Below are 56,607 nucleotides of genomic sequence, written 5' to 3' on the forward strand. Positions count from 1 at the left end.
CCCCGCGGCGGAGCCGCACATCGGTGCGGCCCCGCACCCCTTGAGGTCGGCTCAGCCGAGGTTGATCTCCGGGTACAGCGGGAAGCCCGCGACCAGGTCCGTCGCCCTGTGGGAGATCTCGTCGGCGATCTTGGCGTCGAGGACGTGGGAGGCCTTGGACGGGGCGCCGGACTTGGTCGTGCCGGGCTCCGTGGTCGTGAGGACGCGGTCGATCAGGGCCGCGACCTCGTCCATCTCGGCCGTGCCCAGGCCACGGGTGGTCAGCGCGGGCGTGCCGATGCGGATGCCGGAGGTGTACCAGGCACCGTTGGGGTCGGCGGGGATGGCGTTGCGGTTGGTGACGATGCCCGAGTCGAGGAGGGCGGACTCGGCCTGGCGGCCGGTGAGGCCGTAGGAGGTGGCGACGTCGATCAGGTTGAGGTGGTTGTCCGTGCCGCCGGTGACGAGGGTGGCGCCGCGGCGGGTCAGGCCCTCGGCGAGGGCGCGGGAGTTGTCGACGATGCGCTGGGCGTAGTCCTGGAAGGAGGGCTGACGGGCCTCCGCCAGGGCGACCGCCTTCGCGGCCATCACGTGCGGGAGGGGGCCGCCGAGGACCATCGGGCAGCCGCGGTCGACCTGGTCCTTGAGGGAGTCGTCGCACAGGACCATGCCGCCGCGGGGGCCGCGCAGGGACTTGTGGGTGGTCGTGGTGACGATCTGGGCGTGCGGGACGGGGTCGAAGTCCCCGGTCAGGACCTTGCCCGCGACCAGACCGGCGAAGTGCGCCATGTCGACCATCAGCGTCGCGCCGACCTCGTCGGCGATCTCGCGCATGATCCGGAAGTTCACCAGCCGGGGGTACGCCGAGTAGCCCGCGACGATGATCAGCGGCTTGAACTCACGGGCCGACGCGCGCAGCGCCTCGTAGTCGATGAGGCCGGTCGCCGGGTCCGTGCCGTAGGAGCGCTGGTCGAACATCTTGCCGGAGATGTTCGGGCGGAAGCCGTGGGTGAGGTGGCCGCCCGCGTCGAGGGACATGCCGAGCATGCGCTGGTTGCCGAAGGCCTGGCGGAGCTCGGCCCAGTCGGCCTCGGAGAGGTCGTTGACCTGGCGGGCGCCGGTCTTCTCCAGGAACGGGGCCTCGACCCGGTCGGCGAGGACGGCCCAGAAGGCGACGAGGTTGGCGTCGATGCCGGAGTGCGGCTGGACGTAGGCGTGGCGGGCGCCGAAGAGCTCCCGGGCGTGCTCGGCGGCCAGCGACTCGACCGTGTCGACGTTGCGACAGCCGGCGTAGAAGCGGCGGCCGACGGTGCCCTCGGCGTACTTGTCGCTGAACCAGTTGCCCATCGCGAGGAGCGTGGCCGGGGAGGCGTAGTTCTCGGAGGCGATCAGCTTGAGCATCTCGCGCTGGTCGGCGACCTCCTGCCCGATCGCGTCGGCTACGCGCGGCTCGACGGCTCGGATCACGTCGAGGGCGGCTCGGAACGCGGTGGACTCGGTGGAGAGGGGCTGCTGCTCTGACATGTCGTCGGCCTCCGGGCGGCGTGGCGTGCAAGCGGTCACGGTTCTCGGTCTGGCCCAGGCGCACGGCACTCGGTCACTCACGGGCCGCTTCCCGATGGTCCGTCCCATCCCTGCGCGCCAGTCACGGCCCGTCGATCAGCCTACCGGGCGCACCGAAAGCCGAAGGTCCCGCGTCCACCATGCGAGCGAGGTTGACGATTCCTCTCACTGCTGAAACCGCGGCAGGGAGATTCCCTTCTGCGGCCCGTGGGCGGCAGGGAGGGCTTCACGCATCCGCCTCCCGCGCTGGGCGGGGACCCGCACCGTCGGGGTGCTGCGCGTGCTGTTGGTGACCGAGCCACTCGTCCAGCGGGCTCGGGCCTCGATCTCGGTCGAAAACCTCCCCTGCCCGGCAAGGCGCAAGGTCACACCGCGCTGCTCGTGGACATGGATCCGCTGGTACAGCGCCATGTTCCACAGCGCCCGAGCAGTGTGCCCCCACGCCTCAAGCCGACGAGCAGCATCGAGCTTCGGGTACAACCGGTACCGGCGTCCGCCGTCAGCCCTGGACACAAGAACACACCTCCCCTCTACACCTGCTGGATTAATGATGGTGCAGAGACCCCGGGCGGTCCCAAGACTCCGAGATCGTCACCCTGACGGCGGATTCGTCACATTTAAAGCGAGGGGGTGCAGCAGACGATCCCAAGAGAAGTCCACGCTTGTCTTTTGGAGGTCCCGTGACCATGACGGACGCGCTCATCGCCGCCGCCGACGCGCACAGCGCGCATACCTACCACCCGCTGCCGGTGGTCGTCGCGACTGCCGACGGTGCGTGGATGACGGATGTGGAGGGGCGGCGGTATCTGGATCTGCTGGCCGGTTACTCGGCGCTGAACTTCGGGCACGGCAACCGTCGGCTGATCGCGGCGGCGAAGGCCCAGCTGGAGCGGGTGACGCTGACGTCGCGGGCCTTCCACCACGACCGGTTCGCGGCGTTCTGCGCGGAGCTCGCCGAGCTGTGCGGCATGGAGATGGTGCTGCCGATGAACACCGGCACGGAGGCGGTGGAGACGGCCGTGAAGACGGCCCGGAAGTGGGGGTACCGGGTCAAGGGCGTGCCCGCGGAGATGGCGAAGATCATCGTCGCGGGGAACAACTTCCACGGGCGTACGACGACCGTCATCAGCTTCTCGACGGATCCTGAGGCGCGGGCGGACTACGGGCCCTACACGCCGGGCTTCGAGATCGTGCCGTACGGGGATCTGACGGCGCTGCGTGCGGCGATGACCGAGAACACGGTGGCCGTGCTGCTCGAGCCGATCCAGGGCGAGGCGGGGGTGCTGGTGCCGCCGGCGGGTTATCTGCCCGCGGTGCGGGAGCTGACGCGGGAGCGGAACGTGCTGTTCGTCGCGGACGAGATCCAGTCGGGGCTGGGGCGGACTGGCACCACCTTCGCGTGCGAGCACGAGGGGGTCGTACCGGATGTGTATGTGCTCGGGAAGGCGCTGGGCGGCGGGATCGTGCCGGTGTCGGCGGTGGTGTCGAGCGCGGAGGTGCTGGGGGTGTTCCGGCCCGGGGAGCACGGGTCGACGTTCGGCGGGAATCCGCTGGCGTGTGCGGTGGCGCTGGAGGTGATCGCGATGTTGCGGTCGGGTGAGTACCAGGCGCGGGCCGCGAAGCTCGGTGAGCGTATGCAGGGGGAGCTGCGGGCGCTGGCCGGGACGGGGAGGGTGACGGCGGTGCGGGGGCGGGGGTTGTGGGCGGGGGTCGATGTCGCGCCGGAGTGTGGGAGCGGGCGTGAGGTGGCGGAGCGGCTGATGGATCTGGGGGTGTTGGTGAAGGACACGCGCGGGCCGACTGTTCGTATCGCCCCGCCGTTGGTCATTTCCGAGGAGGATTTGGATTGGGGGCTTGGGCAGCTGCGGGCTGTGTGTGGCTGAGGGGCGCTAGAGGATCACGTGGGGCAGGAAGCGGGCGTACCCGTCCGTCACCAAGCCCGATGACTCTCTGATGCCCAGGCCCGCCGACTCGTCCTCCACCACCCAGGCGCCCAGGACCACGTGGTTGCCGTCGAAGGTGGGCAGGGGGGCCAGCTGTTGGTAGCAGCACGGTTCGTCGGTGCGTAGGACGGGGGCCGTGCCGGGCTCGTGGATGGTCACGCCGGCGCCTTCGCGGCCCAGCAAGGGCTTGGCGACGTAACCCCGTTCGGAGGCCAGCTCGCGGGGGCCGTCCAGGTAGGCGGGGAGGAGGTTGGGGTGGTCGGGGTAGAGCTCCCAGAGGATGGCCAGGAGTGCCTTGTTGCTGAGGAGCATCTTCCAGGCGGGTTCGATCCACAGGGTGCTGCCCGTGCCGCCGCCGTTGTCGAGGGTGTCGAGGACGTGGCCGGCGAAGCGGTCGGTGGTGAGCCACTCCCAGGGGTAGAGCTTGAAGCAGCTGCGGATGAAGCGGAGCCGGTTGTCGACGAAGCGGCGGGAGAGGCGGTCCCAGCCGATGTCCTCCATGGGGATCCAGGCGGTGTCCAGGCCGGCCTGTTCGGCGGTCTCCTTCAGGTAGGCGACCGTCATCAGGTCCTCGCCGAGTTCGTCGGCGGTGGAGTGCGCGAAGTACAGGGGGCTGCCCGGCGGGAGGAGGGCGGCCTGCGTGCGCCAGGCGTCGACGAGGCGTTCGTGGAGGGAGTTCCACTGGTCGGCGCCGGGGAAGCGGTCCTCCATCCAGAACCACTGGGGGCTCGCCGCCTCGACCAGGGAGGTGGGGGTGTCGGCGTTGTACTCCAGGAGCTTGGCCGGGCCCGTGCCGTCGTAGCGGAGGTCGAAGCGGCCGTAGACGGACGGGAGTTCGGCGCGGCGATGCCAGGCCTCGGCGACCGCCGCGGCGAGGCGCGGGTCGGTGATGCCGAGGTCGGTGAAGCGGTCGGCCGTGACGATGTGGTCGGCGGCCGCCAGGCACATCCGGTGCAGTTCCTCGACGACCTCTTCCAGCGCCTCGACCTCGTCGAGGGTGAAGACGTAGTACGCGCTCTCGTCCCAGTAGGGGCGCAGGGAGCCGTCGGGGTGGCGGGTGAGCGGGTAGACGAGGCCCTGTTCCTCGACGGTCCGCTGCCAGTCGGGGCGGGGCTCGATGGTGTGGCGTTCCACGTACGGTGTCCCGGGCTCAGCCGCCGCCGCTGCCCGAGCCGGAGCAGCCGAAGCCGCCGCGGTCGACGGCCTCGCTGCGGCTGAAGGTGCCGGAGTCGGCGCGGCCGTTGCTGACGTCGGCGTCGTAGTACCAGTCGGCGTCGGCCGTCTTGGCCGTGCCGGTCTTCTTGCCGCCCTTGCCGGTCTTGCCCGACGACGAGGAGGAGCCGGACTTGCAGTTCTTGTCGGCGACGATCTTGTAGCCGTAGAGGGAGTCGTAGCTGTCGCGGTCCACGCAGCGGCGGTCGGGATCCGATCCGCAGGCCGTCAGGGTCGCCGCGACGACTCCCATGCCGCCCAGTACGACCGTGCTGGAACGCAGTCGCCTGCGTGTTTCCGCCATGTCCCCGTCTCCCCGTTGCCGTGCGTCGTCTGTTCGTGCGTTCGTGCGTTCTTGCGCTGATTTTCCGGCGGTCAGCCTAGAGATCGGTGAGAGAGCGTGTACACCGGCCCCCTGTCGTTGCGTCTGCCCCTACAGTCCTTTCGTGCTGTTTGGAATGGTGTGCGCGCTTGGTGCGGCGGTCTGCTTCGGTACGGCGACGGTGTTGCAGGCGATCGCCGCGCGGGCGGCGGCCGGTGGGGGCGGCGGGGAGGCGGCGCTGCTGCTGCGGGCGTTGCGGCAGTGGCGGTATCTGGCGGGGCTCGCGCTGGACGGGCTCGGGTTCCTGCTGCAGATCGCCGCGTTGAGGTCGATTCCCATCTACGCGGTGGGGGCGTGGCTGGCGTCCAGTCTCGCGGTGACCGCGGTGGTGGCGGCGCGGTTGCTGAGGGTGCGGCTGAGCCGGGTCGAGTGGGGCGCGGTGGCGGTGGTGTGCGCGGGGCTGGCGATGCTGGGGCTGGCGTCGGGAACGGAGGGCGAGGAGCCGGGGCCTGACTGGTTGTCGTACGCGATGCTCGGTGTGGCGGTGGGTGTCCTGGTGCTGGGGGTGGTGGGCGGGCGGCTGCCGGAGCGGGGGCGGGCGCTCGTGCTGGGGCTGGGGGCGGGGTTCGGGTTCGGGGTGGTGGAGGTGGCGGTCCGGCTCATCGACGATCTCGATCCGGGGGCGTTGTTCGGCAATCCGGCGACGTACGCGTTGCTGCTCGGGGGTGGGGCGGCGTTTCTGTCGCTGACCTCGGCGTTGCAGCGGGGATCGGTGACCGCGGCGACGGCCGGGATGGTGATCGGGGAGACGATCGGGCCCGCGGTGGTGGGGGTGGTGTGGCTGGGGGACCGTACCCGGGAGGGGTTGGCGTGGCTGGCGGTGGCGGGGTTCGTGGTGGCTGTGGCGGGAGCGTTGGGGTTGGCGCGGTTCGGTGAGGTCACCTCCGGCGATGAGGCCGTCGAGCGGGCGGGTGTCTCGGGGTGACCGCCAGTGGTCCGGCGGGTCCCGTAGCCGACGAGGTGTACGAGAAGGCCGCCAAGCACTTCGGCGAGACCGAACTCGCCCACCTCGTCGCCGCGGTCACCGTCAGGACAGCCACTTCCGCCACGTCGACTCGTGGCTGTCCACCCACTTCTTCGCCGCTTCCTCCGGCGTCATCTTCTGGTCGGCGATCATCAGGGACACCTCGTTCTGGTCCTCGGTGGTCCACTTGAACTTCTTCAGCAGGGCGGCCGCCTTGCCGCCCTGCTTGGCGAAGTCCGTGTTGAGGTACTTCTGGAGCGGGGTGTGCGGGTAGGCGCAGGCGACCTTCGCCGGGTCCGCGTCGCAGCCCTCCTTGTAGGCGGGCAGCTTCACCTCGGTCATCGGGACCTTCTTGAACAGCCACTGCGGGGCGTACCAGTACGTCAGGAAGGGCTTCTTCTCCTTGGCGAACTGCCGCATCTGGGTGATCTGGGCGGCCTCGGAACCGGCGAAGACGACCTGGTAGTCCAGCTTCAGGTTCTCCACCAGCGCCTTGTCGTTGGTGACGTAGGACGGCGAGCCGTCGAGGAGCTGGCCCTTGCCGCCGCTCTCGGGCGTGCGCAGCTGGTCGGCGTACTTGTTGAGGTTCTTCCAGTTCGTGACGTCGGGGTGCTGCTTGGCGAAGTACGTCGGGACGAACCAGCCGATGTGCCCGGTGACGCCGAGGCCGCCGCCGGGCGTGATGGTCTTCTTGTCCTTGACGTAGAGCTGCTCCTGGTCGGGGTGGCCCCAGTCCTCCATGATCGCGTCGACGCGGCCCTGGCTGAGCGCGTCCCAGGCGGGGACCTCGTCGACCTGGACGGTGTCGACGTGGTAGCCGAGCTTGTGCTCCAGGAGGTACTGGGCGACGGCCACGTTGGCCTGCGCCCCGACCCAGGACTGCACGGAGAGGGTCACGGACTTCGACCCCTGCGCGTTGGCGAAGGGCGAGGCCTGCTTGGTCATGTCGGCGGCGCCGCAGCCGGTCGCGGTCAGCAACAACAGCGCGCCCGCCATGGCGGTCGTACGTACTCGCATGTCACGCTCCCTTCTTCGCGCGGCGTTCGGTCGGCTGGGTCACCCGGTCGAGCATCAGGCCGAGGCAGACGATCGCGCCGCCGGCCACCAGACCGGTCGCGAGGTCGCCCTGCGCGAGGCCGAAGACGACGTCGTAGCCGAGCGCGCCGCCGCCGACCAGGCCGCCGATGATGACGACGGCGAGGACCAGTACCACGCCCTGGTTCACGGCGAGCAGCAACGACTCGCGGGCGAGCGGGAGCTGCACCTGGCGCAGCTGCTGGCCGCTGGTCGCGCCGAGCGAGCGGGCCGACTCCAGGGCGGCCGGGTCGACCTGGCGCAGGCCCTGCGCGGTGATGCGGACGACGGCGGGCAGCGCGTAGACCACGGCCGCGGCGACCGCCGGGGCGCGGCCGACGCCGAACAGGGCGACGACCGGGATCAGGTACACGAACTGCGGCATCGTCTGGAAGACGTCCAGGACGGGTCGCAGGGCCCGTTCGAAGCGGTCGCTGCGGGCCGCCCCGATGCCCGTAGCGAAGCCGAGGACGAGCGTCACGGCGACGGCGGCGAGGACCTGGGACAGGGTGTCCAGGGACGGCTGCCACACGCCGAGCACGCCGATCGCGGCCATGGCGAGGACGGCGGTGAGCGCGGTGCGCCAGGTGCCGATCAGCCAGGCCAGCGCGGCGACCACGAGCAGCACCGACCACCAGGGCAGCCACTGCAGGCCGCTGCGGACCGGGTCGAGGACCCAGGTGGTGAAGTGGCCGGCCCAGTCGGCGGTGCCGCCGATGTAGGGGACGCCGGAGTAGAGGTGGTCGGTCATCCAGTCGACGACGCGGTTGACCGGCTCGGCGATGGCGACCGTCCAGGACTCGGGCCACTCCAGGCGGCCCAGCAGACGCCCGGCGAGGGCGACGGCGACGGTGCCGAGGAGGGCGTAGAGCCAGTAGGTGCGGGGGGTGCCGGAGTGGGAGTCGCCGGATCCGCCGGCGGCGCCGGTCACCCGGTCCAGGACGACCGCGAGGAGCACGATGGGGATGCCGGCCGCGAGGGCCGCGCCGACGTCGACGGAGGCCAGCGCCTGGTACACGCGGTCACCGAGGCCGCCCGCGCCGATCACGGAGGCGATGACCGCCATGGACAGCGCCATCATGATCGTCTGGTTGAGGCCGAGGAGGAGCTCCTTGCGGGCCAGCGGGATACGCGCGGTCAGCAGGCGCTGGCGTGCGGTGGCGCCGAGCGAGTCGACGGCTTCCAGGACCTCCGGGTCGGCGCAGCGCAGGCCGAGCGCGGTGAGCCGGGCCATGGGCGGGGCGGCGTAGACGACGGTGGCGAGGACCGCGGCGGGGACGCCGATGCCGAAGACCAGGACGACGGGCAGGAGGTAGGCGAAGGCCGGCAGCACCTGCATGGTGTCCAGGACCGGGCGCAGGACGCGGTCCGCGCGGTCGGAGAGTCCGGCGGCGAGGCCCAGCAGGGCGCCCACGACGACGGAGGCCAGGACCGCGACCACCATCAGGGCCAGTGTCTGCATGGTCGGCACCCACATGCCGAGCAGACCGCAGGCGAGGAAGGCGGCCGCCGAGCCGAGGGCGAGCCTGATGCCCGCCACGCGCCACGCGACGAGGGCGCCGATCGCCGTCACGCCCGCCCAGCCGACGGCCAGGAGGGTGAGGTAGACGGCGCGTACGCCGAGCACGACCACGTTGCTGACATGGCCGAAGAAGTAGAGGAACAGCGGGTGGCTGTCGCGGTTGTCGATGATCCAGTCGCTGACGCCGGTCAGCGGCTTGGTCAGGTCGACGGTGAGTTCCTGCGGCCAGGTGCCGCTCGCCCAGCGGGAGTTGGCGAGGGGCACGAGGATCGCCGCGGCGAGCGCGAGCAGCAGGAGCTTGCGGACGGCCCGGTGCTTGAGGGCGCCCGGGAGGGCGACGCGGGGGGCGGAGGTGGTGATCGTGGCCATCAGGCGGCCTCCCTGTACGTCCCCGTCCCGGCCACGACGCCGAGGAGGCGCTCGTGGTCGACGACGCCGACGCAGCGGCCGTTGTCCACGACGCAGGCGGCCCGGCCGCTCTCGGAGACGACCCGGATGGCGTCGGCGACGACGGTGTCGGGGGCGAGGGCGCCGGAGTGGCCTGGGCCGCCGCAGTCACCGGCGCGCATGGCCGAGCGGACGGTGATGACCTGCTCGCGCGGCACGTCCCGGACGAACTCGCGGACGTAGTCGTCGGCCGGGGAGCCGACGATCTCCTCCGGGGTGCCCAGCTGGACGACCTCGCCGTCGCGCATCAGCGCGATGCGGTCGCCGAGCCTCAGGGCCTCGTTGAGGTCGTGGGTGATGAAGACCATCGTGCGGCCCTCCTCGCGGTGCAGGCGGATGACCTCCTCCTGCATGTCCCGCCGGATCAGCGGGTCGAGCGCGCTGAACGGCTCGTCGAACAGCAGCACCTCGGGGTCGACCGCGAGGGCGCGGGCCAGGCCCACACGCTGCTGCTGACCGCCGGACAGCTGGCCGGGCCTGCGCTGTTCCATGCCCTCCAGGCCGACCTTGTTGACGACCTCGGCGGCCTTCTCGCGGCGTTCGCCCCTGCCCATGCCCTGGATCTCCAGGCCGTAGGCCACGTTGTCGAGGACCGAGCGGTGCGGGAGCAGGCCGAAGTGCTGGAAGACCATCGCGGCGCGGTGGCGGCGCAGTTCGCGCAGCCGGGACTTGTCCATGGCGCGCACGTCCTCGCCGTCGATGGCGATCGTGCCGGCCGTGGGCTCGATCAGCCGGGTCAGACAGCGCACGAGGGTGGACTTGCCGGAGCCGGACAGGCCCATGACGACGAAGACCTCACCCTTGCGGACGTCGAAGGAGACGTCGCGGACGGCGGCCGTGCAGCCGGTGCGCTCACGCAGCTCGGCGGGCGGGAGCGAGGCGAGTTCGGGGTCGGCGGGGATGTCGTCGGCCTTGGGTCCGAAGACCTTCCACAGGCCGTCCACCGAGAAGACGGTGTCGTCGGTCGTGTCGTCGGACGTCTTGCGCTCCATGGACGTGGTCATCACGCCTCACCTCCGATCAGGTCGACGGCTCGCTCCCCGACCATGAGCACGCCGATCATCGGGTTGACGGCGGTCATGGTCGGGAAGACGGACGCGTCGGCGATCCGGATGCCCTCAAGGCCCCGGATCTTCAACTGGGGGTCGACGACGGCCAGTTCGTCGTCGGGCGCGCCCATACGACAGGTGCCCGCCGGGTGGTACACGGTGTGCGCGACCTTGCGCGCGTACTCGCTGAGCTCCTCGTCGCCGGTGACGTCGGGGCCGGGGGCCACCTCGCGCTTGAGCCAGCCGGCGAGCGGCTCGGCCTTGGCGATCTCGCGGGCGATCCTGATTCCGTCGACGAGGGTGCGGCCGTCGTGGTCGTCCTCGTCGGTGAAGTAGCGGAAGTCGAGGGCGGGCTTCACGGACGGGTCGGCGCTGGTCAGGTACAGGCGGCCGCGGCTCTTGGGCTTGGGGATGTTCGGGGTCATCGAGACGCCGAACTCGGGGCGTTCGTAGCCGAGACGCTCCGGGTTGTCCGTGAAGGGGATCTGGTAGAAGTGGAACATCAGGTCCGGGCCCGCGTGTTCGGGGTCGCGGCGCACGAACAGGCCCGCGTCGGAGTCCATCGCGGAGTTCTCCGGGAGGGGGCCGTTGGTCTCCCACACGATCACCGACTCGGGGTGGTCGAGCAGGTTCTCGCCGACGCCCGGCAGGTCGTGCGCGACGGGTATGCCGAGCGCCTCCAGGTCCGCCTTCGGGCCGATGCCGGAGTGCAGCAGCAGCCGGGGCGAGTCGACGGCACCGGCGCACAGCAGGACCTCGCGGCGGGCCTGTACGAGGAGTTCCTCGCCGTCCTTGGTGCGCACGTGGACGCCCCGCGCGCGGGTGCCGTCCAGGTCGAGCCTGTGGGCCCAGGTCTCCAGGAAGATGTGGAGGTTGGGCCGGTCGTCCATCACCGGGTGCAGGTAGGCCACCGAGGCGCTGGAGCGCTTGTTGTTCTCGGGGTGGTAGGCGAGGTCGAAGAAGCCGACGCCCTCGGTGAACGGCTTCTGGTTGAAGCCCTCGACCCGCGGGACGCCGATCGCCTTCTGCGCGGCGTCGACGAAGTCGCGGGCGATGGCGTTGCGGTCCTTCTCGTCGACCGGGACGATGTTGTTCTTCAGCCGCGCGTAGTACGCCTCCATGGGCACCGCGCCCCAGCCCTTGGCTCCGGCCGCCTCCCACTCGTCCCAGTCGGAGGGCAGCGGCTTGAAGGCGATGAGGGTGTTGTGGGAGGAGCAGCCGCCGAGGACGCGGGCGCGGCTGTGCCGGATGTGGGAGTTGCCGCGCGGCTGCTCGGTGGTCGGGTAGTCGTAGTCCAGCTCGCCGCCGAGCAGTCCCATCCAGCGGCGCAGGGTCAGGACGTCCTCGCGGTCGACGTCGCTGGGGCCGCCCTCGATGACGGCGACGGTGACGTCGGGGTTCTCGGTGAGGCGGGAGGCGATGACGGAGCCCGCTGTGCCGCCGCCGATGACGACGTAGTCGTACTCGTGGGTTTTGTCGGGCATGGGGGTGGTACTCCAGGGTGCGGTGAGGGGGGTGAACCGGAGGTCGGGGGACGGGGATCGAGCGGTCTGCGGGAGTGGGCTCAGCCCGCGAACCAGCGCACCGGCTTGGGCGCGAGGTTCTGGTAGACGTGCTTGGTCTCGCGGTACTCGGCGAGTCCGGCGGGGCCCAGTTCGCGTCCCACGCCGCTCTTTCCGAAGCCGCCCCACTCCGCCTGCGGGAGGTAGGGGTGGAAGTCGTTGATCCAGATGGTGCCGTGGCGCAGCCGGCCGGCCACCCGTCGGGCCCGTCCCGCGTCGGCGGTCCAGACACCGCCCGCGAGCCCGTACTCGGTGTCGTTGGCGAGCGCGATCGCCTCCTCCTCCGTGCGGAAGGTCTCGACGGTGACGACCGGGCCGAAGACCTCCTCGCGCACGACCCGCATCTCGCGGTGGCAGTGGTCGAGGACGGTGGGCTCGTAGAAGTAGCCGCCCGCGGGCCGCTGGGCGGACGGCTCGGGGCGCCGGCCGCCGGAGCGCAGGACCGCGCCCTCGGACAGGGCGGACTCGACGTACGCCTCGACCTTGTCGCGCTGCTGCTCGGAGACGAGGGGGCCGCACTCGACGGCGTCCTCCGTGCCGCGTCCGAGGCGGATCTTCTCGGCCCTGCGGGCGAGTTCGGCGACGAAGCGTTCGCGGACGCTCTCCTCGACGATGAGGCGGGCACCGGCCGAGCAGACCTGGCCGCTGTGGATGAAGGCCGCGTTGAGGGCCTGGTCGACGGCGGTGTCGAAGGCCTCGTCGGTGGCGCAGGCATCGGCGAAGACGACGTTGGGGTTCTTGCCGCCGAGTTCGAGGGCGACCTTCTTGACGGTGGGGGCGGCGGCCTGGGCGACCTTGGTGCCGCTGACCAGGCCGCCGGTGAAGGAGACCAGGTCGACGTCGGGGTGCTCGGCGAGGCGGGCGCCGACCGAGTGGCCGGGGCCGGTCACGATGTTGGCGACTCCGGCGGGCAGCCCCGCCTCCAGCAGCAGGTCGATCACGGCGACCGTCGTCAGCGGGGTGATCTCGCTCGGCTTGATCACGAAGGTGTTGCCGGCCGCGAGCGCGGGGGCGATCTTCCAACTGGCCTGGAGCAGCGGGTAGTTCCAGGGCGTGATCATCGCGCACACGCCGACGGGCTCGTGTACGACGACGCTGTGGATGTCCGTCGAGCCCGCGTCGACGACCCGGCCGGGGGACTCGGCGGCGACGAGGTCGGCGAAATAGCGGAAGGCGTCGGCGACGCAGTCGATGTCGACGCGGCCCTCCTCGACGGTCTTGCCCGCGTCCCGGCTCTCCAGCAGGCCGAGCTGCTCGCGGTCGCGGGTGAGGAGGTCGGCCACGCGGCGCAGCACGGCGGCACGGTCGCGCGCCGGCGTGCGCGGCCACGCGCCCTCACCTCCGGCGAAGGCGCCGTGGGCGGCCGCGACGGCCAGGTCGGTGTCCTTCTCGTCGCCCTCGGCGACCACGGCGAACGTCAGCCCGTCCGCGGGGTCGAGGATCTCGCGTGTGGCGCCGGAGACGGCTTCACGCCACTCCCCACCCGCGTGGATGGTCTTCCGCGCCTGCTGCTGCGTACTGTCCGCCATGCTCGGTACTGCCTTCCGTTCCTGTTCAGCCCCCCTGCATCACACGCGTGTCACTCACGTGGCATGCCGAGCGCTTGCCCGTGCCCTTCGAATGCATGCGCAATCCCTGGCCGAAAGTGCGCTGCATCACGGAACATGGGGACAAAGTCGGGCGAACTGGACTGCCTTAGAAGTCGATGCGCATCACCACCCGCCGGAGTGTGGGCCGGCTCACCTCCGTGAACCCGGCCTCGGCGAACACCTGGCGGCTGCCGACGTGGAGTTCACCCCAGGTGATCTCCACACCCGGCGTGGTGAGCATCGCGTACGCCTCCAGCGCGCGGGCGCCGCGCTCGCGCGCGAAGGGGACCGTGGCCCGGGCGAGGCCGTAGGTGACACCGCGTCGACGGAAGCCGCGGCGCGTGAGCAGACAGGTCACCGCCCAGACACCGTCGTCCGCCTTGTCCTCGTCCCGGCCCGTCCAGGGGACGCGGGTGCGCAGCAGCCGGGGGTAGGCGGTACGCGGCTCGACGGCCGCCCAGCCGACGGGGTCGCCGTCGAGGTAGGCGACCAGGCCGGTGGTCGAGTCGGCACCGGGATTGCCGCAGCCGGACTGCTCGCGCAGGCGCCCGGCGCGCTCCTCGGGCGTGGCCGCGCTCCACTGGTGGTCCAGGACCTTGTAGCGCCGGCAGTAGCAGCGTCCCGGGTAGTCGGTGGTGCCGAAGACGGTGCGCAGGTCGTCCCAGGGCACCTCGTTGGCGGGGCGGACGTCCAGGGCCTCGGGCGGGATCGGGGCGTCGCTCACCGGGGCGGGTCCTCCCCCACCCGGCCGTCGACCGACTCCCGTATCAGGTCGGCGTGGCCGACGTGGCGGGCGTACTCCTCGATGACGTCGATCAGGATGCGCCGCAGGCTCGGCGCCCGTCCGTCGGGCCAGGAGAGGCGGGCCGGGGTGTCCAGGCCGCCCTCGGCCAGCACCGGACGCAGGTTCGCCCGCGAGGCGGCCACGGCGTTCTCCCAGAGCGCGTACAGCCGCTCGGGCGGGTCGGCTGCGGCCGAGTGCCACTCCCAGTCGGGGTCCGCGTCCCAGTCGACGGCGTTCCACGGCGGACCGTACTCCCGGCCGAGCAGCCTGCGGGAGAAGTACTCCTCCTCCACCAGCGCCAGATGCTTCAGCAGCCCGCCCAGGGTCATCGGGGAAGAGGCGAGCCGCGCGTTCAGGCCGTCCGTGTCCAGATCCCCGCACTTCCACGCCAGCGTCCTGCGCTGCCGCTCCAGTGAGCCGATCAACGTGTCCGCCTCGTCGCCCGCGACGGGCGGCTCCCACGGCACGGCTTCGATGTTCTCGCTCATGGTCGGCAGGCTACGGTCCATTCGGGACGATCCACTGCCGGAATTCCCATGAAGGTGGCCCACGAAGCCGACGCGGGCCCAAGATCTTCATCAGACTTCTAGGCGCACTCCCGGCCCGCCGGGCAGAACGAGGTCACGGCCGTGGTGAGCGGGTCGCGCACCTGGGTGGGGGTGAGGGCTTCGGGGCCGCTGGAGCGGATTGCGTAGAGGGTGCCGTCGGCCGCGCGGAAGCGGTGGTCGACGACCCGGCGGGGGCCGAGGTCGGCGTCGTCGTAGCGGTAGGTCACCTCGGCCCAGGTGTCGCCCGAGGCGCGGTCGAGGGCCCGGTAGCCGGGCTGGAGCGCGAAGCCGTAGCCGGGGTCGTTCTCGGCGAGGTCGAGGGACTGGGCCGGGCTGTCCTCGGCGAGCGCGAAGATCTGCAGGCGGCGGCCGTCGCCCGGCGAGTCGTAGGAGACCACCGGGGCCAGCTGTCCCTGCTTCTGTCTGCGGGTCCAGCCCTCGGGGACGCTGAGCGAGTAGCCGACGGGGTCCTCAGCTCGGCGGTAGCCGGCCTGCGAGGGAGTGGCGGTGGTGACGCCGATGCTCGTGGAGGGCGTGGCCCCCGTCCCGGTCGTGTCGTCGCGGGTGAGGTACCAGGCACCGGTTCCGGCACCCACGCCGAGGAGCACCGCGAGGGCGAGCGCTGCCGGCAGCCGACTCGGCGAGCGCCGGGGAGCGGGGGCGGCGGGGTACGGCTGTGCGGCCGGGGCGGTGGGGTGCGGCGGCGGTGTCCACGCCTGCGGCGGGCCGGCGCCGATGTGCGTCTCGGCGGACGCCCAGTCGGGCTCCTGCCTCGCACCCAGGCCGCCTCGCCGCTGTCCTCGCTGGGTTCGTGTTCCGCTCCGGAACCGGAGCTGTAGCCGTACCACCCGCTCATCGCGTCGCACCCCCGAATCACCCTGCTGGGCACCTTTTCCGACGGTAGCGACGAAAACGGCCACGGGCCCCGTTCCGGAAGGAACCGGAACGAGGCCCGTGCGGGATCGTGACAGAGCGAGCCGGTCGGCTCGGTCGCCTTCGGCTCAGATGAGGCCGAGGCCGCGGACCGCCTCGCGCTCCTCCGCCAGCTCCTGCACGGAGGCGTCGATGCGGGCGCGGGAGAACTCGTTGATCTCCAGGCCCTGGACGATCTCGTACTTGCCGTCCTTGGTGGTGACCGGGAAGGAGGAGATCAGGCCCTCCGGGACGCCGTAGGAGCCGTCCGACGGGATGCCCATGGAGGCCCAGTCGCCCTCGGCCGTGCCGTTGACCCAGGTGTACACGTGGTCGATGGCTGCGTTGGCTGCCGACGCGGCCGAGGACGCGCCACGGGCCTCGATGATCGCGGCGCCGCGCTTGGCGACGGTCGGGATGAAGTCCTCGGCCAGCCACTTCTCGTCGTTCACGACCTCGGCGGCGTTCTTGCCGGCGACCGTGGCGTGGAAGATGTCGGGGTACTGGGTGGCGGAGTGGTTGCCCCAGATGGTCAGGCGCTTGATGTCGGCGACCGTCGAGCCCGTCTTCTTCGCGAGCTGGGTCAGCGCGCGGTTGTGGTCCAGGCGGGTCATCGCGGTGAAGCGCTCGGCCGGTACGTCCGGGGCGGCGGCCTGGGCGATCAGGGCGTTGGTGTTGGCCGGGTTGCCGACGACCAGGACCTTGATGTCGTCCGCGGCGTGGTCGTTGATGGCCTTGCCCTGCGGCTTGAAGATGCCGCCGTTGGCCTCCAGGAGGTCACCGCGCTCCATGCCCTTGGTGCGCGGGCGGGCGCCCACGAGGAGGGCGACGTTGGTGCCGTCGAAGGCGACGTTCGGGTCGTCCGTGATGTCGATGCCCTGGAGCAGCGGGAACGCGCAGTCGTCCAGCTCCATGGCCGTGCCCTCGGCGGCCTTCAGTGCCGGGGTGATCTCCAGCAGACGCAGCTTGACCGGCACGTCCGCGCCGAGCAGCTGGCCGGAGGCGATGCGGAAGAGCAGGGCGTAACCGATCTGGCCGGCCGCGCCGGTGACGGTGACGTTCACGGGAGTGCGGGTCATGGCGTTCTCCGTATGACAGCTGGCGATGGGGCGTCCCTGCCCCGGACGTTTGATCGATCTCTTGGTATCAAGAGATCGATCCAGCGGTCAGGCTATCGCGCATCCGGGATCTCGGACGGGCGGGGCCATGTGGCCCACCCCACAGAGCGACCTCCGCGGCAACGAAGAGGCGGCCGCCCGTCCGGGAGAGGTGGGACAAGGGCGGCCGCCGAGTGGGGGTACCGGGTTGCCGGACTCCCGTGGGGGTAACGTTCGCGTGCCCACGATTCCGGCGGCCATTCCTGTCCCACGCCTCTTTTCGGTCAGGGTTTTCAGCCCGGCCTGTTCGCTACGTCGTGCAGCCCTTGCGTCCGGACGCCAGCGCCCCGCACGCCTTCGCCTCGCCCGCGTCCTTCACGGCCACCATCGGCGTGTACGCGATGGTGTCGCCGACCGTGGTGACGCTTCCGGACTGCGCGGCCTTCCCCGCCGTCACGCGGACCTCGTCGCCCCGCACGGCCTGCGTGATCCGCCCCCAGGCGGCACCGCAGGTCTCGCTGTAGCGGACCTCGACGACGGCGGTGCCGACGGTCGCGGTCCTGGCCGTGGTCACAAGATCGCCACTGCACCCCATGCTCTCCGCGTCCTTGCCGGTGCAGGACGCGCCGCTGCACTTCACCCCGGCCGGCAGGTCAGGGTCTACAGCGGCTGACTGCGCGGGCGACTTGGGGCCACCCTCGTCCTTCTTCCCGCCGTCGCCCGGGAAGAAGAACACCGCGGCGATGAGGGCCAGCGCACCGGCGACGCCCGCGAGGAACATCGTCAGCCGCCGTCCGCCGCCTCCTGCCCCGGAGGAACCGTCGGCGCCCGGATCCCGCGGCGGCGGCCCGAACGGGCTCACGGCCTCGGCCGGGGAGGCGGGGGAGGCCGGACGCGCCGGGGACTCCGCGCCGCCGAAGGCGCGTCCGCCCGGCTGCGACGGCCCCTTGTACCCGGCCATCCTCCACGAGTTGCCGCCCGAGTCACCCACCACGGAGCCGCCGCCCGAGCTGCCACCGGGCGCGCCCGTGACACCGCCCCCGGGCCTGCTCGACGGGCCCCTCCGCGCGGCGCGCTCACGCTCGCGCTCGTCCGCCTCGGTCACCGTCGGCTGCGCGGGCACCGACGAGACCGACGAGCCGGCCGAGACCGATGAGGCCGACGAGGCCGAGGAGGCCGAGGAGGCCGACGTGACCGGCGGGATCGTCGGGACCACTCCCGCCGGGCCCGCGATCCCCGGCGTCACCGTCGCACTGCCGCCCTTGCGTACCGCCTTGCCCGGCTTGACGCTCCCCGCAGGCGCACCCGACTCCCCCAGCGCGGCACGCGCCTGGGAGATGCGGATCGCCTCCATGGTCCGGTCGTGGCGCATCTCCGAGCGGCTCCAGGCGCGCTCGGCCAGCTCCCACATGGTCGTCAGATGGACGGGATGTGTGCCGGTCACCTCGGCCAGGGCGACGATCGCGCCCTTCGGCGCGAGCAGCCGCCCGTTGAGATAACGCTCCCAGGACGTCTTGCTGTAGCCCGTGCGGTCGGCCACCGCCGCGATGCTCAGTCCACTGCGGTCCACGAGTCGCCGCAGCTGACTGGCGAACTCCTTGACCTGCGGATCGAGTTCATCCGGCAAGGCCCTCCAACGAGGCATGAAACCCCCCTCTTCCCCCCTGTACGTACTGCCTCCGCCGAGCCCCCGTCGGGCTACCCCAAGGGATGCGCCCACCAAGGAAGATGGTTCCCGGCTCGTCCAGGTTGGACACGTTAGCCCCGCTGTACGGGTGAATTGGGGTACATCCGCGAACTTGTCAATGCTTCGACACAACCAGCACACATGCGTGACCTCGTACGCCACTGGGGCGTTAAGCACCCCCGGGCGTCACCCGAAGGCGAGGGTGCCGGCGACGGCTGTGAGGAGCAGCGCGAGGAGGAGCAGGACGGCGTACAGCAGGAGGCGTCCGGCGGGGCGGGGCGGCGGGTCCTCGTCCAGACGTTCCCACCACGGGATCGTCGGGTCGTCCTCGTACGCCCCGGCCCCGCAGGCCCCGGGCTCCTGGGCGGGCGGTGACGCCGGGCGCGGCCAGGCCTCGACGGCCAGTTCCCAGCGCACGGCGCAGCGCTCGGCGTCCGGTCCGGTGAGGCCCGCGACCCGGCACAGGGCGGCGACGGCCTGCCGGGGCGGTGGCTGGACGGCGTTGAGGTAGCGCTGCCAGGAGGACTTGCTGTACGCGGTGCGGGCGCCGAGCGCGGCCAGGCTGAGGCCCGTGCCGTCCTTCAGCTGCCGCAGGTGTTCCACGAAGTTCCGCACCTCCGGCGGCAGCTCGTCCGGCAGCGGCTGCCAGGCGCCCATCACCCACCTCCACGGCGTCGTCGCCCGTGTTGTTCCCGATCCGATCAGGTGACGACGCGAGGCGGTCGATCGGTTCCCGGGGCCGGCTCGGCTGTGGCAGGGCGCGGACACCGTAGCGGAACGGTCACTTCCGAGACACAGCGCGCGGACAGCCGTTGAACAGGCAGTTCACGGTGCGGGAGCGTTGTCCCCGGCGGCGGCCCGTCCTTACCTCGGGGGAGGGGACGGGCCGCCGTCTCGCGGGGTGGTCAGCTGCTGACGGTGAAGTGCAGCGTGTCCTTCAGGAACGGGATGCGCAGCCAGGGGTCCGGCTGGACCATCAAGGCCAGCAGCACGATCACCAGGCCCAGCCCGCCGTACGTGACGATGTCCGTGAAGCGGGAGCGCACCGCGAGCATGCCGACGCCGGGCAGGACCCAGCGCAGGACGGCCCCGCCGAGCAGGGCGACGCCGATGAGCAGCGTGCCGATCCGGAACAGGTCGAAGGCCGTCAGCAGCAGGCCGAGCGCGACCAGGGAGAGCACGGCGAGCATCGGCCACTGCCGGGCGGGCGCCGGGGCGTCCTGGGGCGCGGCCCGGCCGCCGCCCTCCGGGCGCGCGGTGTCCTTGGTGAACAACGGGAAGCGGCGGGTGGTGCGGCGCGGGTGGCCCTCGGCGTCGGGCGCGCTGATCGCGTCGCGGACCGTCGGTTCCGCGTTCTCGGGGGTGTTCTCCGGTTCAGCCGACACTGCGCTCCGCCGCCTCGACCACGTTGACGAGCAGCTGGGCACGGGTCATGGGGCCGACGCCCCCCGGGTTCGGGGAGATCCAGCCGGCCACCTCGGTGACATCGGGGTGGACGTCGCCCACGATCTTCCCCTCGGCGCTGCGCGAGACGCCGACGTCGAGGACGGCCGCGCCCGGCTTGACGTCCTCGGCCCGGATCAGGTGCGCGGAACCGGCCGCGGCGACGATCACGTCGGCCCGCTTGAGGTGGGCGGAGAGGTCCCGGGTGCCGGTGTGGCACTGGGTGACCGTGGCGTTCTCGCTGCGCCGGGTCAGCAGCAGCGGCATCGGCCGGCCGATGGTCACACCGCGGCCGACGACCACGACCTCGGCGCCCTTGATCTCGACGCCGTGGCGGCGCAGCAGGGTGAGAATGCCGTTGGGGGTGCAGGGCAGCGGGGCCGGCTCGCCCAGCACCAGACGCCCCAGGTTCATCGGGTGCAGACCGTCCGCGTCCTTGTCCGGATCCATCAGTTCGAGGATGCGGTTCTCGTCGATGCCCTTGGGGAGCGGCAGTTGAACGATGTACCCGGTGCACTCCGGGTCCTCGTTCAGTTCCCGTACGACCGCCTCGATCTCCTCCTGCGTCGCCGTACCCGGCAGCTCGCGCTGGATGGAGGCGATGCCGACCTCGGCGCAGTCGCGGTGCTTGCCGGCGACGTACTTCCGGCTGCCGGGGTCGTCCCCGACGAGGATCGTGCCGAGGCCGGGTGTGATCCCCTTCTCCCTCAGCGCCGCCACGCGGACGGTCAGATCGGATTTGATCGCGGCTGCGGTGGCCTTGCCATCGAGAATCTGGGCGGTCATGGACCCATCCTCCCGGATGACCGGCCCCCGGTTCCAATCCGGGTAACCCCTGTGCAGGCACGGCACCACTCGTGGCGAATCCCGCCATGATCGGTGATGTTGCACTTGCACAACACATACGAATTGTGGCTGGACAAGGCAGCGGCGCCTGAAGAACGATGAACGGACAGTGCCGCGGGCAGTATCGGGGGGACGCACCGCTTCTGTGACCTTTCCTCCGCCACGGCCGCGCGCCGTCCCCGCACTAGCAACAGACGGAGGAACACCGCCATGAGTTACGGCGATCCCAACAACCCCTACGGCGCTCCCCAGGATCAGCAGCAGCCCGGTTACGGCTACCCGCAGCAGCAGCCCCCCGCCCCGGGCTACGGCTACCCGCAGGCCCCGCCGGTGGGCGCCTACCCCGGCGCCGCCGCCCCGACAACGATGCCCGGCACGGTGAACACGGCTCGTGTGCTGCTGTGGATCATCGTCGGTCTGCAGATCCTCGGCGTGGTCCTGTTCGCCGCCGCCGCCGTCAGCGTCAACGCCGCGAAGAACGACGACGCGTTCAAGGACAGCCCCGCCTTCCAGGACCTGGCCGACCAGGGCGCCGGCATGATGTGGGGGATCACCGTCTTCGCGCTGGCCTGGGCCGTGTTCGCGATCGTGCTGGCCACGAAGTTCAACACCGGCCGCAACGGCGTCCGCGTCACGCTCCTCGTCTTCGGCATCATCACCGCGGTGCTCGGCATATACCCGTTCGTCCTCGTGGGCCTCATCCACACCGTGCTCGCCATCCTGGTGGCCGTGTTCGTCGGCAACGCCAATGGCAAGGCGTGGTTCAACCGCCCGCAGTACTGAGCGGCTTCGCGTCCCCCGACATCCGAGGGCCGTGTCTCACCCGTACGGGGAGACACGGCCCTGGTGCGTCAGGCCGCCGCTCGCACTCAGTGGAAGAAGTGGCGCGTCCCGGTGAAGTACATCGTGACGCCCGCCTTCTGAGCGGCCTCGACGACGAGCTCGTCGCGGACCGAACCGCCCGGCTGGACCACGGCCTTGACGCCCGCCTCGACGAGGATCTCCAGCCCGTCGGGGAAGGGGAAGAACGCGTCGGAGGCGGCGTACGACCCCTGCGCGCGCTCGGCGCCCGCCCGCTCCACGGCCAGCTTCGCGGAGTCGACGCGGTTGACCTGTCCCATGCCGACGCCGACCGAGGCGCCGTCCTTGGCGAGCAGGATCGCGTTGGACTTCACGGCCCGGCAGGCCTTCCAGGCGAAGGCGAGCTCCTTGAGCTCGTCGCCGGTGAGCGCCTCACCGGTCGCCAGGGTCCAGTTGGCCGGGTCGTCGCCGTCGGCCTGGAGGCGGTCGGCGACCTGGAGCAGGGCGCCGCCGTCGATCGGCTTGACGTCGACGGGGTGCGCGGGGCTGTCGGGGCAGCGCAGCACGCGGATGTTCTTCTTCTTCGCGAGGGCCTCCAGCGCGCCGTCCTCGTAGTCCGGCGCGACGATGACCTCGGTGAAGATCTCCGCGACCTGCTCGGCCATCTCCTTGCTGACCGGCCGGTTCACGGCGATCACGCCGCCGAACGCGGACAGCGGGTCGCAGGCGTGCGCCTTGCGGTGCGCCTCGGCGACGTCGGCGCCGGTCGCGATGCCGCACGGGTTGGCGTGCTTGATGATCGCGACGGCGGGCTCGTCGTGGTCGTACGCGGCACGGCGGGCGGCGTCCGTGTCCGTGTAGTTGTTGAACGACATCTCCTTGCCGTGCAACTGCTCGGCCTCCGCCAGGCCACCGGTGCCGGCGGTGTAGAGGGCGGCGGGCTGGTGCGGGTTCTCGCCGTAGCGCAGGGTGTGCGCGCGCTCCAGGCTGGTGGCGAGGAACGACGGGAACGGCGAGTCGTCGGCCGGGGCGTAGGCGGAGGCGAACCAGGAGGAGACCGCGATGTCGTACTCGGCGGTGTGCCGGAAGGCCTCGGCGGCCAGACGCTTGCGGGTGGCGAGGTCGAAGCCGCCGCCCTGCGCGGCCGAGAGAACGTCGGCGTAGCGGGCCGGGCTGGTGACGACGGCGACCGACGGGTGGTTCTTGGCGGCGGCGCGGACCATGGAGGGGCCGCCGATGTCGATCTGCTCGACGCACTCGTCGGGGGACGCCCCGGAGGCGACGGTCTCGCGGAAGGGGTAGAGGTTGACCACGACGAGGTCGAACGGCTCCACGCCCAGCTCGGCGAGCTGCTGCCGGTGGTCCTCGAGCCGCAGGTCGGCGAGGATGCCGGCGTGGACCTTGGGGTGCAGGGTCTTGACGCGGCCGTCCAGGCACTCGGGGAAGCCGGTGAGCTCCTCGACCTTGGTGACCGGGACGCCGGTCGCGGCGATCCGCGCGGCCGTGGAGCCGGTGGAGACGAGCTCGACGCCGGCCTCGTGCAGCCCGCGGGCGAGCTCCTCGAGCCCGGCCTTGTCGTAGACACTGACCAGCGCGCGACGGATGGGCCGCTTGTTGCTCTCGGCGGTCACTGGATAACTACCTTTCGTCCCTCAATGCGATAGCCGTTGCGGGCGAGCCGCCCCACGACCTCGACGAGCAGCCTTCGCTCGACTTCCTTGATGCGCTCGTGCAGAGCGCTCTCGTCGTCCTCGTCCCGGATTTCCACCACGCCCTGGGCGATGATCGGTCCGGTGTCGACGCCGTCGTCGACGAAGTGGACGGTGCAGCCGGTGACCCTGGCGCCGTACGCGAGCGCGTCGCGCACCCCGTGGGTCCCCGGGAAACTGGGGAGAAGGGCGGGGTGGGTGTTGACGAACCGCCCGCCGAAGCGCGCGAGGAACTCCTTCCCCACGATCTTCATGAACCCGGCGGACACCACGAGGTCCGGCTCGTGGGCGGCGACCGCCTCGGTGAGCGCCGCGTCCCACTCGTCGCGGCTGCCGTGGTCCTTGACCCTGCACACGAAGGTCGGCAGCCCGGCACGCTCGGCGCGCGCGAGCCCCTCGATGCCGTCACGGTCGGCGCCGACGGCGACGACCTCGGCTCCGTACGCCTCGACACCGGCGGCTGCGATGGCGTCGAGGAGCGCCTGAAGGTTGGTGCCGGATCCGGAGACCAGCACGACGAGTCGCTTGGCCACGGGCTTGGCCGCCACGGTGGGGCCCTTTCTCGGGGGAGCTTTTGTATGGTCGTACGAATGCTTCGCGCCCCGGGATACGGGGAAGTCTACGAAGCGGCTGACCGTCGGCAACGATACCGGCACTCCGGACAGCCCCCATGGGACGGGGGCGTGGCCGGAAGGTAGCGTCTGCGAGGAGCGGGCTTGGGAACGCGGTCGTCGTGCGGTGCGTTGCCCAAGTGACAGCTCCCGCGGAGCCATGCCAGACCGTCGTATTCACCAAGGGGAAGACGCTCACTTGATGCCGGACCGCAGCCTGCGACTCCTCACGCTCCCCCCGCAGTCGGTGCAGGGAGGGGAGCGCCGCGGCGTGCTGCTGCGGGAGCGCCCAGCCTCACCGCCCGACGCGCCTTCGGGTGACTCGCCTTCGGGGAAGAAGAACGGCGACGATCAGGGCGGCGGCCCCACCCAGGAGGACAACCCCTTCGCCCCGCCCCCCGAGGGCACCCCCGACCGCCCCTGGCAGCCCCGTCACCCCGCACCCGGTGGCCGGGACGACTCCGCCGACACCCCGCCCGCCGGCTCGCCCTGGGGCGGTCAGTGGAGCGACCGTCAGCCCGGCCGCTCCCAGGGGGGCGGCTTCGGCGAGCGTCCCGGCGCGAGCCCCGAGAAACCGGGCGGCACCCCCGGCCAGCCCCCTCGCTGGGACCCCGCAGACCCGGTTCAGCGCCACGCGCGGTACGCGTTGCTGTGCGGCATGTGGGCCTTCTTCTTCGCCCTCTTCAGCTGGCCGTACGTGGCCCTGCTGCTGGGCGCCCTCGCCCTCTACTGGGGCATCAGCGCGCTGCGCGTCAAGCCCCGCAACCCCGACCCCGCCGCCGCGAACATGGGCGCCCGCTCGCAGACGACGGCCGCGGTGAGTGGCCTGGTCACGGCGTCCCTGGCCATCGCCCTGGTCGCCATCACCTTCACCGCCCAGCTCGTCTACCGCGACTACTACACCTGTACGGGCGACGCCCTCACCAACGAGGCGAAGCAGTCCTGCAAGCAGCTGCTGCCGGAGGAGCTGCGGGGGGTGCTGGGCGCGGATAGCTGAGCGGGAGAGGAGCTGAGCGCGGGGCGAGTCCTCAGGGAGTGTTCGGAGGGCCGGGGTCCGGCTCCGGTTCCGGTTCCGGTTCCGGGAACACCGACGGCACCTGGTCCGGGGGCGCCGACCGCGTGGGGCCCTTGGGAGGGGTGGGTTCGACCGGCAGGAAGTCGTAGGGCTCGTCGGTGTCGTCGGTGGGGGGCGTCAGGGCTACGGCGGCCATCGCGTTGCCGCGACTGTCTCGTGCGCCTTCACTCGCGTCGGCGTGACCGCCCCGTGCCGCTTCCCTCGTCTCGCCGCGGCCGCCTCGCACCGGCCCCTTCGCGTCGCCGCGACCGTACATCGCGCGCACCGCCTCCCGCGCCTTGCCGGTGCTCGGGGCCTTGCCGGTGCTCGGGGCCTCGCCTGCTGAGACACGCCCCCGGCGACGCCGCGTCCGCATGCCTGCCACCACTGCCACCGGCACCGCCACCGGTACCGTCCAGACCAGCTCCGCGGCGCCCACCTGCCACCACACCGGTCCGAGGCGGGCAAGGGCGGCGACGCCGAGCGGTCCGCCCGCCAGCGCCGCGAGGGCGGCGAGCGCCGCCGCGCACAGCACGGCCGCCAGTACGGCCACAGCGGCCTTCCCGGCTCCCCCAGCCACCCCGCGCCCGCCGCCCCCCGCCCGTGCCGCGAACCAGCCCACCGTCACCCCGGCCGCCACCGGCACCGCACCCGCCGCCCAGGTCAGTGGCGTGCCGGGCCCGGCGTCCGGGACCGCCGCGAGCAGCGGAAACGGTGGCAGCAAGGGAGCGGGGGCCGAGGAGAGGGGGCTCACGACGTGCCCGGCACCGAGCAGGAATCCGGGGCCGACCGCGTAGGCGGCTCCCCACACCGCCGCGTTCGGCACCAGCGCCACGCACAGCAGCAGGACCGCGAAACGGCCCGACAGCCCCTCCGTCACCTGAAGGAACGACTCCCGCACCGCGTCGCCGTGCCACACCAGCGACACCGCCGACAGCAACGCCCCACCCCCGACGAGCACCGCGACGCCGGCCCCTGCCGCCCGCGCGGCCGCACCGAGCCGCTCGCGGGCGTCCGCCCCGAGGGCCGGCCACCGCGAACCGTGGGGAAGCAGGATCCTTACCGCTGCCCATCGCGGGCGCCCGTACGCCGTCCACACCCCCGCTGCCGCGGCCACCGCGACGAACACCGACAGGCTCGCGCCCGTACGGTCCCAGGACGGACGCAGGTCACCGCCCGCCGTGTACAGGGCGGCGGCCGCGCCGACGGCGAGGTAACCGAGGACGACACCCAAAAACGCCGCAACGCCGCCCACCGGCACCCCGTCCTCGTCCCCGTCCACCGCGTCCCGCGCTGCCCGGTGCACCAGCCAGGCGGGCAGCACGAGCAGCAGCAGGGGGGTGACGCCCACGGGCGCCGGGACCCCGGAGATCGTCTCGGTGCGGACCAGCTCCGCCCCGTGCGCCAGCAGCCACAGCGCGGCAGCGACGTGCAGCGCCCCGCCCGGCCCGCTGTCGGGGTACGGCGAGGTGATCCACAGCATCGTCACCAGCACGGCGAACGAGGCGAGCCCCAGCCCCGCCGCGAGTGCGCCGCACACGAGGCCGTCGGCCAGCCCTGGCGACCGGCCGCGCATGCCGGTGAGCAGGAGAGGCACGGACGGTCGGCGGTCGGTCATCTGCGTCACGACCGCCATGCTCCCAACGACACGCGCTTTCTCGTCGTAACAGGAGAACCACCGAAGTGTCGCTCAATATACGCTTATGTTCTTTTCCGCATGGAGGGGCGCCCGGTGATGCAGCGCCCTGCCACCCCGCTCCCCCCGCCCAAGGAACGGCGACGCCTGCGCGAGGCAGGCGCGTTGACGCAGGAGCAGCTCGCGGTGCGGCTGGGCGTCCCCCGCAGGACGGTGCGCGGATGGGAGACCGGCCGCACGGCTCCCCGCGGCCGGAAGGGGGAGGCGTACGCGAGACTGCTGGCCTCACTCGCGCTCAGAACACTGACAGAGGGCCGGGTTTTGAAGCCGGAGCCCGTCGAAACCCAGATCCCGGACCCGGCCCCCACCCTGACGCCCGCTCAGGCCTTCGACGCCCTGTACACCTGCTGCGCCCCCGCCCTCGTACGGCAGACGTATCTGCTCACCGGGCGCCGGGAGCTGGCGCGCGAGTCGGTCGAGCGGGCCTTCCAGGTCGCCTGGCAGCGCTGGCCGGAGGTGGCCCGGGACCGCGACCCGGCGGGCTGGGTGCGGGCGACGGCGTACGACTGCGCCCTCTCCCCCTGGCACCGGTTCCGCCTCCGCCACCGGCACCCCGAACCCCCGCCTGCCATCGCGAGCGACCGCGCCCTGCTGGACGTACTCGTGAACCTCCCGCCGTCGCAGCGCCGCACGCTCCTGCTGTACGACGGGGTCGGCCTCGACCTGCCGGAGACAGCGGCGGAGACGGAGGCGAGCACACCGGCGACCGCGCACCGCCTGCTGCACGCGCGCGAGGCCGTCATCGCCCGCCTCCCGGAACTGTCCGACCCGGCCCTGCTCCACCAACGCCTCGCCGAACTGGCCTCCGTGGAACGCCTCCGCGCCGACCGCCCCCGGGCGGTCCGCAACGCCGGCGAACGCCGAGCCCGCCTCTGGACCCGCGCCGCCATCGCCTTCACCATCGCCCTCATCGGCACGACCGCGCTCACCCTGAGAACGGCCCCCACCCACTACGAACCCCCGGTCCCCCCGGGCGAGGCGGTACAGGGGGTACCGCCGAGGATGGCGCCGGGGGCGCTGTCGGAGGAGGAGCTGGAACTACGCGAGATGCTGAAGGAGGAGATGGCGAGCGGCCCGGAGAGGCTGCAACCGCTGCCCCGCTAGCACCTGTCGATGTCACCTGGAAAACGCTGGTGGGCCCGCCCCCGGCAAGGGGAACGGGCCCACCAGCGCTCAGCCGGAAAGGCTCAGCCAGGAAGCTCAGCCGGCCAGCAGCTCACGCGCCAGCTTCGCCGTCTCGGTCGGCGTCTTGCCGACCTTGACGCCGGCGGCCTCGAGGGCCTCCTTCTTGGCGGCGGCCGTGCCGGAGGAGCCGGAGACGATGGCGCCGGCGTGGCCCATGGTCTTGCCCTCGGGCGCGGTGAAGCCCGCGACGTAGCCGACGACCGGCTTCTTCACGTTCTCCTTGATGAACGCGGCGGCCCGCTCCTCCGCGTCACCACCGATCTCACCGATCATCACGATCAGGTCGGTGTCGGGGTCGGCCTCGAACGCGGCGAGCGCGTCGATGTGCGTCGTGCCGATGACCGGGTCGCCACCGATGCCGACGGCCGACGAGAAGCCGAGGTCACGCAGCTCGTACATCATCTGGTACGTCAGCGTGCCGGACTTCGAGACCAGACCGATGCGGCCCGGCTTGGTGATGTCGCCCGGGATGATGCCGGCGTTCGACTGACCCGGGGTGATGAGACCGGGACAGTTCGGGCCGATGATCCGGGTCTTGTTGCCCTGCGACACGGCGTACGCGTAGAACGCGGCCGAGTCGTGGACGGCGATGCCCTCGGTGATGACGACCGCGAGGGGGATCTCCGCGTCGATCGCCTCGACGACGGCGGCCTTCGCGAAGGCCGGCGGCACGAAGAGGACGGACACATTGGCGCCCGTCTTCTCGATCGCCTCGGCGACCGTGCCGAAGACCGGGATCTCGTTGCCGTCGATGTCGACCGACGTGCCCGCCTTGCGGGGGTTCACGCCACCGACGATGTTCGTGCCGTCGGCCAGCATGAGCTTGGTGTGCTTCATGCCCGTGGCACCGGTCATGCCCTGGACGATGACCTTGCTGTCCTTGTTGAGGAAGATAGCCATGGCTGTGGTTTCCCTCGTCCCTTACTTCGCAGCCGCGAGCTCGGCGGCCTTGTCGGCCGCGCCGTCCATGGTGTCCACGCGCTGCACCAGCGGGTGGTTGGCGTCGGAGAGGATCTTGCGACCCAGCTCGGCGTTGTTGCCGTCGAGGCGGACGACGAGGGGCTTGGTGACTTCCTCGCCCTTGTCCGCGAGCAGCTGCAGCGCCTGCACGATGCCGTTGGCGACCTCGTCACAGGCGGTGATGCCACCGAAGACGTTGACGAAGACGGACTTGACGTCCGGGTCGCCGAGGATGATCTCCAGGCCGTTCGCCATGACGGCGGCGGAGGCGCCACCGCCGATGTCGAGGAAGTTGGCGGGCTTGACGCCACCGTGCGCCTCACCGGCGTACGCGACGACGTCCAGGGTGCTCATGACGAGACCCGCGCCGTTGCCGATGATGCCGACCTCGCCGTCGAGCTTGACGTAGTTGAGGTTCTTCTCCTTGGCGGCGGCCTCGAGCGGGTTGGCCGACTCCTTGTCCTGGAGAGCCTCGTGCTCCGGCTGACGGAACTCGGCGTTCTCGTCCAGGGAGACCTTGCCGTCCAGGGCGATGACGTCACCGGAGGCGACCTTGGCCAGCGGGTTGACCTCGACGAGGAGCGCGTCCTCTTCGATGAAGGTCTTCCACAGGGTGACCAGGACGTTGGCGACCTTGTCGGCGACCTCGGCCGGGAAGTTCGCGGCCTCGACGATCTCGCGGGCCTTCTCGGGGGTCACACCCTCGTTGGCGTCGATCGGCGTCTTGGCGACGGCCTCCGGACGGGTCTCCGCCACCTCCTCGATCTCCATGCCGCCCTCGACGGACGCGATGGAGAGGAAGGTGCGGTTGGCACGGTCGAGGAGGAAGGAGACGTAGTACTCCTCCAGGATCTCCGGGGCCGTCTCGGCGATCATCACCTTGTGGACCGTGTGGCCCTTGATGTCCATGCCGAGGATGTCCGTCGCGCGGGCGACGGCCTCGTCCGGGGTCGCCGCCAGCTTTACGCCGCCGGCCTTGCCACGGCCACCGACCTTCACCTGGGCCTTGACGACGGACTTGCCACCGAGGCGCTCGGTGGCTGCGCGGGCCGCCTCAGGCGTGTCGATGACTTCACCGGCCAGCACCGGTACATCGTGCTTGGCGAAGAGGTCCCTCGCCTGGTACTCGAACAGGTCCACGCGCTTCCGTCCCTATCAGTGATCTCGCGGTTCGTTGGATGCGTGGGCGTGCCGCGATGGGCAACGTGACGTCCGCCAGTCACTAGGAAGGCGCACACGGTGTCCGAGCGCGCGGCATGTCCGTCTCGCAGGTTATCCCCGCTTGCGGGGGGTCTCTAAATCGGCGGTCACACATGAGCGGTGATACCTGTCACATGATGCCGCCCTCACTGGCACGGCGTGCCGCGGGTGCGGGGCCTCACCGGGTTGGGGTTGACCCGGTGAGGCCCCTTGAACGGCCCCGAAGGGGCCCCGGCCGGATGATCCCCACCCCAATGGGGACCATCCGGCCCGGTCCGCGCGGCTTCGTCCGGACCGGCCGACGGCGTTCGGCCGGTCCGGAACCACGCCGCGCGGGGTCGATGGCCGTACGGCTGTCAGACGCCGTACGGGGTGGCGTGCCGCGCTCCGTACTGCGGCACGCTCTGGTGCTGGAAACCGGGAGTGAGCGAGTCGGCGACGCCTGCCGCACCGGTGGCGGCGTGGTGGGCCAGCGGGGCGGCGGTGGCCCCGACGGTTCCGGTCAGGTCCTCAGCGAAGGGCGCGACCCGGCCGGCGACGCCGTGGCCGAAGGGGGCGGCCTCGCCGACCACCCCGCCCGCGAACGGGGCCACGTCGCCCGTCACGCCGTACGCCAGCGTCGCGGCGCTGCCGCCGACGCCGTGCACGACGGGCCGCACGGTCTCGGTGACCGTGTCCACGACCGGCTCGACGGCCCAGGTGACCCCCTGCGCGAACGGCGGCACCTCACCCACGACGCCCTCCGCGAACGGCCCCACCTGCCCGGTCACCCCGTGCGCGAGCGGCGCCACGCCCTCGGCGACCCCACCCGCGAACGGGCCGACGTTACCCCTGACCCCGTACACCACCCCACCCGCGTCCACCACGGCCTGCCCGGCGACCGGTACGACCCCGTGGACGGCGGTGTGCACGGTGTGCACGGCGGTGTCGACGGTGGTGTGCACGACCGGCGGCAACACGGCCTCGGTGGGGTTGTGGGCAGCCTGGCCGACCAGGCCGGTGGCGTACGGGGGTACGTCGGCGACAGCGCCGCCGACAACGGGGTGGACACCGGAGACGGCCCCGGTGGCGACGCCCCGCACGCCGGAGACCGCGCCTTCGGCGACCGGCGGGACACCCTGTACGGCCCCGTTCACGACCGGCTGGACGTCGGCGACGGCCCCGTACGCCAGTGCGGTCGCCGCGTCGACGGTGTGCCACGCGACCGGTGCGACACCGGCCACGGCGTGTGTGGCGACGGGAGCGGCCCCGGCGACCGCGTCCTCGGCGACGGGCGTCACACCGGCGACCGCGCCACCGGCCACGGGCACGACACCGGCCGCGGCCCGGTCCGCCACCGGGAGCACCCCGTGCACCGCGGTGCCGGCGACCGGCGGGACGACCGCGTCGGACGTCGTGGAGACGATCGGCGTGACCGTGCCGGGGACGGTGAAGACGGTGCCGACGACCTGCTGCTTCACATCGGCGACCGTGCCGGTGACGTGGCTCGGGACGGCGGAGACGGTGGCGTGGGCGGTGGTCGTCGTCGACTTGGCGACGGCCCCGGCGGTGGCGGTCGCGCCGCCCACGCGGCCCTCGGCACCGGCGACCGTGCCGCGCAGCGCGCCGTCCGCACCGGCCGCCGTACGGTCAGCGCCCGCACCCGCGCCCGCGAGCTTCGTCTGGGCGGCGGCCAGGGCCTCCTCCAGCTCCGGGACGAAGGCGGAGAGCGGGCCGAAGAGGTAGTCGATGCCGTGCTGCGGGGAGGTGGGAGCGGAGGTGATCGCCTCGGCTGCCTTCTCCTTGACCGCTGTGACCGTGGCCTGCGCCTTGGCCCGGGCGGCGGCGCGGGCGGCGGAGCGGGCGGCCTTGGCGCCCTGGATGGCCTGGGCACCCCGCACCTTGGCGACACCGGTCTTGGCGTCGGTCTTGGCACCGGTCTTGGCGTCTGCCTGGCGGCGGGCCTGGTCTTCGGTGCCGGTGGCGTCGGCACCGGTGGACGTCACCGTGCCGACGGTGTCGGTGACCGTCGAGGTCGTGTCGTCCGTGGCGGTGCTGCGGGTGATGCCGGAGACGGTGTCCCGCACCTCGGAGACGACCCCGTCCGCGGTGGCGGTGAGCGAACCTGTGGCGCCCTGGGCGTCCGCGCCGACGTCTGTGCCGGTGCCTGTGTCTGTGCCCGTGTCTGTGCCGGTGTCGGCCGTCGGGTCCGTGGCGGAGAGGGAGGAGGCGGGCAGCTCGTCGGCGCTGGCGACCGTGGAGCCGAGCGCCCAGGCGCCGGTGACGCCGGCGGCTATGACGATGGAGCGGCGGATGTTCTTGTTCATGCGTACGTCAGATCCTTAGTGAAGCCGGGAATCCGGGACTTCGGGAGGCTTGGAGACATTCCGGTGAGTGGGCAGACCTGTGCCGCCCCCGCGCGGCAGGTCCGGGCGCGGGAAGGCCTGCCCTAGGCGGGGAAAAGAGGAATGTCCCGGTACCTGTCCCGGGTACCGGCCGCGTCCGTACGCGAGGTGGTGCCGGGCATGAGCGCCGGCGGCACCGGGTGGTGGGAGGTGACGGCATGCCCGTCGCCGTGCCGCGACGTGCCGTTGTCGAACGCCGCCTGGCTGCCCAGCACGCCGCTCGAACCACCGCCGGGCGCGTGCTGCTCCGGTACGTGACCGGGCCGGGCGGCACGCGAGGCGTGGTCGTGCGCTGCCGCTCCGTGCGCCGTGCCTACGACGGCTGGGAGCGGCCCGTAGAGCGCGGTTGTCGCCGCCGTACCGGCGTGCTGGTGCGGTCTCCGGCCGGACTCGTCCGAGGGCGAAGCCGGCGTGTCCGGGGTCTGCCCGGCCGGCAGTGGCGTGGACGTGACGGGCGTCGGCGGGGGCTGCCCCGGAAGCGGGGGCAGCCCGGGGAAGTCCGGGCCGTCCGACCAGCCCGGCAGGGTGGGCGGCGACGGTGCCTTGGGCAGCTCCGGCAGGCCGGGCAGCGAAGGCATCGAAGGGACGGAGGGATTCGGCCGCAGCGGCGGAGCCTCCCTCTGCGCCTCCGCCAAGGTCACCACTGGGGCGGTCACCGTCGAGGCCGTCTCCGGCGACGTACTCACCGCAGGTGCGGTCACCGTCGACGTGCTCACCGCAGGTGCGGTCACCGTCGACGTGCTCACCGCAGGTGCGGTCACCGTCGTCGTGGTCTCCGCCGCGTGCGCCTGCCCTCCGCAGAGGAACCCGAGCACGAACAAGCCACCCACCAGCAGCGCCACTTCGAGCGCACGCCGACCGGCCGCCGTGCGCAGGTCGCGCAGAGCGGTACCGGACAGGACTGCTGGCCAGGTCAAGAGAGGGATCGTCCTCAAGTACGGCGGAACGAGGTTCGTGTCGGCGCCGATGCGCCACGGGCGAGCGGAGCGTGGCGCACCGCTTGACGAGGCGTCGATCCTTGCACGGGACGCCCGAGGTTGCGCAAGCCCTCCGCTACCGATGCGTAGGCATGTCCGGATTTCGCTGGCCGAATTCAGTCGACAAATCGTCAGCGGACCGCTCGGACCGCTCTTCCAGGCCCCGTGGGCGTCACACCGGGTCCGGTACGGGCAGGGGCCGCTTCTCGATCGCCGCCGCCATCACCTCCGGGAAGAGGTCGGGAGTACAGGCGAACGCCGGTGCGCCGAGCGCCGCGAGCGCGGCCGCGTGCTCCCGGTCGTAGGCGGGAGCCCCCTCGTCGGACAGCGCGAGCAGCGTCACGAACTGCACGCCCGACGCCTTCATCGCCGCGACCCGCTTCAGCATCTCGTGGCGTATCCCGCCCTCGTAGAGGTCGCTGATGAGCACGACCACGGTGTCGGCGGGCCGGGTGATCTGCGACTGGCAGTACGCGAGCGCCCGGTTGATGTCGGTACCGCCGCCGAGTTGCGTGCCGAACAGGACGTCGACGGGGTCGTCGAGCTGGTCGGTGAGGTCGACGACCGCCGTGTCGAAGACGACGAGCCGCGTGCTGATCGACCGCATGGACGCGAGCACCGCCCCGAACACCGACGCGTACACGACCGACGCCGCCATCGACCCCGACTGGTCGATGCACAGGACGACGTCCTTCTTCACGGACCGCGACGCCCGCCCGTAGCCGACGAGCCGCTCCGGCACGACCGTCCGGTACTCCGGCACGTAGTGCTTGAGGTTGGCCGCGATCGTGCGGTTCCAGTCGATGTCGCGGTGGCGCGGCCGGTTGACGCGGGCGCTGCGGTCGAGGGCGCCTGTGAGGGTAACCCGGGTGCGGGTGGCGAGCCGCTTCTCCAGGCCCTCGACGACCTTGCGCACGACGGCCCGTGCCGTCTCCTTGGTCGTCTCCGGCATGGCCTTGTTGAGCGAGAGCAGTGTGCCGACGAGGTGCACGTCGGCCTCCACCGCCTCGAGCATCTCGGGCTCCAACAGCAGCGTGGACAGCCCGAGCCGGTCGATGGCGTCACGCTGCATGACCTGGACGACGGAGGAGGGGAAGTACGTCCGGATGTCCCCGAGCCAACGGGCCACGGACGGCGCCGACGCCCCGAGCCCCGCCGAACGGTCCTTCCCCGTCTGGCGTTTGTCCCCTCTTCCGTAGAGCGCGGTGAGCGCCCCGTCCATCCCGGCGTCCCGTCCGGCGAGCGCACACCCGGTACCGTCCGCCGCGTCGCCCCCGAGCACCAGCCGCCATCGGCGGAGCCGCTCCTGCGCCGGGTCCATCGGCTCGGTCGTCATCCGCGCACCTCCGTGCGACGCCGGTCCCAGAGCGGGACCACCGTCACGGTCGTCGTCGGGCGGTCCTCCGCGCGGAGGCCTCGCCCGTCCCGGCCGGAGGCCACCACTTCGCCGCGCCCCTCCCCCGGTTCCACCAGTCCTTCGGTCGTCATCCCGCCACCCCCACGAGGTCGTTGTCGTCGGCCTTCTCCCGGTCGCCGTCGAGTCCCAGCAACAGCCGCACCACCGGCAGGACGGCATCCGCACGGTCGGCGTCGAGTTCGGATGCGAAGCCGGGTATGCCGGCCGCCGCCCCCGCCGCGCTCCCCCGCTCCCCCGGCCCCCGCCGGACCAGCTCGCCCAGCGTTCTGCGCACTCCCGGCTCGTACGCCGAGAACGTCCGCCGCAGCAGCGGCAGCACATCCGTGAACGCCTCCGCCGGCACGCCCGTCAGCCAGGCGTCGACCAGTCCGAGGAGCCGCTCGTCGTGCACGAGCAGCATCCCGCCCCCGGATCCGCCCCCGACGAACCCCTCGATCCACGCGGCCGCATCCCCCGGCGGCGTCCCCGGAGACAGCACGAGCCCCATGAGCCGCGCCGCCTCGCCCTGCCCCAACCCCCCGTCGTCCAGCAACAGCCGCACAGCCCGCCCCCGTACGACCCCGGGCACGCTGTCCCGCACGGACAAGACCCGCAACACGCCACGCCACCGCCCTCGCAGGTCAGGGGCGAGGGCCGGGGCGGGGGCGCGCTCCGGTGTGCGGCCGTGACCCGGCGCGGCCGCCTGACCCGGCGCGAGGGCGTCGCCCGCATCGCCCTGTTCGGGCACCGCAGTGGCACTCGGGACGGTCCTGTCCGGTCCCGTGGCCTCGCCCAGTAGCCCCACCGCTGTGTGCACCGCGTCCACATGGCCCCGCATCTCCTCCGCCGCGTCCGTGTCCAGACCGGCGCAGGCCGGGGGCAGGCCGACGAAGACGCGCTCGGCGAGACCCGCGGCGACCTCGGCGAGCGCACCGGTGTCCGTGCCGCGTACGTCGCCGTAGCGGAGGGAGCGGACCAGGGCGGGCAGGGCCTGGGCGAGGTGGCCGACGTCCGTGTCGAGCGCCGCACGGTCGGCGAGGACCTGCATCACGGCGGGCAGCGCGCCGGGCAGGCCGGCCAGCAGGCAGTGCTCGGCGAGCGAGGTGACGTCGGCGAGACCCTGCGCGGCGACGGCGTCCGCCTCTGCCTTGGCGGTCGCGGCGGCGAGCACCGTCGTCCCCCACACCCCTGCCTCGGCGACCCGCACGGACAGCTCCGGTTGCCAGCACAATCGCCAGGTCTCCCGGAACGTGCCCGTGCTGCCGCGCGAGGCGACCGGCTCCCCCCAGCCGACGCCCAGCAGCCGCAGCCGGTGCAGCAGCCTGCTGCGCTCGGCGTCGGTCTCCTTGCGCAGGTCGATCTCCATCTCGCGCTCCTGCGCCTCCGGTTTGAGCCGCAGCCGTCGCTGGAGCCGGTCGAGGTCACGCTGCAACGGCACCGCCGGCGCCGTCCGCGGCACCTCCCCCAGCACGTCCCCCACGACCAGCCGGTCCCGTACCAGCGCCAGCGGCACGTCCGAGCCCTCGCACATGACGGCCCGCACCGCGTCGGTCGTCTCGCTCAGGCCGGCCAGCGGGCGGCCGCGCATCACCGCGAGCGTCTCGGCCAGGCGTACCGCCTCGATGACGTGCGCCGAGGAGACGATCCGGTCCTCGGCACGCAACAGCCCCGCCACCCTCGTCATCCACCGCTCGACGGGCCGGTCCGGCGCGGCGAAGAGATGCCCGTACCAGCCCGGCGAGTCGATGCCGGCGCCGTACCCGCTGAACCGCGACAGCCTGCGGTACGTCCACGGCACCCACGTCATGTCCGCCTTCACCTTGGGCAGCGCCTTCAGCAAGGCCCGGTCCGCGGCGACGGCGACCTTCCGCCGCAGCGCGGGCACGTGCCAGGCCCCGCACACCACGGCCACCGCGTCCCCGAACTCCCGCTGGGCCGCCCGTACCTGGAGCCGCATGTAGGCCTCCCGCACGAGGTCCCGGTCGTGCCCCCCGTGGCCGTACGCCTCCCGCAGCGCCCCCATGGCCTCCTCCAGGACGGCGAACGGCGCGAACGCGTCCCGCTCCCCCGCACCCCGGTGCTCGACGACGTCCTCCCACCACCGCTCGGCGTCGTCGTAACCGGCGGCATCGGCGAGCACGGCGAGCGGATCGACACGAACATCGTCGTCAGAGGCGGTCTCGTGGGCCTCCGGCAGCCCTGGCGCAGCGCTCCTCTCCCACGCCAACGTGTGCGTGGCAGGAAGGTCGATGAACCGGGCCGGGACCCCGTGCTCCAGGGCCCAGCGGATCGCGACCCACTCCGGGGAGAACTCGGCCATCGGCCAGAACGCCGAGCGGCCGGGCTCGTCGACCGCGTGGGCGAGCAGGGCGACCGGCGGCCGCATGTCCTCGTCGGCGGCCAGCGGGATCAGCGCGTCGGCCTCGGGCGGACCCTCGATCAGCACCACCCGTGGCCGCGCCGCCTCCAACGCCCGCCGCACCGCCCGCGCCGACCCCGGCCCGTGATGCCGCACCCCGAGCAGCAACGGCCCCACACCGAACACCGTGCCCACATCCCCCTCATTCCCGGCGCCGGCCGCACGCTGCTCCTCGTGGCCCACCGCTCCCTCAACTCCCCCCGTCGCCATGCCGTCCCCCTCCCCTCCGGGCCCAACTCGAGTCGTCGCCCCCGCGGTTGCCGCTGCTCAGCTCCCCGCTCGCCGCACGCCCCGCGTCGCTCATGCGCTCACCTCCCGGCAGGCCCGGTAGAAGTCCTTCCAGCCGTCGCGTTCGCGGACTACCGCCTCCAGGTACTCCTGCCAGACGACGCGGTCGGCCGCCGGATCCCGTACGACGGCGCCGAGGATGCCCGCGGCCACGTCGCCGGCCCGCAGTACGCCGTCGCCGAAGTGGGCCGCGAGGGCTAGGCCGTTGGTCACGACGGAGATGGCCTCCGCGGTCGACAGGGTCCCGCTGGGCGACTTCAGCTTCGTACGGCCGTCGGCGGTGACCCCGTCGCGCAGTTCGCGGAAGACGGTCACGACACGGCGGATCTCGTCGACGCCGTCGGGCGCGGCGGGCAGGTCGAGGGAGCGGCCGATCTGGTCGACGCGCCGCGAGACGATGGCCACCTCGGCCTCGACGCTCTCCGGCAGCGGCAGCACCACCGTGTTGAAGCGGCGGCGCAGGGCGCTGGACAGGTCGTTGACCCCGCGGTCGCGGTCGTTGGCCGTGGCGATCAGGTTGAAGCCGCGGACCGCCTGCACCTCCTGGCCCAGCTCCGGAATGGGCAGTGTCTTCTCGGACAGGACCGTGATGAGCGTGTCCTGCACGTCGGCCGGAATGCGGGTCAGCTCCTCGACGCGCGCCGTCATCCCGTCCGCCATGGCCCGCATGACCGGGCTGGGGACGAGGGCGTCGCGGCTCGGTCCGTGCGCGAGCAGCCGTGCGTAGTTCCAGCCGTAGCGGATGGCCTCCTCCGGTGTCCCGGCCGTGCCCTGCACCAGCAGGGTCGAGTCGCCGCTGACCGCCGCCGCCAGGTGCTCGGACACCCAGGTCTTCGCGGTGCCGGGCACGCCGAGCAGGAGCAGGGCGCGGTCGGTGGCGAGCGTGGTGACGGCGACCTCGACGAGGCGGCGTGGTCCCACGTACTTCGGTGTGATCACCGTGCCGTCCGACAGGGTGCCGCCGAGGAGATAGGTGGCGACCGCCCACGGCGACAGCTTCCAGCGGTCCGGGCGCGGACGGTCGTCCCGGGCGGCCAGCGCGGCGAGTTCACCGGCGAAGGCATCCTCGGCGTGCGGGCGCAACGCCTCGGTCGATTGCTTCTCACTCGGTTCCACGAACGTCGGGTCGACGGACACAGACATGGCTGAGGTCCCCTCCAGCTCGGCCGGTTCGGATCTGGTGTCCACCGTGCACCACGGCACTGACAATGCGTTCCGACCTGCGGAAACGCACTGCGGCAGGCGATCGCGGGACCGATTGTCAGTGGTGGGATCTACCTTCGATGGCATGACTCAGCAGGGGGTGCGCTGGACCGCGGACCAGGTGCTGGCACTGGCGCCTGACACCACGTCACGCAAAGCGGGAAGCAAACTCGGCGCGGCCGGGCCGTGGTCCGAGACGGGCAGTTCTGACGAGGGAGCGGTGTGGGGCCTGTGCAAGGGCAGCGGCAGCACGCCGTACCGGACGGTCGTGGATGTCGGGGACGTGTCCGGTCCCGCGTACAAGTGCAGTTGTCCTAGCCGCAAGTTCCCGTGCAAGCACGCGCTCGGGCTGCTGCTGCTCTGGTCGGGCGGAGACACATCGGTGCCCCGGGGGCGGTCGGCCCCGGACTGGGCCGAGCCATGGCTCGCGGGGCGGCGCAGGCGCGCGGAGGAACAGCGGGCGGCCGGCCCGGAAGGCTCCGCGTCCGGCTCCGCTGACCCCGAGGCGGCGCGGCGCAGGGCGGAGCGCCGGGCCGAGCGGGTCACCGCCGGGGCGACGGAGCTGGAGCAGCGCCTGGCGGACCTGCTGCGCGGCGGCCTGGCCTCGGCGGAGCAGACGGGGTACGGGCTGTGGGAGGAGACGGCGGCCCGCATGGTCGACGCCCAGGCACCGGGACTGGCCGCGCGGGTGCGGGACCTGGGGGCGGTCCCGTCCTCCGGTCCCGGCTGGCCGGTGCGCCTGTTGGAGGAGTGTGCGCTGCTGCATCTCCTCGACCAGGGCTGGCTGCGTCGCGAGCAGCTCCCCGACGCCCTGGCGGCGACGGTCCGCTCCCGCGTCGGCCTGCCCACCGCGGCGGACGGCCCGCCGATACGCGACCGCTGGCTGGTCCTCGCCCAGTACGACACGGGGGACGCGAAACTGACCACCCGCCGCATCTGGCTCCACGGCGCCGAGTCGCACCGCACGCCCCTGGTCCTCTCCTACGGCGCCGCCGGCCGGGCTCCGGAACTGACGCTGCCGGTCGGGCTGGTCCTGGAGGCGGAGGTGTCCGCGTATCCGGGCGCGGGGCAGCAGCGTGCGGCCCTGGGCGAGCGGTTCGCGCCGCCCGCACCGACCGCGCTCCGCCCCTCGGGAGTGACGACCACACAGGCGGCCGCCCGCTACGGCGAGGCCCTGCGCGACGACCCCTGGCTGGACTCCGTCCCGGTGACGCTGGACCGGGTCGTACCGACCCCGGACGGCGACTCCTGGCAACTGGCGGACGCCGACGAGGACTCGGCACTTCCGCTCACCCCCGCCGCGCGCTCCCGCCCCGGACTGTGGCGCCTGGTCGCCCTCTCGGGCGGCGCCCCGGTGAAGGTCTTCGGCGAGTGCGGCCACCGCGGCTTCACCCCCCTGACGGCCTGGCCGGAGGGCGCGGGAGAGGCGGTACGGCTGTGCTGACGAGCGGTCAAGCGCCCCGTCCCGTTCAGCAGGCCCCACGCCCCGCAGAACACCCCCAGCACCCACAGCACCCACAGCACCCACAGCACCCACAGCACCCACAGCACCCAAGGGAAGGGAACCATGAGCACACCCTCCGACTGGGAGAACCTCGTCACCACCGCACTGCTCGGAACGGACCGGCGTACGCCCCCGGGCCACGGGCCGGGGCGGGAGGCGCCGGTGGGGTTGCTTGACGCGGCGGCCGTTCAGACCGTACGACGGCGGGCCGGGTTGCGGCCCGCGCGGGCCGCGCGGCGCCCGGAGGCTGCTTCCGAGGACCCGCGCCCGGCGCTGCCCGACGCGGCGGTCCGCAGGCTCGCGATGCTGCTGGCCGACCGTTCCGCCCCGGGCGGCGGCGGTCGCAGAGGTACGGCACCGGACCTCATGGAGCTGTTGCCCCAGTGGCTCGCGGCGGCGAACGCCCGGGGTTACGCCGCGCCTCCGCATGCGCTGCCCGCGTTGCTGGACGCGGCCCGGGGGCGTACGGACCTGCGGCCGGCGGCACTGGCGTTCGCGGGGCCGCGCGCGCTGTGGCTCGCCCGGCTGAACCCGGACTGGCGGTTCGCCCTGCGCGCCACGCCCGGCGGGGGCGCGGCGCTGCCGGGTCCGGAGGAGGCCGCCCGGGTCCAGCAGCTGTGGCAGGAGGGCCTGTTCGCGGAGCGGGTCGCGCTGCTCGCGGCGATACGGACGCGTGAGCCGGTGGCCGCGCGGGAGCTGCTCGCGGCGACGTGGTCGACGGAGCGGGCCGAGGACCGGCTGATGTTCCTCGACTCGCTGCGCACGGGCCTCGGCCCCGAGGACGAGCCGTTCCTGGAGCAGGCCCTGTCCGACCGCAGTCGCAACGTACGGGCGACGGCGGCGGAGTTGCTGTCGGCGCTGCCCGAGTCGGCGCTCGCCGCGCGCATGGCGGACCGCGCCGGGGCCTGCGTGGCCGTCGACCGCACGCGGGACGCTCCGACGATCGTCGTGGAGGCGCCGCACGAGTGCGACGCGGGCATGGAGCGTGACGGCGTCGTGGCCAAGGCGCCCGCGGGCCGGGGGGAACGGTCCTGGTGGCTGGGGCAGTTGGTGGAGGCGACGCCGCTCGGCGCCTGGCCGGGGCGGCTGGGCGGGCGTACGCCCCGGGAGATCGTGGCGCTGCCGGTGGCGGACGACTGGCAGGGCGAGCTGCACGCGGCGTGGTGCCGGGCGGCGGTGCGGCAGCGGGACGCCGAGTGGTCGCGGGCGCTCCTCGGGGCACCCGCCGCACCCGAGGCCGGCGGCCCGGGCGCGGTGTCACTGGCCGAGCGGGCCAAGCTGCTCGGCGCGTTGGACGCCGCCGAGCGGGCCGAGTGGGTCGCCGGGTTCATCGGGACGCACGGTCTGTCCGAGGCGTTTCAGCTGCTCGGGGTGTGCGCGGTGCCCTGGGCCCCGCCGCTCGGGCGGGCGGTGGTGGACGCGCTCAACATCGCGCGGGACGCGGGGAGTTATCCATGGAGCTTCAGCGGGGTGATGGGGCTGGCCGAGCGCTGCCTCGACCCGTCCGAGGCGAGCCGCCTCGACGGTCTGCTGGCGGTGCCGGACGAGCCGGAGGACGCCTCGCCCGGGGCCGGGGGGTACTGGGCGGAGGCCTTCCAGCGTCTGGTCACGACGTTGCGCCTGCGCGCGGCGATGACCGAGGAGCTGAAGCCGGAGCCGGCGTAGGGCCCGGGCCCGTCACCCCGACCCACTGCCGGTCGCCCCGGCCCACTCGCGCCTCTCGCGTGCTAGGCCTCCGCGGGCTGGTGCACGTTGGCCCGTACCCAGTCCACGATGGACTGCGTCGTCGCGCCGGGCGTGAAGATCTCGGCGACGCCTTTCTCCTTCAGCGGAGGGATGTCCGCCTCGGGGATGATCCCGCCGCCGAAGACGAGGATGTCCTCCGCTTCGCGCTCCTTGAGCAGGTCGATCACCGCGGCGAAGAGCGTGTTGTGGGCGCCGGAGAGGATGGACAGGCCGATCGCGTCGGCGTCCTCCTGGATCGCGGTGTCCACGATCTGCTCGGGGGTCTGATGGAGCCCGGTGTAGATGACCTCCATACCGGCGTCGCGCAGCGCCCGCGCGATCACCTTGGCCCCGCGATCGTGGCCGTCGAGCCCCGGCTTGGCCACCACCACGCGGATCGGACCGGCTGCCACACCCATCACTGCCTCCATGAAGCGACTACATCCATCCGTACCGATACATCCATGCATACCGGGTCATGGGTACCGACAAGTACCGCACGTGTCACGCGTGCAACTACAGCTCGTCTGTACCGCACATTCCTCCGCCCACTGCACCGGATGCGCCGCTGCGGCAGGGAATCCCGCACTCCGCCAGCCGGGGAAGTGAACGAACGTTATCTCCAGCATCCCGCAACCGGCAGTTTCGCGGTGGACAGCGAGGGGGAAATCACACGATGGGACAAACGTTCACCACGCACCGTTCCCCAGGGACCGGCGCAAAGGGGAGCCGCAACGAGCGAGACCGGCACGCAGCACGGGCGAGGACGACCGCCTTCGCCGCGACTCCCCCCGAGAGCACCCGGGGGACAGGGCCGTTCTCCGGTGTGCCGACAGGAGGTCGGCCATGAAGGTCACCAGGGTGCTGATGCCCTTTCTCCCCCTCTGCCAGCGGCTCCTGCCGACCAGACTGGCGGGACTCTCCGTGGCGCTGCTGAAGGCGACCGCCCTGGAGATCGCGATCCTCACGGGCCACCTCCTCCTCTATCCCTCCGGCATCATCCAGGAGCGCCGCGGCGATGCCGACCCCCTTCCCCCCTCGCCGGACACGGCGCGGCTCCCGACCGAGGCCAAGCCGCCGGTCGTCCTGCTGCACGGCTTCATCGACAACCGGTCCGTCTTCGTCCTGCTGCGCCGCAACCTCGCCCAGCACGGCAGGCAGCAGATCGAGTCGCTCAACTACTCGCCGCTGACCTGCGACATCCGCACCGCCGCCGAGCTGCTCGGCCGGCACATAGACGAGATCTGCGACCGCACGGGCAGCGAGCGGGTCGACATCGTCGGGCACAGCCTCGGCGGACTGATCGCCCGCTACTACGTCCAACGGCTCGGCGGCGACCTCCGGGTGCGCACGCTGGTCACCCTCGGCACACCGCACGCGGGCACCCGGGTGGCACCGCTGGCGAACGCGCACCCCATCGTGCGCCAGATGCGCCCCGATTCGGAGGTCATGGAGGAGCTGAGCCGGCCCGCGCCCGGCTGCCGTACCCGGTTCGTCAGCTTCTGGAGCGATCTCGACCATCTGATGGACCCGCTGGAGACCGCCCGCATCGACCACGCCGATCTGCGCGCGGACAACGTGCAGGTCACAGGGGTGGGCCATCTCGCCCTGCCAGTCCACCCGGCGGTCGCGGCCGGAATACGCCAGGCCCTCGACACCCCCGACACCGCCTTGCCGGGAGCGCCGGCCGCCCGCGCCGGCGGTCTGACCGTGGCGTGAGAACCGGCGCGACGAGCCCCCGTCACAGCCGAATTACAGCGCCCTGACAGCCGCCAGACATCGAACATTCTTCGAACACAAGGCCAAACCCGCGTCCGCAGTTCCCCGAAACACGGCCGAATGCCCCTTTCCCCGGGGCACGAAACCTGAGGAAGATTGTCGCGCCCGCGTACCGCCGGGTACAGTCACCGCACTGCTCTGGCAGCCCCTGTCGTCGAGGCGAAAGAGAAGTTGGTGAACGATCGTCACCCGTCGGGGGCCATGACCTCCCCGGCCTCGGACGCCGCCTCGGCGCAGTACGCGTCGTACGGCGGACAGGAGGCCCAGTACGGCGACTTCACCACGCACGGCAGCTATGACGCGAGCGGTTTTGACACCGGCGGCCACGGCACGGCCACGTTCGCCACGGACCCCCTCTTCGGCGACCTGCCCGGCGAGGCCCAGAACACCGGCTCGTACGACGCCGGCCAGTGGTCCACCGGCAGCCACCACACGCTGAACCACGACCCGTACGCGGCCCAGCACCACGCCACGTACGACACGGGCGCGTACGAGTCCACCTCCTGGGCCGCGGACCCCCAGCAGCTCTCCGTCATCCCGTCGCAGGCCACGGCCCCCGACGCCAGCGGCCAGTGGGACGCGAGCGCCTGGCTCCAGCCCGACCAGTCCGGCGCCCCCGCCGACCAGACCCAGCACTGGGAGTGGGGCACCCAGACCTTCGACACCGGCGCCTACGACGCCACGCAGTGGAACTCCGACGGCGGCTCCACCCCCACCACCGGGGAGTACGAGCAGCAGGCCCAGTTCGAGCAGCAGGCCCCCTTCGAGCAGCAACAGGGCTTCGAACACCAGCCCTCGTTCGACGAGCAGCAGGCGTCCTTCGACGAACAGTCCGTGCCCTTCGACCAGATGGCGACCGCGACGTTCGAGAACGTCTCCTTCGACGAGCCCGCCCCGGGCGACGGTGACCCGGCCGCGACCGGCGAACTGCCCGCCGTCACCCCGCTCCTCGACGACCAGGAAGAGGTCATCCCTCTCCCGGGCCCGCGCACGGCTGCCCGCGGCAACCGTTCCCGCCGCCGTCCGCCCGCGAAGCGCTCCGCGCTGCTGACCATCGCCGTGCCTTCGGCATGTGTGATGGGCGTCGCCGGGATCGCCGCCGCGTCGGTCGGGACCCTGACCGGCGACGACAAGGACACCACGGCCTCCGCCGCGGACGCGGAGACGAAGTCGGTGAAGCCGTCCACCGCCAACAACGTGCTGGACAACCAGCTCAAGAGCCTGAGCGCCGAGGCGGACGACTTCGCCGACCGGGCCAGCCGTACGCAGGAACGCATCGACCTCAAGGCGCAGCAGGAGGCCGAGAAGAAGAAGGCGGCGGCGGAGGCGGCCCGCAAGGAGCGGCTGCGCCCCAAGTACGCCCTGCCGGTCGGGCAGCACGGGCTCAGCGCCTACTACGGCCAGGCCGGCATCAACTGGATGTCCGTCCACACCGGCATCGACTTCCCCGTCTCGTACGGCACGACCGTGATGTCCGCGACCGACGGCACCGTACGGACGCAGTGGAACAGCGCCTACGGCAACATGATGATCGTGACGGCGAAGGACGGCACGGAGACGTGGTACTGCCACCTCTCCAGCTACCGGGTCTCCTCCGGCACGACGGTGAAGGCCGGCGAGCCCATCGCGTTCTCCGGCAACTCCGGCAACTCGACCGGACCTCACCTGCATTTCGAGGTGCGCCCCGGCGGCGGCTCGGCGGTGGACCCGCTCCCGTGGCTGCGCAGTCACGGAATCGACCCCACGTAAAACGTTCTTGCAGCTCCGTAAGTACGCACCGAGCCCCCGCTGTTCGGCGGGGGCTCGGTGCGTCAGAGCTTGGTTTCAGAACCTCGTGTCAGAGCTTCTCGACCGGCGCGTAACGCAGGAGCAGCCGCTTCGGCTTGGTGTCCCCGAAGTCGATCGTCGCCTCGGCGTTCCCGCCCGTGCCCTTGACCCCGACGACCGTCCCGAGTCCGAACTGGTCGTGCGTCACCCGGTCGCCGACGGCCAGTGAGACCACCGGCTTCTCCGAGGTCCGGCGCGTGGCGAAGCCGGAGGCGCCCGAGGCCGACGACCGCGAGCGGGACGACGACAGCGAGGCCGCGACCCCGGAGACCGGAGCGGCCGGGGCGGCCTGGGCCCCCGTCCGCTTCCACTCCAGGTGCTGGTCCGGGATCTCCGCCAGGAACCTCGACGGCGGGTTGTACGAGGGCTGTCCCCACGCGCTGCGCAACGTGGACCGCGTGAGGTACAGCCGCTCCCGCGCGCGTGTGATGCCGACGTAGGCCAGGCGCCGCTCCTCCTCCAGCTCCTTGGTCTGGCCGAGGGCACGCATGTGAGGGAAGACGCCGTCCTCCATGCCGGTCAGGAAGACGACCGGGAACTCGAGGCCCTTGGCGGTGTGCAGGGTCATCAGGGTGATGACGCCGGAGCCGTCCTCGTCCTCGTCGGGGATCTGGTCGGAGTCGGCGACCAGGGCCACCCGCTCCAGGAAGTCGGAGAGCCCGCCCGAGGCCTCGCCCTCGCCGGACTCCTGCTCGAACTCCAGGGCCACGGCGGCGAGTTCCTGGAGGTTCTCGATACGGGTCTCGTCCTGCGGGTCGGTGGAGGCCTGCAACTCGGCGAGGTAGCCGGTGCGTTCGAGGACCGCTTCGAGGACGGTGGCCGGTCCGGCTCCCGACTCGACGATCGTGCGCAGATCCTCCATCAGCGTGTTGAACCGCTTGACGGCGTTGGTCGACCGCGCGGCCATACCGTACGCCTCGTCCACGCGGCGCAGTGCCTGCGGGAAGCTGATCTTCTCGCGCTGGGAGAGGGCGTCGATCATCGCCTCCGCGCGGTCGCCGATGCCCCGCTTGGGCACGTTGAGGATCCGGCGCAGCGGGACCGAGTCCTCCGGGTTGGCCAGCACGCGCAGGTAGGCCAGGACGTCCCTGACCTCCTTGCGCTCGTAGAAGCGGACGCCGCCGACGACCTTGTAGGGCAGGCCGACGCGGATGAAGACCTCTTCGAAGACACGGGACTGGGCGTTGGTGCGGTAGAAGACGGCGACGTCGCCGGCCTTCGCGTCGCCCGCGTCCGTGAGACGGTCTATCTCGTCGGCGACGAACTGCGCCTCGTCGTGCTCCGTGTCGGCGACGTAGCCCGTGATGCCCGCGCCGGTGCCCGCCTTGGTCCACAGGTTCTTGGGGCGGCGGGACTCGTTGCGCTCGATGACCGCGTTGGCCGCGCTGAGGATCGTCTGGGTGGAGCGGTAGTTCTGCTCCAGCAGGATCGTCGTCGCGTCCGGGTAGTCCTCCTCGAACTGGAGGATGTTGCGGATGGTCGCGCCGCGGAAGGCGTAGATCGACTGGTCGGCGTCGCCCACGACGCAGAGCTCGGCGGGCGGGACGTCGTACTCGCTGGGCGGGACGTCGACGGGGTGCTCGGAGGTGCCGACGAGCTCGCGGACGAGGGAGTACTGCGCGTGGTTGGTGTCCTGGTACTCGTCGACGAGGACGTGCCTGAAGCGGCGGTGGTAGTGCTCGGCGACGTCCGGGAAGGCGCGCAGCAGGTTGACCGTCGTCATGATCAGGTCGTCGAAGTCGAGAGCGTTCGCCTCACGCAGCCGCGACTGGTAGAGGGCGTAGGCCTGGGCGAGGGTCTTCTCGAAGCCGTCGGTGGCCTGCGCGGCGAAGTCCTCGTCGTCGATCAGCTCGTTCTTGAGGTTGCTGATCTTGGCGCTGAAGGACTTGGGCGGGAAGCGCTTGGGGTCGAGGTCCAGGTCGCGGCAGACCAGGGCCATCAGGCGCTTGGAGTCGGCGGCGTCGTAGATCGAGAACGACGACGTGAAGCCGAGCTTCTTGGACTCGCGGCGCAGGATGCGCACGCACGCGCTGTGGAAGGTCATCACCCACATCGCGTTCGCGCGCGGGCCGACGAGCTGCTCGACGCGCTCCTTCATCTCGCCCGCGGCCTTGTTGGTGAAGGTGATCGCGAGGATCTGGCCGGGATGCACGTTCCGCTCGCCGAGCAGGTGGGCGATGCGGTGGGTCAGCACGCGGGTCTTGCCGGAGCCTGCGCCGGCCACGATGAGCAGCGGGGAACCGGAGTGCACGACGGCGGCGCGCTGGTTCTCGTTCAGCCCCTCCAGGAGCGCGGCCGGGTCCACCGCCGGGCGCGGGGCGCCGTCGCGGTAGTACGCCTCCCGGTCCGGCGGCACGTCGAACTTCCCGCCGAACAGATCGTCCGGGATCGGCTCCGGTACGTGATCGTCGTCGGGCGGTGGCGGAGGCTCTTCCCCATGGCCCTTCGGGGCCTGGAGGTCCGCCAGGAAGCTGTCGTCAAAGAGGCTGCTCATCGCTCTCCGAGTCTAGGGCGCCCCACCGACAACCGACCGCCGCCCCGAAAACATCCCCGGAATCAGAAGCCGAGGATCTTCCGGACCCGACCATCACGCCACATTCCCACCCTCCGAATCCACCTCATTACGGTCAGCAATGCGTGCACCAAACATGCATAACCTGACCCAAAACTCACCACACTGGTCACCCCAAGCCGACACCTGAGCCCGGGTCACGAAAATGTATCGGGCATATCACCCATCAACCTTCACAGGGGCCACACCAGTTGGCTACCGTGCCGGGCAGGCCGTACGACCCCCACCGGCGAACGTCGCCGGGCCGCGCGGCCTCCGCCGAGTCCGCCCGCGCCGCACATGCCGGCCGGAGCCGGGGACCCACCGAGACCTTGGGGTGAATCGGCCCGACTCTCCTGACGGGGAGAGGGCCGTAGGGCAACCCTTCCGAACCACCCGCCCGAACCCGACAGCTAACCCGGTAGGCGGACGATGGAAGGAGTCGCCTCCCTTGGCGTCGCAGCACCGCAAGCCCCGCTCTGCGGGCACGCGCGTGGCGGGCATACGCACGCCCGCCCTCGCCACGGCCGCCCTCACCTCCGTGGCCCTGCTCTCCCAGACGGCGAACGCCGCACCCGCGGACGACAAGCCGAGCCTCGAGGAGGTCGAGAAGAAGGTCGACGACCTCTACCGTCAGGCGGAGTCGGCGACCGAGAAGTACAACGCGGCCAAGGAGAAGACCGCGAAGCAGCGCAAGCAGGTCGACACCCTCCTCGACGACGTCGCCAAGCGCGCGCAGAAGCTCAACGAGGAGCGCGAGCGGCTCGGCTCATACGCCGCGGCCCAGTACCGCACCGGCGCGGCCGCGCCCGACACCGCGACCTTCCTGCTGGCGGACTCCCCGCAGGACTACTTCGACCAGACCCAGCTGATGGACCGGATGACCGGTCGTCAGAAGCAGGAGGTCGACGACTACTTCGCCGAGCAGTCGGCGACGATGAAGAAGCGCCAGGAGGCCGGCGAGAGCCTCTCCACGCTCACCGACTCGCAGAACGACCTGAAGACCGCCAAGACCACCGTCCAGACGAAGCTATCCGACGCGCGCGAGCTGCTGTCGAAGCTGACGGCGGAGGAGAAGGCGCGACTCGCGGCGATCGAGAAGCGGAAGCAGGAAGCGGCCGCGCGCAAGGCGGCGGAGCTGGCGAAGCAGCAGGCGGCGCAGCAGAAGGCCCAGGAGGAGGCAGCGGCCCAACAGGACAGCCCCTCGTCGTCCTCGTCCTCGTCCTCGTCTTCGTCGTCCTCCTCGTCCTCGTCGGCCCCCGCCGACTCCTCGTACGCCACCAAGGCCGACAAGGCGCTCGCCTTCGCCCGCGCCCAGATCGGCAAGCCGTACGTGTGGGGCGCCACCGGCCCGGACTCCTACGACTGCTCCGGCCTCACCCAGGCTGCCTGGAAGGCCGCCGGCGTGGACCTCCCCCGCGTCACCTACGACCAGGTCAACGCCGGCACCACGGTCTCCCTCGCCAACGCCCAGCCCGGTGACCTGGTCTTCTTCTACGACGACATCAGCCACGTCGGCCTCTACATCGGCAACGGCATGATGATCCACGCCCCGAAGCCGGGTGCGTACGTCCGCGAGGAGTCCATCTACTACGACGGCGAGTCGTCGATCTACAGCGTCGTACGACCGGCCTGAGACACCTGGGCGGCCGACCGGGTGGGGGCACGCGCGCGTGGAGTGCCTTATCCGCGCCCGCGGCGAGGTGGCTCCTTAGCATCGGGGCATGCCCCGAACCTCCCCCCTCCGCGCCTGGTGGGCGCAGCGTTCGCCGGCGACCGGGGCCGCTCTGATGGCGACCGGCATCCTGGCGGTCGGTCTGTGGTCGGCGGGGTACGAGGCGCTGTCCCGGGTCGCCCTCGGAGCGGCGTCGGCCGCGTGGCTGGCCCTGGCGGCGCACTTCGTCGTACGGCTGCTGTGGGAGCGCGAGAGGTGGGTGGCGGAGGCGGCCACGCCGGGCGCGCTCACGGCGGTCGCCGCCACCACGGTGCTCGGCACCGGCTTCTCGGCCCTGGGACAGCAGACCGTCGCGGCGGCTCTGCTGGCGCTGTCGGCGGTGCTGTGGCCGGGGCTGCTCTTCACCGTCGTACTGCGCTGGCGGCGGCGCATGCCGGGGACGGTGTTCCTGGGCTGTGTGGCCACGCAGGGGCTCGCCGTACTGGCCGCCACCCTCTCCGGGGCCGAGGCGACCGACTGGCTCGCGCACGCCGCTCTGGTGCTCTTCTGGCTCGGTCTGGTGCTCTACTGCGCCGCGCTGTTCTGCTTCGACCCCCGGCAGGTGACCGAGGGCGCGGGCGACCAGTGGATCGCGGGCGGCGCGCTCGCCATCTCGGCGCTCGCCGGGTCGAAGCTGCTCGCCGCCGACAGCGCGCGCCTGTATCTGTGGAACGACGACGACGGCGGCGTCCTGCGCACCGTGACGATCGGGCTGCTCGTGCTCGACCTGTGCTGGTACGCCGTACTGCTCATCGCCGAATGCGTCCGGCCGCGCCCGCACTACGACGAGTGCCGCTGGGCGACGGCGTTCCCGATGGGGATGACGGCGGCGGCGATGCTGTCCGTCGCCGCCGCCCTCGACGTCTCATGGCTGAAGGGGCCCGGTCAGGCGCTGCTGTGGATCGCGGTGGCGGTGTGGCTGGCCGTCGCCGCGGGTGCGGTACGGGCGGCCTGGGCGGCCGTCAGGGCCGAGGTCACGTCCACAGCACCGCGATGAAGATGTTCGCCGTGGTCAGCGCGCCGACCAGCCCGAACAGGCCCTTGTCGACCTTCTCGTCGTCCCGCTTCACGTAGACGAGACCCAGGATCACGATCAGCAGGGCCAGCTTCACGCCGATCTTGATGTTGTTGACCGGCTGGTCGTCGGCCTGGTTGAGGCCGACCAGGATCACGCCGGTGACCAGCATCGTCAGCGCGCCGTGCAGCATCGCGGGGACGAAGCGGGCGGTGCCCTGGCCCATGGCCTTCATCTGCGTGAGGAAGCCGCCGAGGAGGGAGGCGATGCCGACGATGTGCAGGCCGACGAAGAGATGGATGAGTACGTCCATGAAGCCGGAGCCTAATGAGGGGCCGCAGGCCGTCCGACACCGGCCCACTGGTTGCATATATGCGCCCCATAGCACTCCGTCACAACCGCGTGTTCCGGAATCCCCAGTTCGGTCATCGCTCTGCGTGAAGGCGGCGAGCCCGGAACGGGATCACGGTCACTTAAGGTCACCCTTCGGTCCGCTCACGCCAGTTCCGCACAACGCGTTACATGCGCGTCACTCTGCGGCCTAACGTCCTCCCCCAGGTGACCGGCTCCCCACCGCCGCCCGGGCCAGGGGCGGCAGTCGGCCACCACCGCCGAGAAGGTCCGGCGGCGGCTCGCTCCCCTGTGCAGGCCGCCGCCGGACGCGGAACCGTCCCCGGCGGTCGTACGTCCGCTCCCCCGCGGCTACGCCCCCGACGGCCGTGCGCTCTCCCCCGGCGTACGGACATGGCGGTCGTACGAAAGGACGTGCAGGTCCACGTGGCAGCGCACCGCAAGCCCAGACAGCGCTCGCTCAGCGGCAATACGGCCCGGACGGCCGCAACGCTCGCCCTGGCGGGCGCGGCGACCGCGACGGGCTTCGACGGAACCGGACACGCAGAGCCGAACCTGACCCCGGCGCAGGTCAAGGCCAAGGTGGACCAGCTGTACCAGGAGGCGGAGGCCGCCACCGAGAAGTACAACGGCGCGAAGGAGCGGGCGGACACGGCCGAGCAGCGACTGGGCTCACTGCGGGACCAGGCCGCGCGCAAGGAGGAGCGGCTCAACGTGGCGCGGGAGGCGCTGGGTTCGATCGCCGCGGCCCAGTACCGCAGCGGTGGTCTCGACCCCGCGATGCAACTCGCCCTGTCCGACGACCCCGACCAGTACCTGGACGGCGCCGCCTTCGCCGAACGGGCCGGCTACCGGCAGGCGGGCGCCGTCGCGCGGGTACGCAAACAGCTCCGGGAGATCGAGCAGTTGCGCGGGGCCGCGCGCGTCGAGCTGACCTCGCTGACGTCGCAGCAGGCCCAGCTGCGACAGCACAAGAAGACGGTCACCGGAAAGCTGGGCGCGGCCCGGCGGCTGCTGTCCCAACTCGGCGCCGAGGAACGCGCGCGGTTCGGCGCGGGCGGCTCGGGCACGGACCGCGCCTCACGCGACGCGACGGGCGCCCGCGACAGCCTCCAGGCTCCCGGGTCGGCGACCGTGGGCGCACCCAACTCCCGTGCCGCCGCGGCCGTCTCGTACGCCTACAGCAAGCTCGGCAGCCCCTATGTGTGGGGCGCGACCGGACCCGACTCCTTCGACTGCTCCGGTCTCACCCAGGCCGCGTACCGCTCCGCCGGCATCTCCCTGCCCCGCACGACCTACACCCAGATCAACGCCGGCCGCCGCGTCTCCCGCTCCGAACTCCGCCCGGGTGACCTGTTGTTCTTCTACTCCGGCATCACGCACGTCGGCATCTACATCGGCGACGGCCGCATGATCCACGCCCCCAACCCGTCGGCCCCCGTCCGGGTGGCCCCGCTGGACGAGATGCCGTTCGCGGGGGCGACCCGGGTGGTGTGAGGACCGGGTGGGTGGCATGGCTGGAAACGAAACCCGAAACCTGAGGCCCGTAGTCCGTCGCCGTCGGTGTCAGACCAGTCGTCGTGCCGTCGCCCACCGGGTCAGCTCGTGGCGGTTGGACAGCTGCAGTTTCCTGAGGACCGCCGAGACGTGGGACTCGACGGTCTTCACGGAGATGAAGAGCTGCTTGGCGATCTCCTTGTAGGCGTAGCCACGGGCGATGAGGCGCAGGACCTCGCGCTCGCGCTGGGTGAGGCGGTCGAGGTCCTCGTCGACCGGCGGGGCGTCGGTGGAGGCGAAGGCGTCCAGGACGAACCCGGCGAGGCGCGGGGAGAAGACCGCGTCGCCCTCCTGGACACGGAAGACGGAGGCGACGAGGTCCGAGCCCGTGATCGTCTTCGTGACATAGCCCCGGGCGCCGCCGCGGATCACACCGATCACGTCCTCCGCCGCGTCCGAGACGGACAGGGCGAGGAACCGCACGGGCTGCTCGGCGTCGGCCATCAACGGAGCGCAGCGGCGCAGGACTTCGACGCCGCCGCCGCCCGGGAGGTGGACGTCGAGGAGGACCACCTCGGGCCGGGTCGCGGTGATGACCGTGACCGCCTGGTCCACGTCCGCCGCCTCGCCGACGACCTCGACGCCGGTCTGCTCGGTCTGTCCGATCTCGGCCTGTACGCCGGTGCGGAACATGCGGTGGTCGTCGACGAGGACCACGCGCACATGGCGTCCGCCCGCGCCGCCCGTGGACTGCTCGGGCGCGGCCGCCTCCCCCGCTCCCGCCGTTTTGTTCTGCTCGGTCGGGTCGCTCATGACGTCTTCTCCGCCCTCTCCATCTCCAGCTCGACCTCCGTGCCGCCGTCGGGCACCGCGCGCAACCGCGCCGTGCCGCCGTTGCGCTCCATGCGGCCGATGATCGATTCTCTAACGCCCATGCGGTCGGCGGGTATCGAATCGAGGTCGAAGCCCGGGCCGCGGTCCCGGACGGACACGAAGACCGTCCTGCCCTCGACTTCGGCATAGACCTGCACGGCGCCGCCCTCGCCACCGTACTTGGCGGCGTTCACCATCGCCTCGCGCGCGGCCTGCATCTGGGCGCCGACCCCGTCGTCGAGCGGGCAGTCGCCCACGACGACGACCTCTATGGGGACGCCGTGCTTGTCCTCGACCTCCGCGGCGTTGCGCCGGACCGCGTCGGCGAGGTTGGTCGGTTCGTCGGCCTCGTTCTTGCCGGTGCCCTCGGGTTTGTAGAGCCAGGTGCGCAGGTCGCGCTCCTGGGCGCGGGCGAGGCGGCGCACCTCGCCCACGTTCTCCGCGTTGCGTTGGATCAGGGTCAGGGTGTGCAGCACCGAGTCGTGGACGTGGGCGGCGACCTCGGCGCGTTCCTGGGCGCGGATGCGCATCAGGCGCTCCTCGGAGAGATCCTGCGTCATACGGACCAGATACGGCCCGGCGAGGAGCGTTATCCCGACGAGGACGGCGAGGGCCGCCTGCAGGACGGAGCCGAGGTGGGCGGCGGAGCCCTGGAGGACGAAGATGCCGGAGGTACCGGCGGTGACGAGGAGGACACCGCCGCCGGCGCGCAGCAGCGTGAGCGTGCGGCGACGGCTGCCGACCTCGACCCAGCGGGCCCGGCGGGCGTTGTCCGCCTGGCGCCAGACGAGGGCGACGCCCGCGCCGACGAGGACCGCGGGCAGCAGATACACCTTGGCGCCGCTGCTGAGGTTGACGCTGCCGACGAAGACGATCGCCACGACGACCATGAGCAGCAGGGCGACGATCTGCCCCTTGTCCGGCTTGCGCGCGACGAGCCGGCGGCGGCCGTCGGGTGAGGTCTCGGCGGTGACGAGGGACGGGGGTTTCTGGTCGCCGACGCCGCCGACGCCGAGCGGCACGAAGAACCAGAACGCGCCGTACAGCAGGGCGCCGAGGCCGTCCGCCATGAACAGGCCGACGAAGACGAGCCGCACCCAGATCACGGGCAGCCCGAGATGCCCGGCGAGCCCTCGCGCCACCCCGCCCAGCCAGCGTCCGTCGCTGCTGCGGTAGAGCTTGCGCGGGGGCCGCGGTTCGGCGAGTGGCACTGCGGCGGCTTCCGGCATGCCATCGATGTTCACACGGGCGGCGGCCCGGAGCATCAGGGTCGACCCCTAGGACGCCCCTGATCTTCGAACGGCGGGCCGGTCGAACGGTTCCCCGCGTCGGCTCAGGGGCGATATCAGGGTCCGACCAGGGTCGTTCCGGCTCCCGCCGAGGCGCCTCGCCCGTCACCATGGACGCATGACCGATCACCAGCACGCCGCGGACGCGGTGCCCGACGAGGGCGCCGCGCCCGACGCGCACCCCGCAGCCGGTGCGGCGCCCCGCAGCGGCGCCGGTGAATCCGGTGGTGCCGGCGGAGCCGGTGCCGGCCGAACCGGCGCCAGTGGAGCGCATGCCAGTAAAGCCGGTGCCAGTGGCACCGATGAAGAAGGAGCGGTCGAGGAGGCCGACGCCCCGCACCGGTTCCGGCGCGACCGGCGGCACAAGATGATCGCCGGGGTGTGCGCGGGGCTCGGGCGGCAGTGCGACATGGACCCGGTGATCTTCCGGATCACGCTCGCGGTGCTCTCCGCGACCGGCGGCATCGGCCTCATCTTCTACGGCTTCGCCTGGCTCTTCGTTCCCTACCGGAGCGAGGACGAGCACGAGGTGCGCAAGCTCCTCACCGGCCGGGTGGACGGGCAGGCGCTGGCGGCCGTGCTGTTCGCGCTGGTCGGCTGCGGGGTCTTCCTGTCCATGCTGAAGAACGGCGGCGTGCTGACCTTCTCCGTCGTGCTCTCCCTCCTCCTCGCGGGCGCCGGATACTGGTCGCCGCGGCGCGGCGCGCCCGACCCCGATCCGCTGGCCGCCCAGGCCGCGGCCGACGCGCCCCCGGAGGCCCAGGCGCCGCCGGTCCACGCTGCCTACCCCTCCTGGTGGCGCGAGCCCATCGTCAAGGACGGCACCCACGTCGGAGGCACCGGCTACCTCTGGGGCCCCCGCGACTCCACCGACCGGGACATCGCGGCGGCCGTCAACATCGGCCGCGGCACCGACGGACGCGACCGCGCGGACATACACGCGCTGCGTGCCCGGCCCCAGCCCAAGCCGCGGGGACCCCGCTGGATCGGCGGCTGGGTCTTCCTGCTCGCTGTGTTCGCCGGCGTCCTCGGCACCCGGATGACCTGGGACGACCATCCGCTCGGCACCAGCCTTCAGACGGGGCTGTCCTTCGCGCTCGTCGTCCTCGGAATGGGCATGGCCCTCAGCGCGTTCCTCGGGCGCATGGGAGCCGGGTCGGTGTTCCTGGCGATCGTGACGGCGGGCCTCCTCGCGGGTTCGGCGGCGCTGCCCAAGGACATCGGCACACAGTGGATACGTGAGACATGGCGGCCTGCCGCGGTGGCGGACGTGCGGCACGAGTACGACCTGGGCACCGGCGTCGGCACCCTGGACCTGTCCGGGCTGGACCCGGCCAGGGGACAGACGGTGACCGCGCGGGCCGAGGTGGGGGTGGGCCGGCTGCGGGTGATCGTGCCGCCGGACGTGACCGTGAAGCTGAACATCGACGTGGGCCTGGGGGACATCCAGTTGCCGGGCGACGACTCGAAGGACGTGGATGTGGAACCGGGCAGGTACAAGGAGGTGACCCTGGCGCCGACCTCGGGCGGCAAGGGCACCGGCACGCTCGACCTCGATCTCCGGGTCGGCGTGGGACAAGCGGAGGTGAGCCGTGCTGCGTCATGAGTTCCAGCCGGGGAGGCTGGTCGCCGGTACGTTCCTCACCCTGGCGGGCGTCCTCTACGCCGGGGACGCGGGCGGCCTCTGGGACACCCCGTGGTTCGTGGTGATCCCGGTCGTCACGGGCGGGCTCTGCCTGGCGGGCGCGGTCTCCTTCCTCACCCGCGGCATACGACGACGCCGCCGTTCCCCCGCCACTGAGCCTCCGTCAGCCCGGCCGGCGGGGCCGGCGTGAGCGGAGGAGGCCAGAACAGGGATCGGCGGCCTGTGGCCTACCGATACCCGCCGCCTCGTCGGCGCTTGCGAATGACGGCGTCCACGGAGAGGACGGGGGCGCCTGCCAGGACGAGGGGGATCCAGGCCATGAGGTACGCGAGGTCGTTGCCGTAGTAGTAC

Annotated in this window: 48 protein-coding genes and 2 riboswitches (1 of these 50 running past the window's edge); of the genes, 14 read left to right on the top strand and 34 right to left on the bottom strand. The window is 72.0% G+C overall.

Annotated elements, in window-relative coordinates:
• Positions 1 to 51 precede the first annotated feature (51 nt).
• Both ACFYWX_RS06950 and ACFYWX_RS06955 read right to left on the bottom strand, forming a co-directional pair.
• Positions 52 to 1,503: a glycine hydroxymethyltransferase gene (locus ACFYWX_RS06950; RefSeq protein ID WP_389422929.1), complete on the bottom strand. Its 1,452-nt coding sequence runs from the start codon at positions 1,501 to 1,503 to the stop codon at positions 52 to 54.
• Positions 1,504 to 1,548: 45 nt separating this feature from the next.
• Positions 1,549 to 1,638: riboswitch (ZMP/ZTP riboswitch) on the bottom strand.
• Positions 1,639 to 1,707: 69 nt separating this feature from the next.
• On the bottom strand, positions 1,708 to 2,055 hold the full coding sequence (locus ACFYWX_RS06955) for a helix-turn-helix domain-containing protein (RefSeq protein WP_389422930.1): 348 nt from the start codon (positions 2,053 to 2,055) through the stop codon (positions 1,708 to 1,710).
• Positions 2,056 to 2,228: 173 nt separating this feature from the next.
• Between ACFYWX_RS06955 and rocD the strand changes: the two genes are divergently transcribed.
• Positions 2,229 to 3,425 carry an ornithine--oxo-acid transaminase gene (gene rocD / locus ACFYWX_RS06960; protein ID WP_389423068.1) on the top strand — a complete coding sequence of 399 codons (1,197 nt, stop codon included), beginning with the start codon at positions 2,229 to 2,231 and terminating at the stop codon, positions 3,423 to 3,425.
• Positions 3,426 to 3,431: 6 nt separating this feature from the next.
• On the opposite strand, the gene ACFYWX_RS06965 is transcribed toward rocD, so the two are convergent.
• Both ACFYWX_RS06965 and ACFYWX_RS06970 read right to left on the bottom strand, forming a co-directional pair.
• A complete protein-coding gene (locus ACFYWX_RS06965) occupies positions 3,432 to 4,619 on the bottom strand; it encodes a glutathionylspermidine synthase family protein (protein WP_389422931.1) in 1,188 nt (395 codons plus the stop codon).
• A 16-nt stretch (positions 4,620 to 4,635) separates the two neighbouring features.
• On the bottom strand, positions 4,636 to 5,001 hold the full coding sequence (locus ACFYWX_RS06970; RefSeq protein ID WP_389422932.1) for a hypothetical protein: 366 nt from the start codon (positions 4,999 to 5,001) through the stop codon (positions 4,636 to 4,638).
• A 154-nt stretch (positions 5,002 to 5,155) separates the two neighbouring features.
• Between ACFYWX_RS06970 and ACFYWX_RS06975 the strand changes: the two genes are divergently transcribed.
• Positions 5,156 to 6,004, top strand: a complete 849-nt coding sequence (locus ACFYWX_RS06975; protein ID WP_389423069.1) for a DMT family transporter — start codon at positions 5,156 to 5,158, stop codon at positions 6,002 to 6,004.
• A gap of 102 nt (positions 6,005 to 6,106) precedes the next feature.
• Here ACFYWX_RS06975 and ACFYWX_RS06980 read toward each other — a convergent pair whose 3' ends face one another.
• The 13 genes from ACFYWX_RS06980 to ACFYWX_RS07040 form a co-directional block, all read right to left on the bottom strand.
• Positions 6,107 to 7,060: an ABC transporter substrate-binding protein gene (locus ACFYWX_RS06980; RefSeq protein ID WP_389422933.1), complete on the bottom strand. Its 954-nt coding sequence runs from the start codon at positions 7,058 to 7,060 to the stop codon at positions 6,107 to 6,109.
• Position 7,061: 1 nt separating this feature from the next.
• Positions 7,062 to 9,008 carry an ABC transporter permease gene (locus ACFYWX_RS06985; protein WP_389422934.1) on the bottom strand — a complete coding sequence of 649 codons (1,947 nt, stop codon included), beginning with the start codon at positions 9,006 to 9,008 and terminating at the stop codon, positions 7,062 to 7,064.
• Positions 9,008 to 10,090, bottom strand: coding sequence for a glycine betaine/L-proline ABC transporter ATP-binding protein (locus ACFYWX_RS06990; protein WP_389422935.1), 1,083 nt, complete (start codon positions 10,088 to 10,090; stop codon positions 9,008 to 9,010). The genes ACFYWX_RS06985 and ACFYWX_RS06990 overlap by 1 nt, the downstream gene beginning before the upstream one ends.
• The gene (locus ACFYWX_RS06995; protein ID WP_389422936.1) at positions 10,090 to 11,619 is read right to left on the bottom strand and encodes a GMC family oxidoreductase; all 1,530 of its coding nucleotides are present in this window, start codon (positions 11,617 to 11,619) and stop codon (positions 10,090 to 10,092) included. Before ACFYWX_RS06995 ends, ACFYWX_RS06990 begins: the two co-directional genes overlap by 1 nt.
• A gap of 80 nt (positions 11,620 to 11,699) precedes the next feature.
• A complete protein-coding gene (locus ACFYWX_RS07000; RefSeq protein WP_389422937.1) occupies positions 11,700 to 13,226 on the bottom strand; it encodes an aldehyde dehydrogenase family protein in 1,527 nt (508 codons plus the stop codon).
• 166 nt (positions 13,227 to 13,392) lie between these two features.
• Positions 13,393 to 14,010: a GNAT family N-acetyltransferase gene (locus ACFYWX_RS07005; RefSeq protein ID WP_389422938.1), complete on the bottom strand. Its 618-nt coding sequence runs from the start codon at positions 14,008 to 14,010 to the stop codon at positions 13,393 to 13,395.
• Positions 14,007 to 14,558 (bottom strand): DinB family protein, encoded by a 552-nt coding sequence (locus ACFYWX_RS07010; RefSeq protein WP_389422939.1) that lies wholly within the window; start codon positions 14,556 to 14,558, stop codon positions 14,007 to 14,009. The genes ACFYWX_RS07005 and ACFYWX_RS07010 overlap by 4 nt, the downstream gene beginning before the upstream one ends.
• A 98-nt stretch (positions 14,559 to 14,656) precedes the next feature.
• Positions 14,657 to 15,484 (bottom strand): hypothetical protein, encoded by an 828-nt coding sequence (locus tag ACFYWX_RS07015; protein WP_389422940.1) that lies wholly within the window; start codon positions 15,482 to 15,484, stop codon positions 14,657 to 14,659.
• Between the two features lie 135 nt (positions 15,485 to 15,619).
• The gene (locus ACFYWX_RS07020; RefSeq protein ID WP_389422941.1) at positions 15,620 to 16,609 is read right to left on the bottom strand and encodes a malate dehydrogenase; all 990 of its coding nucleotides are present in this window, start codon (positions 16,607 to 16,609) and stop codon (positions 15,620 to 15,622) included.
• 328 nt (positions 16,610 to 16,937) lie between these two features.
• Positions 16,938 to 18,254, bottom strand: a complete 1,317-nt coding sequence (locus tag ACFYWX_RS07025) for a DUF2690 domain-containing protein (RefSeq protein ID WP_389422942.1) — start codon at positions 18,252 to 18,254, stop codon at positions 16,938 to 16,940.
• A gap of 246 nt (positions 18,255 to 18,500) precedes the next feature.
• Positions 18,501 to 18,971: a helix-turn-helix domain-containing protein gene (locus tag ACFYWX_RS07030; protein WP_389422943.1), complete on the bottom strand. Its 471-nt coding sequence runs from the start codon at positions 18,969 to 18,971 to the stop codon at positions 18,501 to 18,503.
• Between the two features lie 248 nt (positions 18,972 to 19,219).
• Positions 19,220 to 19,699, bottom strand: coding sequence for a DUF3017 domain-containing protein (locus ACFYWX_RS07035; protein WP_389422944.1), 480 nt, complete (start codon positions 19,697 to 19,699; stop codon positions 19,220 to 19,222).
• A complete protein-coding gene (locus tag ACFYWX_RS07040; protein WP_389422945.1) occupies positions 19,689 to 20,543 on the bottom strand; it encodes a bifunctional methylenetetrahydrofolate dehydrogenase/methenyltetrahydrofolate cyclohydrolase in 855 nt (284 codons plus the stop codon). The genes ACFYWX_RS07035 and ACFYWX_RS07040 overlap by 11 nt, the downstream gene beginning before the upstream one ends.
• Positions 20,544 to 20,813: 270 nt before the next feature.
• On the opposite strand from ACFYWX_RS07040, the gene ACFYWX_RS07045 reads away from it, so the two are divergent.
• Positions 20,814 to 21,386, top strand: a complete 573-nt coding sequence (locus ACFYWX_RS07045) for a hypothetical protein (protein ID WP_389422946.1) — start codon at positions 20,814 to 20,816, stop codon at positions 21,384 to 21,386.
• Positions 21,387 to 21,472: 86 nt separating this feature from the next.
• On the opposite strand, the gene purH is transcribed toward ACFYWX_RS07045, so the two are convergent.
• Both purH and purN read right to left on the bottom strand, forming a co-directional pair.
• The gene (gene purH / locus ACFYWX_RS07050) at positions 21,473 to 23,035 is read right to left on the bottom strand and encodes a bifunctional phosphoribosylaminoimidazolecarboxamide formyltransferase/IMP cyclohydrolase (protein WP_389422947.1); all 1,563 of its coding nucleotides are present in this window, start codon (positions 23,033 to 23,035) and stop codon (positions 21,473 to 21,475) included.
• Entirely contained in the window at positions 23,032 to 23,661 is a 630-nt protein-coding gene (gene purN / locus ACFYWX_RS07055; RefSeq protein WP_389422948.1) for a phosphoribosylglycinamide formyltransferase, read from the bottom strand. The genes purH and purN overlap by 4 nt, the downstream gene beginning before the upstream one ends.
• A gap of 265 nt (positions 23,662 to 23,926) precedes the next feature.
• Between purN and ACFYWX_RS07060 the strand changes: the two genes are divergently transcribed.
• Positions 23,927 to 24,721, top strand: a complete 795-nt coding sequence (locus ACFYWX_RS07060) for a hypothetical protein (RefSeq protein WP_389422949.1) — start codon at positions 23,927 to 23,929, stop codon at positions 24,719 to 24,721.
• A gap of 31 nt (positions 24,722 to 24,752) precedes the next feature.
• Here ACFYWX_RS07060 and ACFYWX_RS07065 read toward each other — a convergent pair whose 3' ends face one another.
• Positions 24,753 to 26,414: a DUF6350 family protein gene (locus ACFYWX_RS07065; protein ID WP_389422950.1), complete on the bottom strand. Its 1,662-nt coding sequence runs from the start codon at positions 26,412 to 26,414 to the stop codon at positions 24,753 to 24,755.
• A gap of 99 nt (positions 26,415 to 26,513) precedes the next feature.
• Between ACFYWX_RS07065 and ACFYWX_RS07070 the strand changes: the two genes are divergently transcribed.
• Complete coding sequence (locus ACFYWX_RS07070) at positions 26,514 to 27,578, top strand: helix-turn-helix domain-containing protein (protein ID WP_389423070.1); 1,065 nt, start codon at positions 26,514 to 26,516, stop codon at positions 27,576 to 27,578.
• A 96-nt stretch (positions 27,579 to 27,674) separates the two neighbouring features.
• Here ACFYWX_RS07070 and sucD read toward each other — a convergent pair whose 3' ends face one another.
• The 8 genes from sucD to ACFYWX_RS07110 form a co-directional block, all read right to left on the bottom strand.
• Positions 27,675 to 28,559 (bottom strand): succinate--CoA ligase subunit alpha, encoded by an 885-nt coding sequence (gene sucD / locus ACFYWX_RS07075; protein WP_389422951.1) that lies wholly within the window; start codon positions 28,557 to 28,559, stop codon positions 27,675 to 27,677.
• 21 nt (positions 28,560 to 28,580) lie between these two features.
• Positions 28,581 to 29,759, bottom strand: coding sequence for an ADP-forming succinate--CoA ligase subunit beta (gene sucC, locus ACFYWX_RS07080; protein ID WP_389422952.1), 1,179 nt, complete (start codon positions 29,757 to 29,759; stop codon positions 28,581 to 28,583).
• Positions 29,760 to 30,175: 416 nt separating this feature from the next.
• The gene (locus tag ACFYWX_RS07085) at positions 30,176 to 32,125 is read right to left on the bottom strand and encodes a hypothetical protein (protein ID WP_389422953.1); all 1,950 of its coding nucleotides are present in this window, start codon (positions 32,123 to 32,125) and stop codon (positions 30,176 to 30,178) included.
• Positions 32,126 to 32,247: 122 nt separating this feature from the next.
• Positions 32,248 to 33,120 (bottom strand): hypothetical protein, encoded by an 873-nt coding sequence (locus ACFYWX_RS07090; protein WP_389422954.1) that lies wholly within the window; start codon positions 33,118 to 33,120, stop codon positions 32,248 to 32,250.
• Positions 33,121 to 33,352: 232 nt separating this feature from the next.
• On the bottom strand, positions 33,353 to 34,516 hold the full coding sequence (locus tag ACFYWX_RS07095; RefSeq protein WP_389422955.1) for a VWA domain-containing protein: 1,164 nt from the start codon (positions 34,514 to 34,516) through the stop codon (positions 33,353 to 33,355).
• The gene (locus tag ACFYWX_RS07100) at positions 34,513 to 34,668 is read right to left on the bottom strand and encodes a hypothetical protein (RefSeq protein ID WP_389422956.1); all 156 of its coding nucleotides are present in this window, start codon (positions 34,666 to 34,668) and stop codon (positions 34,513 to 34,515) included. The genes ACFYWX_RS07095 and ACFYWX_RS07100 overlap by 4 nt, the downstream gene beginning before the upstream one ends.
• Positions 34,665 to 37,205, bottom strand: a complete 2,541-nt coding sequence (locus ACFYWX_RS07105; RefSeq protein ID WP_389422957.1) for a DUF5682 family protein — start codon at positions 37,203 to 37,205, stop codon at positions 34,665 to 34,667. The genes ACFYWX_RS07100 and ACFYWX_RS07105 overlap by 4 nt, the downstream gene beginning before the upstream one ends.
• A gap of 90 nt (positions 37,206 to 37,295) precedes the next feature.
• On the bottom strand, positions 37,296 to 38,426 hold the full coding sequence (locus ACFYWX_RS07110) for an AAA family ATPase (protein ID WP_389422958.1): 1,131 nt from the start codon (positions 38,424 to 38,426) through the stop codon (positions 37,296 to 37,298).
• A gap of 145 nt (positions 38,427 to 38,571) precedes the next feature.
• Here ACFYWX_RS07110 and ACFYWX_RS07115 point away from each other — a divergent pair, with 145 nt between their 5' ends.
• Positions 38,572 to 39,930 carry an SWIM zinc finger family protein gene (locus tag ACFYWX_RS07115; RefSeq protein WP_389422959.1) on the top strand — a complete coding sequence of 453 codons (1,359 nt, stop codon included), beginning with the start codon at positions 38,572 to 38,574 and terminating at the stop codon, positions 39,928 to 39,930.
• Positions 39,931 to 40,053: 123 nt separating this feature from the next.
• Positions 40,054 to 41,655, top strand: coding sequence for a DUF5691 domain-containing protein (locus ACFYWX_RS07120; RefSeq protein ID WP_389422960.1), 1,602 nt, complete (start codon positions 40,054 to 40,056; stop codon positions 41,653 to 41,655).
• Positions 41,656 to 41,717: 62 nt separating this feature from the next.
• Here the strand turns inward: ACFYWX_RS07120 and ACFYWX_RS07125 are convergent, their stop codons facing one another.
• Positions 41,718 to 42,134, bottom strand: a complete 417-nt coding sequence (locus tag ACFYWX_RS07125) for a cobalamin B12-binding domain-containing protein (protein WP_389422961.1) — start codon at positions 42,132 to 42,134, stop codon at positions 41,718 to 41,720.
• A gap of 427 nt (positions 42,135 to 42,561) precedes the next feature.
• Here ACFYWX_RS07125 and ACFYWX_RS07130 point away from each other — a divergent pair, with 427 nt between their 5' ends.
• Both ACFYWX_RS07130 and ACFYWX_RS07135 read left to right on the top strand, forming a co-directional pair.
• The gene (locus tag ACFYWX_RS07130) at positions 42,562 to 43,434 is read left to right on the top strand and encodes an esterase/lipase family protein (RefSeq protein ID WP_389422962.1); all 873 of its coding nucleotides are present in this window, start codon (positions 42,562 to 42,564) and stop codon (positions 43,432 to 43,434) included.
• A 234-nt stretch (positions 43,435 to 43,668) separates the two neighbouring features.
• Positions 43,669 to 45,243 carry a M23 family metallopeptidase gene (locus ACFYWX_RS07135; protein ID WP_389422963.1) on the top strand — a complete coding sequence of 525 codons (1,575 nt, stop codon included), beginning with the start codon at positions 43,669 to 43,671 and terminating at the stop codon, positions 45,241 to 45,243.
• A gap of 88 nt (positions 45,244 to 45,331) precedes the next feature.
• Here the strand turns inward: ACFYWX_RS07135 and pcrA are convergent, their stop codons facing one another.
• Entirely contained in the window at positions 45,332 to 47,815 is a 2,484-nt protein-coding gene (pcrA, locus tag ACFYWX_RS07140; RefSeq protein ID WP_389422964.1) for a DNA helicase PcrA, read from the bottom strand.
• 339 nt (positions 47,816 to 48,154) lie between these two features.
• A riboswitch (cyclic di-AMP (ydaO/yuaA leader) is annotated at positions 48,155 to 48,316 on the top strand.
• A 7-nt stretch (positions 48,317 to 48,323) separates the two neighbouring features.
• Between pcrA and ACFYWX_RS07145 the strand changes: the two genes are divergently transcribed.
• On the top strand, positions 48,324 to 49,508 hold the full coding sequence (locus tag ACFYWX_RS07145) for an NlpC/P60 family protein (protein ID WP_389422965.1): 1,185 nt from the start codon (positions 48,324 to 48,326) through the stop codon (positions 49,506 to 49,508).
• Positions 49,509 to 49,596: 88 nt separating this feature from the next.
• Positions 49,597 to 50,583, top strand: a complete 987-nt coding sequence (locus tag ACFYWX_RS07150; protein WP_389422966.1) for a tellurite resistance/C4-dicarboxylate transporter family protein — start codon at positions 49,597 to 49,599, stop codon at positions 50,581 to 50,583.
• On the opposite strand, the gene ACFYWX_RS07155 is transcribed toward ACFYWX_RS07150, so the two are convergent.
• Positions 50,561 to 50,914, bottom strand: coding sequence for a hypothetical protein (locus ACFYWX_RS07155; protein ID WP_389422967.1), 354 nt, complete (start codon positions 50,912 to 50,914; stop codon positions 50,561 to 50,563). The two genes, ACFYWX_RS07150 and ACFYWX_RS07155, sit on opposite strands and share 23 nt — an antisense overlap.
• Before the next feature lie 464 nt (positions 50,915 to 51,378).
• Here ACFYWX_RS07155 and ACFYWX_RS07160 point away from each other — a divergent pair, with 464 nt between their 5' ends.
• Positions 51,379 to 52,449, top strand: coding sequence for an NlpC/P60 family protein (locus ACFYWX_RS07160; RefSeq protein ID WP_389423071.1), 1,071 nt, complete (start codon positions 51,379 to 51,381; stop codon positions 52,447 to 52,449).
• A gap of 69 nt (positions 52,450 to 52,518) precedes the next feature.
• Here the strand turns inward: ACFYWX_RS07160 and ACFYWX_RS07165 are convergent, their stop codons facing one another.
• Positions 52,519 to 53,262 carry a LuxR C-terminal-related transcriptional regulator gene (locus ACFYWX_RS07165; RefSeq protein WP_389422968.1) on the bottom strand — a complete coding sequence of 248 codons (744 nt, stop codon included), beginning with the start codon at positions 53,260 to 53,262 and terminating at the stop codon, positions 52,519 to 52,521.
• Positions 53,259 to 54,551 carry a PspC domain-containing protein gene (locus tag ACFYWX_RS07170; RefSeq protein ID WP_389422969.1) on the bottom strand — a complete coding sequence of 431 codons (1,293 nt, stop codon included), beginning with the start codon at positions 54,549 to 54,551 and terminating at the stop codon, positions 53,259 to 53,261. The genes ACFYWX_RS07165 and ACFYWX_RS07170 overlap by 4 nt, the downstream gene beginning before the upstream one ends.
• Positions 54,552 to 54,729: 178 nt before the next feature.
• Here ACFYWX_RS07170 and ACFYWX_RS07175 point away from each other — a divergent pair, with 178 nt between their 5' ends.
• Together ACFYWX_RS07175 and ACFYWX_RS07180 are read left to right on the top strand one after the other, a co-directional pair.
• Positions 54,730 to 56,217: a PspC domain-containing protein gene (locus ACFYWX_RS07175; protein WP_389422970.1), complete on the top strand. Its 1,488-nt coding sequence runs from the start codon at positions 54,730 to 54,732 to the stop codon at positions 56,215 to 56,217.
• On the top strand, positions 56,204 to 56,446 hold the full coding sequence (locus tag ACFYWX_RS07180) for a hypothetical protein (RefSeq protein WP_389422971.1): 243 nt from the start codon (positions 56,204 to 56,206) through the stop codon (positions 56,444 to 56,446). The genes ACFYWX_RS07175 and ACFYWX_RS07180 overlap by 14 nt, the downstream gene beginning before the upstream one ends.
• Before the next feature lie 37 nt (positions 56,447 to 56,483).
• On the opposite strand, the gene ACFYWX_RS07185 is transcribed toward ACFYWX_RS07180, so the two are convergent.
• Positions 56,484 to 56,607, bottom strand: partial view of a DoxX family protein gene (locus tag ACFYWX_RS07185; RefSeq protein WP_389422972.1) — the 3' portion only. Its footprint extends 401 nt past the window's final position; the window shows 124 of its 525 coding nt (coding positions 402-525); its start codon lies beyond the right edge, outside the window; it ends in the stop codon at positions 56,484 to 56,486.

The organism is Streptomyces sp. NPDC002888 (assembly GCF_042888465.1).
In the GTDB taxonomy this organism is placed as follows: Bacteria; Actinomycetota; Actinomycetes; order Streptomycetales; family Streptomycetaceae; genus Streptomyces.

Bases quoted from the DNA above. Each gene is read 5' to 3' on its own strand.
- ACFYWX_RS07060 (WP_389422949.1), top strand. From the start codon at position 23,927: ATGCCGGACCGCAGCCTGCGACTCCTCACGCTCCCCCCGCAGTCGGTG.
- ACFYWX_RS06995 (WP_389422936.1), bottom strand. From the start codon at position 11,619: ATGCCCGACAAAACCCACGAGTACGACTACGTCGTCATCGGCGGCGGC.
- ACFYWX_RS07065 (WP_389422950.1), bottom strand. From the start codon at position 26,414: ATGGCGGTCGTGACGCAGATGACCGACCGCCGACCGTCCGTGCCTCTC.
- ACFYWX_RS07105 (WP_389422957.1), bottom strand. From the start codon at position 37,205: ATGGCGACGGGGGGAGTTGAGGGAGCGGTGGGCCACGAGGAGCAGCGT.
- ACFYWX_RS07165 (WP_389422968.1), bottom strand. From the start codon at position 53,262: ATGAGCGACCCGACCGAGCAGAACAAAACGGCGGGAGCGGGGGAGGCG.
- ACFYWX_RS07155 (WP_389422967.1), bottom strand. From the start codon at position 50,914: ATGGACGTACTCATCCATCTCTTCGTCGGCCTGCACATCGTCGGCATC.
- ACFYWX_RS07095 (WP_389422955.1), bottom strand. From the start codon at position 34,516: ATGACGACCGAGCCGATGGACCCGGCGCAGGAGCGGCTCCGCCGATGG.
- ACFYWX_RS07120 (WP_389422960.1), top strand. From the start codon at position 40,054: ATGAGCACACCCTCCGACTGGGAGAACCTCGTCACCACCGCACTGCTC.
- ACFYWX_RS07125 (WP_389422961.1), bottom strand. From the start codon at position 42,134: ATGGGTGTGGCAGCCGGTCCGATCCGCGTGGTGGTGGCCAAGCCGGGG.
- ACFYWX_RS06970 (WP_389422932.1), bottom strand. From the start codon at position 5,001: ATGGCGGAAACACGCAGGCGACTGCGTTCCAGCACGGTCGTACTGGGC.
- ACFYWX_RS06975 (WP_389423069.1), top strand. From the start codon at position 5,156: ATGGTGTGCGCGCTTGGTGCGGCGGTCTGCTTCGGTACGGCGACGGTG.
- pcrA (WP_389422964.1), bottom strand. From the start codon at position 47,815: ATGAGCAGCCTCTTTGACGACAGCTTCCTGGCGGACCTCCAGGCCCCG.
- ACFYWX_RS07150 (WP_389422966.1), top strand. From the start codon at position 49,597: ATGCCCCGAACCTCCCCCCTCCGCGCCTGGTGGGCGCAGCGTTCGCCG.
- ACFYWX_RS06950 (WP_389422929.1), bottom strand. From the start codon at position 1,503: ATGTCAGAGCAGCAGCCCCTCTCCACCGAGTCCACCGCGTTCCGAGCC.
- ACFYWX_RS07130 (WP_389422962.1), top strand. From the start codon at position 42,562: ATGAAGGTCACCAGGGTGCTGATGCCCTTTCTCCCCCTCTGCCAGCGG.
- ACFYWX_RS06990 (WP_389422935.1), bottom strand. From the start codon at position 10,090: ATGACCACGTCCATGGAGCGCAAGACGTCCGACGACACGACCGACGAC.
- ACFYWX_RS07040 (WP_389422945.1), bottom strand. From the start codon at position 20,543: ATGACCGCCCAGATTCTCGATGGCAAGGCCACCGCAGCCGCGATCAAA.
- ACFYWX_RS06980 (WP_389422933.1), bottom strand. From the start codon at position 7,060: ATGCGAGTACGTACGACCGCCATGGCGGGCGCGCTGTTGTTGCTGACC.
- ACFYWX_RS06985 (WP_389422934.1), bottom strand. From the start codon at position 9,008: ATGGCCACGATCACCACCTCCGCCCCCCGCGTCGCCCTCCCGGGCGCC.
- rocD (WP_389423068.1), top strand. From the start codon at position 2,229: ATGACGGACGCGCTCATCGCCGCCGCCGACGCGCACAGCGCGCATACC.
- ACFYWX_RS07115 (WP_389422959.1), top strand. From the start codon at position 38,572: ATGACTCAGCAGGGGGTGCGCTGGACCGCGGACCAGGTGCTGGCACTG.
- ACFYWX_RS07110 (WP_389422958.1), bottom strand. From the start codon at position 38,426: ATGTCTGTGTCCGTCGACCCGACGTTCGTGGAACCGAGTGAGAAGCAA.
- ACFYWX_RS07100 (WP_389422956.1), bottom strand. From the start codon at position 34,668: ATGACGACCGAAGGACTGGTGGAACCGGGGGAGGGGCGCGGCGAAGTG.
- ACFYWX_RS07085 (WP_389422953.1), bottom strand. From the start codon at position 32,125: ATGAACAAGAACATCCGCCGCTCCATCGTCATAGCCGCCGGCGTCACC.
- ACFYWX_RS07175 (WP_389422970.1), top strand. From the start codon at position 54,730: ATGACCGATCACCAGCACGCCGCGGACGCGGTGCCCGACGAGGGCGCC.
- ACFYWX_RS07030 (WP_389422943.1), bottom strand. From the start codon at position 18,971: ATGGGCGCCTGGCAGCCGCTGCCGGACGAGCTGCCGCCGGAGGTGCGG.
- ACFYWX_RS07170 (WP_389422969.1), bottom strand. From the start codon at position 54,551: ATGCCGGAAGCCGCCGCAGTGCCACTCGCCGAACCGCGGCCCCCGCGC.
- ACFYWX_RS07070 (WP_389423070.1), top strand. From the start codon at position 26,514: ATGCAGCGCCCTGCCACCCCGCTCCCCCCGCCCAAGGAACGGCGACGC.
- ACFYWX_RS07010 (WP_389422939.1), bottom strand. From the start codon at position 14,558: ATGAGCGAGAACATCGAAGCCGTGCCGTGGGAGCCGCCCGTCGCGGGC.
- ACFYWX_RS07045 (WP_389422946.1), top strand. From the start codon at position 20,814: ATGAGTTACGGCGATCCCAACAACCCCTACGGCGCTCCCCAGGATCAG.
- sucD (WP_389422951.1), bottom strand. From the start codon at position 28,559: ATGGCTATCTTCCTCAACAAGGACAGCAAGGTCATCGTCCAGGGCATG.
- ACFYWX_RS07000 (WP_389422937.1), bottom strand. From the start codon at position 13,226: ATGGCGGACAGTACGCAGCAGCAGGCGCGGAAGACCATCCACGCGGGT.
- ACFYWX_RS07020 (WP_389422941.1), bottom strand. From the start codon at position 16,609: ATGACCCGCACTCCCGTGAACGTCACCGTCACCGGCGCGGCCGGCCAG.